Here is a 56,755-nt window from a genome sequence, read left to right as displayed (position 1 = left end):
AGGCAGCAATACAAAAATGAGGATAAATTCAAACCAGCGGTATTGATTGGCGTTCAAGGTCGTCTCAACTTGTTTTTTTTACAAACTAACAAGCAAAGACGACATTTTTATGACGATATTAGTTATCTATAAATTACTTTACTGGTTCTTCTTCATTAGGGAGGTATTTGTACAAGGCAATAATAGTGGCAAAAATACTCACAAAGGTAATGCCCATTAAACCAAATACTTTGAAGTTGACCCAAAAGTCGAGTGAAAAATTATACGCAATATAAATGTTCAACGCTGCGATGCCAGCAGTAATTACAACCCACATCAGGTTAAGCTTATCCCATAACGGTTCTGGGACTACAATGGCTTGTTTTGTATCATTAGCATTTTCGAGAATTGAACTAAGCGCTTTTTTAACGAGATTTTTTTTAAGTACATAACGGCTAACAAGTAACGTTAAACTTAAACCTGCGTATATTAGCGTTGCTTTCCATTTTATGTATTGCTCATCATGAAGTACCAGCGTTAACGTACCAAACACAGCAGCAATGCCGAAAAATATCCACTGACGAGTTGGCACAGAGCCATGTTTAAAGTAGCTATAAGCAACTTGAATAAGCGTAGTGGCCATTAATAAACCGGTAGCCCAATAAATATCGACTAGCTTAAAAACTGCAAAAAACAGTATGAGTGGGATGTATTCAATTAATGCGTGCATAGTCTACCTAAATTATACGAAAAAGAGTCGAAGGCTTTTTACCACATAAAGCTTAGCAACTACAAGGTTGACTTGTTGTCCTGTAACCCTTAGCCTGCGTGGCTTTATTGCCAATTTGGTTTGGTACTTTTTATATCATCATATTCCCACGCTTAACCAACACTGATTTGGCGTGTATTTAGGAGCCTAAAATGAATAAAGCAGAACTCGTTGCTGCCATCGCACACAAAAGTGAATTAACAAAAAAAGATTCTCAAGCGGCACTTTCAAGCTTGCAAAAAGTAATTACTAAGTCGCTTTCTGAGGGGGATCAGGTTCAAATTAATGGCTTTGGTACGTTTGCACTAAGTTACTATCCAGCGCGTACTGGGCGTAACCCACAAACAGGCGCAGCAATTGAAATAGAAGGCGCAAATAAAGCGGTTTTTAAGCCTGCCAAAGCGTTAAAAGATCTGCTTTAAATAACATTATTTAGCTAGGTCGTTGATTGAGCTTTGATTGGAGCTATTAAACATAAAATTATGGGCTTTGCCCATCACGCCAACAAGTTGTACGTCTACAAAAATAAACATATGCCGAGTGTTAGTTGTAGGCGCCAAACTTGCTCGCGCGAGAAGCGCAGCTTCTAATTACTTAATCACCGTTCATAAAAGCTGCGTTTTTAAACGCCAACAAGTTGTGCGTCTACAAAAATAAACATAATGCCGAGCATGAGTTGTAGGCGTTTGGCTTGCTCACGCGAGAAGCGCAGCTTCTAATTACTTAATCACCCATCATAAAAAATTGTGTTTTTAAACGCCAACAAGTTGTGCGTCTACAAAAATAAACACATGCCGAGTGTTAGTTGTAGACGCCAAACTTGCTCGCGCGAGAAGCGCAGCTTCTAATTACTTAATCACCCATCATAAAAAATTGTGTTTTTAAACGCCAACAAGTTGCGCGCCTACAAGGATAAGCATAATGCCGAGCATGAGTTGTAGGCGCCAAACTTGCTCGCGCGAGAAGCGCAGCTTCTAATTACTTAATCACCCATCATAAAAACTGCGTTTTTAAACGCCAACAAGTTGTGCGTCTACAAAAATAAACACATGCCGAGTGTTAGTTGTAGGCGTTGAGCTTGCTCACGCGAGAAGCGCAGCTTCTAATTACTTAATCACCGATCATAAAAACTGCGTTTTTAAACGCCAACAAGTTGTGCGTCTACAAAAACAAACATAATGCCGAGCATGAGTTGTAGGCGTTTAGCTTGCTCACGCGAGGAGCGCAGCTTTTAATTACTTAATCACCGATCATAAAAACTGCGTTTTTAAATGCCAACAAGTTGTGCGTCTACAAAAAGTAAACATAATGCCGAGCATGAGTTGTAGGCGCCAAACTTGCTCACGCGAGAAGTGAAGCTTCAGTATTTAATCATCGAGTACCAAACCTGTGCTGTATCTTGTTTATGTAGATTATTCATATTGTCTAAATGATTTACATAGCACTATAAACTTCAATTAGATTAACTCCTTTATTTTCAAGTGCTTGTTTTCGGCATGCATTGTGCTTTTTTAACTATGTGTTTCGAATATATTTTTCAAGAAAAAGGAGATCTCAATGAGTACATTACAAACAAGCACACGTTTACAAGGCAAAAAAATTGCAATTTTAGCCACTGATGGATTTGAGCAAAGTGAGCTGTTATCTCCACGCAGCGCATTACTTGATGCCGGTGCAAACATCGAAATAGTATCAATTAAAGAAGGCCAAATTACGGGCTGGGATGAAGACAAGTGGGGCGATAAAGTAACAGTAGATAAACTAGTTACAAACGCGGATCCCGCTGACTATGACGCGCTTATGCTTCCTGGTGGTTTATTTAACCCAGACAGTTTACGCCAAGATAAAGATGCTAAAGCATTTATTGATGGCTTTTTTGGCGCAGAAAAAAACAAACCCGTTGCTGCAATTTGCCATGCACCGTGGTTACTAGCTGAAATTAATAAATTGCGCGACCGCACCATTACCTCTTTTCCAAGTATTAAAAGCGACTTAATTAATGCAGGCGCTAATTGGGTCGACCAAGAAGTATGTGTAGATAAAGGCTTAGTAACAAGCCGAAGCCCAGCCGATTTAGAAGCATTTAATGCTAAATTTATTGAAGAGATTTTAGAGGGTAAACACCAAGCTCACTAAGTTGCTTTTTAAAAAACAAAAAAGGGCATTTTAAATGCCCTTTTTTAATGCGTATAAAACACGCCCGAGTTACCTTATAGCGATGTAGCTGCTTTCATATCGGCTACAAAAGCTTTCAACTGAGCGGTCATTGCCGGTAAATCATCAAGGTTAGCTTCGATAATTTTAACCACAGCAGAGCCTGAAATAGCACCGGCTGCTCCTGCATTAAGAGCCGCTTTTACATCATCTGGCGTTGAAATGCCAAACCCTAAAAGAGCAGGGGCTGCGTGGTATTCTTTTAATTTAGTAACAATGTTGCCCGCTGGCATTTGTGCTTTAGTATCGGTACCGGTAACACCTGCGCGCGATAGTAAATACGTGTAACCACGACCGTAAGAGGCGCACTGGCGAAGTGTGTCGTCATCGGCATTTGGTGTTGCAATAAAAATTGGGTCTACACCGTTATCCATTGCTGACTTTCTGAACACTTTAGATTCATGTAGCGGTACATCTGCCACTAAAATTGAGTCTACGCCTACCGTTTTTGCATCTTTGTAAAATGCTTCTATACCGCGCTTAAACACAAGGTTTGAATACAGTAATAAACCAATTGGGATATCGGCATTATACTCACGTATTTCTTTAATAATATCAAAGCAATCTTGTGTATTAATGTGCACATCGAGAGCGCGAATATTCGCTTTTTGTATTACTGGTCCATCTGCAATTGGGTCAGAAAACGGAATACCAAGCTCAAGCGCATCAGCGCCGCCGTCAATTAGGCTTTTAATAATCGCAATGCTTTGCGCTTTGCCTGGATCGCCAATTGTTACAAATGGTACAAATGCACCTTGTTTTTGCTCGTTAAGCGCTGCAAACATTTTGCCGTAACGATCCGTTTTTACTTGGCTCATAGCTGACCTCTTTCAGATAGTACATTGTGAACGTGTGCTAAATCTTTATCGCCACGACCACTTAAATTAATAACTATAACGCTTTGTTCGGTTTGCTCTTCTGCATACTTAAGTGCATAAGCTAACGCATGGCTTGATTCAAGTGCCGGAATGATCCCTTCATTTTTAGCAAGTGATTGAAACGCATCTAGCGCTTCAGTATCTGTAATGCCAACGTATTGCGCGCGACCAGTTTCGTGTAAAAATGCATGTTGAGGACCAACAGCTGGGTAATCAAGACCCGCTGATACCGAGTAAGACTCTTCAATTTGGCCATCATCATTTTGCATAATATACGTATAAGTACCGTGTAATATACCTTTAGTGCCTTTACAAATTGTTGCGCCGTGTTCATTTGTATCAAGACCTTTACCAGCGGGCTCAACACCAATTAATTTAACGCCTGGCTCATCAATAAAGTCGGTAAACATACCAATTGCGTTTGAACCACCGCCCACACAGGCAATAACCGCGTCAGGTAGACGACCTTCGGCTTTAAGGACTTGTTGCTTGGCTTCTTCACCAATAATTTTTTGATACTCACGTACAATTGTTGGGAATGGGTGAGGACCCGCAGCAGTACCTAGCAAGTAATGCGCGTCTTGATAGTTTGCTGACCAGTCACGTAGCGCTTCGTTTACGGCATCTTTTAATGTGCCAGAACCCGCTGTTACCGGAATAACCTCTGCGCCCATTAACTTCATTCTAAATACGTTAGGTTGCTGACGTTCAACGTCTTTTGCGCCCATATAAATACGACATTTTAAACCCAGTAAGGCACATGCAAGCGCTGTTGCAACACCGTGTTGACCGGCACCTGTTTCAGCAATAACTTGTTTTTTACCCATACGCTTAGTAAGTAACGCCTGACCAAGTACTTGGTTCGTTTTATGTGCGCCGCCGTGTAGTAAGTCTTCACGCTTTAGGTACAGTTTTACTTTTGGATTTTTAACTAAATTGCGCGTTAAAGTAAGTGGGGTAGGACGACCCGCATACTCGTTTAATAATTTACTTAGCTCTGCCTGAAACTCAGGATCTTTTTGTGCTTTGTTAAATTCATTTTCTAACTGCTTAAGCGCAGGGACAAGTAACTCGGGTACAAACATACCGCCAAACTCGCCAAAATAAGCTGGATTTTGCATTTTAACCTCAATAATTTCTGATGCTTGTGAAAGCATTATGTAATTTGTTAGGGCACTTTTTACCCGCAGATTCTTCAACGCCTGAGTTTAAGTCAAGGCCTAAGGCACCTTTAAAAAGCGCATCTTTAATATTGTCTGGATTTAAGCCTCCAGCGAGCATAAATGGTGTAGTTGCGCCGCTAAGCACCGACCAATCAAATGCTTTACCAGTACCGCCAGCTTGTGTATCACTGTGCGTATCGTAAAGGTGTCGATCAACCCCATTTACAGGCGTTGGTAATGCATCTTTTATTGCTTGGGCTTTCCAAATTTCGCAATTAGTTGGTAACTGTGTACGCAACTCAGCAATGTAATCGTCACTTTCTTGGCCATGTAATTGAACTGCCGCTAATTTTAGCACACTTGCGTATTGAGCAACTTGCTCAATGGGAGCATCTACAAATACACCAACAAAGTTAAGTGGTGCGCTTTGGCTCAGCTCTCTTGCACAATCTAAATCGACATAGCGTGGCGATTTAGGATGAAAGATTAAGCCACCGTATACAGCGCCGTTTTGATATGCCGCTTGTGCATCTTGGCTACGCGTTAAACCACATACTTTATTGTCACCTAAAATTACACGGCGACATGCTTGCTCTAAATTACGCTCGCCCATAAGTGAGCTGCCAATTAAAAAGCCATCACATAATGGAGCTAAACGTTTCACGTCTTGATGGGTGTAAATCCCCGATTCCGATATAACCACTTTATCTGCTGGAATAAGTTTTCGTAGTTTTTCGGTAGTGGCTAAATTGGTACTTAAATCACGTAAGTCGCGGTTATTAATGCCAATAATTTGTGCATCAAGCGCAAGTGCGCGGTGTACTTCTTCTTCATTACTTACTTCGGTTAACACCGACATATTAAGTGAATCGGCAACAGCATGCAGTGCTTTATAGCTTTCGTCATCGAGTACCGAAAGCATCAGTAATATAGCGTCACCACCATAAATACGTGCCATATACACTTGGTACTCGTCTATAAAAAAGTCTTTACAGATAAGCGGTTGTTCTACTTGGCTGCGCACAAATTCGAGGTAGTCAAAGCTGCCTTGAAAATATTTAGCATCAGTTAACACACTCATGCAGGTAGCATATTTTTTATAAACTGAAGTAATTTCAGTTAAATCAAACGGGTCTCTAATTAACCCTTTTGAAGGCGATGCTTTTTTACACTCTAAAATAAACTGAGTGCCAGGTGCTGCAAGTGCTTTATAAAAGCTACGACTTGTAGGCACTGTAAGATGCTTAAAGCTTTCAAGCGGACGTGCAGCTTTTCTCTCAATTAGTTCTAATTTTTTATCAGCAACAATTTTGTCTAATACATTAGCCATTACTTACCTCAATAATTGCACTTAGTGTGTTCATGGCTTGCCCTGAACTTAATAATGTTTGTACTTGTTTTGCCCCTTCTTTTAACGTTTCTGCTTTACCTGTTAGGTATAAAAGAGCAGCTACGTTAACCACAATAGCAGCATTATGTGCATCTGTGCCTTTGCCTTGCAAGATGGCGAGGCTAGCATTTGCGTTGTATTGTGGGCCTTCACCAGCGAGTTGTTCAAGTGAATAGTTTGCAAGGTCAAAGTCGCTTGGGTTTAGTGTGTACTGTGTAAGCTCGCCATTATTTAGCTCAACTACCGTTGTTGGGCCGTGCAGAGCTATTTCGTCAGTGCCCGAGCCGTGAACAATCATAGCGCGCTTTGTGCCAAGGGTTTTAAGTGTTTGTGCCATTGGCATACACAACGCTTCGTTATATACACCTAACAATTGCACATCAGGTGCCGCTGGGTTAGCAAGTGGGCCTGAAATATTAAAAATAGTGCGTGTTTTAAGCGCTGTTCGTACGCCCATCGCATGGCGTACGCCACTGTGGTAGTGCGGTGCAAACAAAAAGGTAAAATTGGTTTGCTCAAGACACTTTGCTGCTTGCTCTGGGCTCATATCTATATTAATGCCCAGGGCTTTGAGTAAATCGGCTGAGCCTGAATTACTCGATACACTGCGATTACCATGTTTTACCATGTTAATACCAGCAGCAGCGGCAACAATTGCAGCCGTTGTACTTATATTAATTGTGTTTGAGCCATCGCCACCAGTGCCACAGCTATCGGCAAGTTGCGTACTGCTGGTAGTAAAAGCAACGGCGTTTTCGCGCATTGAGGCCGCAGCGCCTGCAATTTCGTCGCTTACTTCGCCTTTAATTTTAAGGCTTATAAGTAGGGCGGTTAGCTCAATTTCACTCATATTACCTTGCATTATTTCATCAAAAAGCGCTTTGGCGTCTGCGTAGCTTAATGATTGCCCAGTAATTAGTTGCTCAATAGCGTGTTGAACATTTATGGGTTGTTCTGGTTGTGTACTCATAATGTCCTCTTTTATTTAGCGCGTGTTAAGTAAGCGACACTTTGCTGAAGTAGCATTGCGCCGTTTGGCGTTAGTATTGATTCTGGATGAAACTGGTAACCCAATGCGTTGTCATCATGATGATATATAGCCATAGGGATATCTTCGTACTGGGCAATTACCTTAATATTATCAGGCACTTTTGTTGCCATTAATGAATGATAACGCGCAACTGGCATTGTATTGCCCATACCATCAAATACAGGATGATCGCCTAAATTAATAATTGAAGACTTACCATGTACGGTTTCACCCGCGTGACCGATTACTCCACCGTAACTTTGTGTTAATGCTTGCTGGCCTAAACAAATGCCTAGCATTGGGAAGTGACCTTTAGAGAGCTCAATAAGCTCCATTAAACAGCCTGCATCGCTTGGTGTGCCAGGACCTGGCGAAAGTACTAATAGCACTTGGCCTTGCTCTTGACGCATTTTGTTAAAAATAACCTCAGCGCTAATGTTGTTTCTGTAAACAACCAGTTCGCAGCCAAGCATCGTCAGCTCATCAACAAGGTTGTATGTAAATGAGTCAAAGTTATCTAAAAAATAGATTTTAATAGGATTCGCTTTACTCATTTTATACCGCCTTATACGTAGATTTTATGGCGGTGATAACCGCTTGTGCTTTAGCGCGGGTTTCGTTTGCTTCTGAAATAGGATCTGAGTCAAACACCACACCGGCACCGGCTTGCACATATGCTTTATTATTTTTAACAAAAGCTGAGCGAATAACAATACAGCTATCCATTGCGCCATCACCGGTTAAGTAACCTACTGCGCCGCCATAGCTACCACGACGTTTACCTTCTGTTTGACGAACAAGCTCAGCAGCACGAACCTTTGGTGCACCAACAAGCGTGCCCATGTTCATACATGCTTGGTAAGCGTGCAGTGCATCAAGCTCGGGTTTGAGTGTACCAACAACGCGTGACACCAAATGCATTACTTGTGAATAGCGGTCTACTTTTAATAGCTCTTTAGCAAAGCGAGTACCTGCAACACTAATACGTGCTACGTCGTTACGGGCTAAATCGACAAGCATTAAATGCTCGGCGCGCTCTTTTTGATCGTTTCTTAGTTCAAGCTCAATGCGGCTGTCTAGGTCTGGGTTAATTTGCCCATTAGCAAATTTACCACGCGGGCGAGTCCCCGCAATTGGGTATACTTCTACTTGCTTATTACTTACGTCGTACTTAAGGGCCGACTCAGGAGACGCGCCAAATAATGCAAAGTCTTCATCGCGCATATAAAACATATACGGGCTAGGGTTTTGCTTTTTAAGTTGGCTATAAGCGTGCAGGGGATCAGGACAAGGTAGTGAAAATGTTCGCGACGGCACTACCTGAAAAATATCACCATCAACAATATTCTTTTTAAGCTTAACCACTTGCTCGCAGTAAGTGTCATCGTCTATATCAACGCTTACCTCACATTCGCCACTTTGCATATCCGCACTAAATTCTGAAGCGTTATCGCACAGTGTATTTAATCGTTCTAGCTCTTTACCTACTTCAAAGCAGTTAGCATGTACGTCTGGACCATTAAACACATTACCAATGAGTTCAGTTGTTTGTTTTTGATGATCAATAACAACTAGCGTTTCGGCTAAATAAAATACGTAATCAGGGCATGTGTTTTCGCCATCAGGCACATCACTTAACTGCTCAAAGTTTGCGACCATATCGTAGGCAAATACACCGCCTAAAAATAACGAAAATGGATTGTTAGTTGTGCTTTTAATACTGTTAATACACGTACGAAGAGCGCTAAATGCATTGTCTGCAACCAACTTACTTGCTTCGTCAATATCATTGTTTGCACTCATGTACTCAAGCGTTAGTGTTGTATCGTTTAGCGTGGCTGTACAGCTTTTAACATTAGCATGTAAGTAGCTAAGCAGTTGCTGCCCGTTATTTGACTTTGCAGTAACGGTTACTGTTTTACCTTGGCATACAATCCGCAGGGCACAGTCGACTAAAATTAAACTTTTTACACTGTCTTTAGAATCAATCTCAGCCGATTCAAGCAGTAGTGAGTTAGGCTTATCAAGTGCCGCGTATAATGCAAGAGGACTACTAATATAGTCGCGTACTTGCGTAATGCTTGTTACTTCGCCTGGTGTGGTAGTTATATGACTAAAAATCAAACCTCATTCCCTCAAAAAATTAAACCCCGCAATGCTTTAGCAATGCGGGGTTTGAATAACGATATCTAAATTACAAACAGATCATTACCGTCCCGCTATATCAGGCGCCACCACCAACGATGTGTAAGAGTAAGACCGTTATTCATGTTTTTCTGCCTCAAAATTTATTAAATATTTTTAACGTATACGTTTCGTAAAATTTAGTTATAAAAAAACCCGCATAGTTGCGGGTTTTGAATTTTTGTTAGACACGACAATTCATCACCCGATAATTACGAGTGCCACCACCAAATAGTGTTTAAGTTTGAATTGATCATTATTGTTAATTCTTAATGTGTCTGAAAGTGGCTACAGTAAAACGTATCTTATGCTTTTGTGTCAAGTGTTTATTTAAAACAATTTAGTCAAAAAAGTTGTTATACTTACATAAACACCATTAACCCTTAATTTTAAGCAGTTTTCTTTTGATAAAATATGATTTACATAGCCATACCACACATTCAGACGGGCGTTTAACGGTTGAAGAATTATTGCATCGCGCTGTTGATAGAAATATTGATGTGTTTGCTATTACCGATCATGACACTGTGGCGGCTATTAAGCCTGCGCAGCAATTTATTGAAGCCGAAAAATTACCGCTTTCATTAATTACGGGCACAGAAGTATCTACCAAATGGGAAAGTTTTGAAATTCATATTGTGGGTTTAAATATTGATATTAATAATATTGACCTTACCTCTTTATTATCAGCTCAGCAGCAAAAGCGAGAAGATAGAGCGCTAGAAATTGGTGTTCGCCTTGCAAAAAATGGCTTTGATGGCATATACGAGCAAGCTAAAGAGCTGGCAAAAGACGCGCAAATTACACGTGCCCATTTTGCACGCGCATTAATAGAGCGCGGCGTTGCCAAAAATTTTCCGGGTGTTTTTAAAAAGTACTTAGGGCGTGGCAAAACAGGCTACGTACCAAGCTGCTGGTGCACTATGCAAACTGCCATTGAGGCTATTCATGCCGCTGGTGGTGTTGCGGTACTTGCGCACCCAAGTAGCTATCAAATGTCAAATAAGTGGCTACGTAAGTTATTAGTAGAATTTAAAAGTGTAGGAGGGGACGCAATGGAAGTTGCACAACCTCAACAGGCGCCAAGCGAACGTCAATTTTTAGGTGAACTCAGTCGTGAGTACGAATTACTTTGCTCACAAGGGTCTGATTTTCATTTTCCGACAAGCTATTTAGAGCTTGGCAAAAATTTATACCTACCTAAAGACTGCCAAGGTGTTTGGCAAGCTTGGGAAGGAGAAGAAGGGGCATTAACATGAGTCAATTATTTCATATTCATCCTGATAACCCGCAACCGAGATTGATTAGTCAAGCCGTTGATATTATTAAACAAGGCGGCGTTGTTGTTTATCCAACTGATTCGGGCTACGCCATCGGTTGTAATATTGGTAACAAGCAAGCCAAAGAGCGCATAGAGCGTATTCGTGGTATTGAAAAAAACGATAACTTTACGCTAGTTTGCCGTGATTTATCGGAGTTATCTACTTACGCACGTGTAGATAACCAATTATTTAGACTTATTAAAAATAATACGCCAGGGCCTTATACCTTTATTTTTAAAGGAACAAAAGAAGTTCCTAAGCGTTTATTAAACGACAAGAAAAAAACCATTGGCATGCGTGTAATTGAGCATCCAATAGCCTGTGCGTTACTTGCCGAACTTGGCGAGCCGTTAATGTCGTGTTCTTTAATTTTACCAGGTGAGCAGTTTACAGAGTCAGATCCTGATGAAATTTTAGAGCGATTAGATAAGCATGTTGATTTAATTATTCACGGTGGTTATTTGCCAGAGCAAGCAACAACAGTAATCGATCTGTCGGAAGATGACGTTAAAATATTGCGTGTTGGCTGTGGTGATACAAGCCCGTTTGAGTAATAAAGCGTGAGCGAAAGTACCGCTGATATTAAATATATCGAAAAGCCAGTGCAGCAAAAGCTGCCACTGGCTTTTTTGCATGGTAAAGCGGTTGTAGACAAACCCGAAGATTTATACATTCCGCCCGATGCGCTCGAAATAATATTAGAAACTTTTGAAGGTCCGCTCGATTTACTGCTGTACTTAATTAAAAAGCATAAGCTTGATGTGCTCGAACTTTCTATTTTTAGTATTACAGAGCAGTACGTAAGTTACGTTGAAATGATGACCGAGTTTCAACTCGAACTTGCTGGTGAATATTTAGTAATGGCTGCGTTACTTGCACAAATTAAGTCGCGCTTATTATTACCTGTACACGAAGAGCTAGAAGAGGAAGAAGATCCTCGCGCTGAGCTTATTAAGCGTTTACAAGAATATGAGCTATTTAAAAAAGCCGCTGAAAATCTCGATGACATTCCTCGTGTTGGTCGTGATATTTTTATAGCGCATGCCGCTATGCCAATACGTGAAGACACAAGTCAAAACCTCCCCGAACTTGAACTTAAAGACTTAATGCTGGCGTTGAGTGATGTAATGGCACGCGCACAAACGTTTGAACATCACCAAATTACTGCTGAAGTACTCTCAACGCGAGAGAGAATGAGTCAAATATTACAGCAATTATCGCAAGCAAATTCGGCGGTGGTTTTTAATGCGCTTTTTACGCCAAATGAAGGGCGAAGTGGTGTAGTCGTTAGTTTTATTGCTATGCTAGAGCTAATTAAAGAAGGACTTGTTACCTGTTTGCAAGTAAGCCCTGAGAGCTTAATTTATGTCAGCTTAAGCGAGCAATCCACCCTATAAACTTATCTGTTTAATCCTCTCCTTTTAAAACTGACTTTGAATATCAAAGTTCTGTGCGTATACGCACGTAAAGTGTTTGTAAATGTTATTTTCATTTACGGCTGTGCACTATATTGTAGCGTTATAGCATTATAGGAAATCACACATGTTTAAAAATACACCTTCATCATACGGGCTTGTCGCCATTATTTTACATTGGCTCATGGCACTGACTATTTTTGGCTTGTTTGGTTTGGGTTTATATATGGTTGAGCTTACTTATTACGATAGCTGGTATAAAGGCTCGCTCGATTTACATAAGAGCATTGGTATTACGCTTGTGGCCGTATTTTTATTTAGAATTTTATGGCGTGCTTTATCTACACAACCTAAACCATTAGGTGAAAGTAAAGGCATGAGCCACTTAGCGCATACGGCGCATATTGTTATGTATATTATTTTGGCCGTTATTGTTGTTGCAGGGTATTTGATATCAACCGCAGACGGACGTCCAATAGAAGTGTTTACCTTATTTAACGTATCAGCGCTTGATTTTACTTTTGGTGACCAAGCCGATATTGCAGGAAAAGTACATTATTATGGTGCATGCACATTAATAGGGTTTGCAGTACTTCATGCACTAGGGGCGTTAAAACATCACTTTATCGACAAAGATAAAACCTTAATCAGAATGATCAAACCATTAAAGGATGATTAAAATGAAAAAACTATTAGTAAGCACAGCCGTTTCGGCTGCAATGATGCTATCGGCAACAGCCGCTAATGCAGCTGATTATGTAATTGATACAAAAGGCGGGCACGCGTCTGTTAACTTTAAAATTAAACACTTAGGTTACAGCTGGTTATATGGTCGTTTTAATACTTTTGACGGCACATTTAGTTATGATGCTAAAAACCCTGATGCATCAAAGATTATGGTAAATATTGATACCACAAGCCTTGATTCTAACCATGCAGAGCGTGATAAGCACTTACATGGTAAAGGTTTTTTAAATGTGGATAAATACCCAAAAGCGACATTTAAAAGCACGAGCATTAAATTTGATGAAGATGGTGAAGAGGCCGACGTAACCGGCGAATTTACGCTGCACGGCGTAACTAACACTATTACCTTTGAAATAGATAAAGTGGGCGAAGGTAAAGATCCGTGGGGGGGCTATCGCGTAGGTTTTGAGGGCGAAACCAGCCTTAAACTTACCGATTACGGTATAGATTACAACTTAGGACCTGCATCTACTCATGTTGATATTATTTTATCAATAGAAGGCGTTCGTCAGTAATACCATTATTAAATATAAAAACGCCACTTACTGTGGCGTTTTTTTTGCTTAACAGAAACTCAAATTAAGCGACTTCGAATTTGCTTATTTTGCGCTATTTATACGTGACTGTAATAGCGGCCTTAAATGCTCAGGTAACCAGCGCATGAGCAAATCGTTATAAGCCTGCGTTTTTTTAATGACTTTGAGCTGCTCATTAAGAATGGCAATGTCTTCTGCGCCTTGCTCGTTTTTAGTACAACCAATAAAACCATAACTTAACGCGGGTGATTCAGTTAATGGACGCTGCGTTAAATTTTCTGCAAAGTGCATTGATTTAGCTAAATAGTAATGCTCGCTTGGGTAACCCAGCAAAATATCAATTCGTTTTAGGTTAAGCATATATGTAAGGCTCGCTAGGCTATCGCGAGTGGGTCTAATTACTAAATCTATATTGGGCGTACTGTTTATCAATGTATCTATCTCTTGGCCATAAGAGCGGCTCATAGAGACTCCAAGAGTTAGTTTTTTATCTTGTATTAAATCCAATAACGAGACTTCATTTGAGTCCGCTATATTTAGCGCTTTGGCTAATCTCTTGTGCATGGCAATTGAAGGTGAAAGACCCGTTGTTGAGCTCTCGTCTGTAAAGTAAATATGCTTTTTTCTGTAATCGTTTTTATAAAGCGATAGTGCGCACGCATTGTGTGAATTATTAGACAGTTCTTGAATTACTTTACCTGAGGGAATAAGCATTCGATTAAAGGTAATATTAGGCAGTTGTTTTTCAAGTAATGAAATTATGCTTTCGTCGCGGCCTTGGTGTTGATATTGGCCATTTAAAATATAGTAGGGTGCAAAGTCATGCGCTAGCCAGTTTATGGTTCTCGCATTACTTATTGGGCTCAAACTGAAAAAGAGTAAGAAGGTTAAAAATATACGGAGCATTACAACAGCTACCAGTAATTATTATTGTAAAACTATTGTAACCAATAAAGAGCTAAAAAGTAAAATGCCAGCAACGAGGCTGGCATAATATCTTATCAATAATTGCAATAATAAAAAGGCAATTAAAGTTATGTGTTGTTTAGTTAGCTTTTAGCCACTTAACAAACTGGCGCGCATCACTCGCTTTTTGAAACAATGCATTTTTTAAACCTTGCGTATCACTAAAGATTACACGATGTTTGTTTACTGAAATTGATTGCACTGGATGTGCGATTTGGATCATAGACCCATTATATTTATAAGACATAATAAAACTCACTTTATTCTTGTTATTTATTCTGCGCTATATTTTTATAGCAAATTGCAGTTAATAAATTAACGATGTTGTGTTTAGCTTCATTACAGTGTTGACGATCTTTATGACACTTTTGCGATGATAGTAAAAAATCATCTCGGTATTATTCAAGGGGTTCTCGCCGTACAATAACTTAGCTTTCAAATATACGTTTTGCGGGGCTTACTGGATCAGGGTAAATGGTTAACCGCGGCGGTTTCTTTAAACCAGAGAGGGAAGGTAACTTATATATAAATTGTGTGCAAGCTATTTTTGTAAAAATATTTATAATAAATCTTATCAACTGCTTACAATAGCCATTTTTAGTTACCAAAGGATAAGTATGAATTACCTAATAGTGAGTGATATTTATGGTTTAACCCCTGCTTTAAGAAGGTTATCACAGGCAATTAGTCCACATATAGCTATTGTTGACCCTTTCAATAACAAGATTCAAGCCATTGAAAATGAACAAGATAGTTACAATAATTTTATGCAGCAGTGTGGCCATGATAAATACACCGACAAACTTCAAAAATGCTTTGAAGGCTTAAAAGTGCCAACCACGTGTATTGCTTTTAGTGCAGGGGCAAGTGCAGCATGGCGGGCACAGTTATTAACAGGCAATACACACCTTAAAAAGTTAATTGGCTTTTATCCGTCGCAAATTCGTAATTATTTAGCGTTAGATGCAAAAGTACCCTATGAGTTTATATTTCCAGCGAGTGAGAGTCACTTTAATGTTGATGAAGTTATTAAAGCTTTAAGCACCAAAGCGAATGTTAAGTGTTATAAAACAAATTTTTTGCATGGTTTTATGAACAAGTACTCAACCAACTTTAACGCGCAAGGGCTTGTTGAATATAGTAACTATATAAAACAGAGCAGCTTTTAAAGCGTGTTTAGCTGCTCTTTACTAATATCAGGAAAATCAGTACGAGTATTATATTTTGCATATAGCGTTGAAAAAACGCTACTACCGGATAGCTTATCTAACTCTTTTATAAATGTTTTAGCATTTGAACGAGCGGGTCTACAGCATACTTGATACTGTTTTATTATACCCGCCACAGTTAAACCTTGTTTTTGTAGCTCTAAATCAGCCTGGGCAAAAAAAGCTGCACCAGTCCAATAAACACGTTGTTGGGCACGTTGTTTCCACATATCAGCAGAGAGCTTATTAAGTGGCTGTGTTTTAGTTTTGGCTTGCAGGCGGGCACGATCAAATCCTGCATTTAAACGTTGTACAAACTGCGGCTGGGTAATTATACCGCTGTCACGCATTATTACGTTTTGCATATAACTGGCAAAACCCTCACTTAGCCAAAAACCGGAGTAGGGAAGTAGCGGCAAGTATAAATGCGAAAGTTCATGGTATAGCGTCCAATCTTTAGTGAATGCATTGAGACTAGCGTAGCGATCTATATGTAGTTCAAGCCCATCGGGGTTATTGCGTTTAACTGTAGCCCAAGGCACAGGCTCAAAAGCAAAATATTGTGGTTTTAAATAAATAGGCAATGTGGTTTGTTTTAAAGGTCCCAGTGTATTTTGTGTTTTTTCAACACTTTGATTAACCCATGTAGATACTGTGTTTTGAGCATTACTTGAGAGCGAGCTAAGGTTATGTATGACTACTTCAAGGGCTAATGCGTTAAAAGAGCTAATTGATAGTAGCAGTACAAAAAAGAATTTCATTAAAATGCTCCACTGTAATTAATAACTGGTACGAAAATCCTAATATACAAGACCAACTAAATGGATAAATAATCACGCCTAATTCTTTATTTTTTAAAATGATAGTAACTATAAAAGTACAAATACAGACACTCCTAGCTAAGCATGGTTTAATCAATTAATCGTTATTTTAAGTTAGGTTTTAGCCATGACGTATCAGCATATTCAAGTTCCTGAGCACGGCCAAAATATCACTATTGATGCACAAGGAGACTGGCAAATACCGTTAGAACCTATCATAGCTTTTATTGATGGCGATGGCGTGGGTCTAGATGTTATGCCGGTAATGCGCCACGTTGTTGATAGTGCAATTGCGCATTGCTATAAAAGCGCACGGAAAATTCATTGGATGCAAGTTTATAATGGCGAGCAGGCCGCAAAGCTGTATGACGGTGATTGGTTTCCACAAGAAACAATTAACGCAGTACGTGCATGTAAAATTGCCATAAAAGGGCCGTTAACCACACCACTGGGTGGTGGATTTCGATCGCTTAATGTTGCACTCAGGCAAGAAATGGATTTGTTTGTAAATATGCGCACTATAAAAGGCTTTAGCGCACTTCCTTCTCCTTTAAAAAATCCTTTTTTAACAAACATAACAGTACTTCGTGATAGCAGCGAAGACGTGTACTCAGGTATTGAGTGGCAAGCAGGCAGTGTAGAAAGTGAAAAAATGCTCGATTTTTTATGTGAGGAAATGGGTGTAACCCGGTTAAGGTTTTCACAAGAGTGCGGAATTGGTATTAAAAATATATCCAAAGAAGGCTCTGAGCGATTAGTGCGTTATGCCATTAACTATGCACTTAAAAACGATAGTGAATCGTTAACGCTAGTGCATAAAGGTAATGTACTTAAATTTACCGATGGGGCATTCAAGCGTTGGGGGTTTGCACTTGCACAAAACGAATTTAATGCCACTGCACATGAAAATGGGCGTTGGTTGCAAATAGAGCGAACACACCAAGCTCCCTTAATTATTAAAGAAGTCATAGCCGATAACATGCTGCAGCAATGTTTAATGCACCCAGAGCAATTTGATATAGTGGTGACGACTAATCAAAATGGCGATTTTTTAGCAGATATGCTCAGTGCACAAGTTGGCGGTGTTGGCATAATGCCCGCTGCAAATTTAAATAACGATGTCGCATTTTTTGAGCCTACGCATGGCACGTTTGAACGTATAGCAGGGCAAAATAAAGCAAACCCCAGCAGTAGTATTTTAAGTGCGGTATTAATGCTTAAATTTATGGGGTGGAACGAAGCCGCATTACTCATAGAAAATGCGTTAGAGCAAACATTTAAAAGCGGTGAAGTAACCTTTGATTTAGCGCAAGAGCACACCGATAACTCACGTATTCATAACTCGACAACCTTAAGCTGCACAGACTTCGCACAAAAGGTTATCGAGCACTTTTAAGCACTTCCATTATTAAGCTGCTGAAGCAGTTTTTACTCTGTGCATACAAGGGCGGTTGGTTAACTGCGCTGCACGATGATAAATCTCATGTGCCTCAGGTTCATCGCACTGAGTACCACTAAGCGTATCCATTAATGCAACAACAATAATTGCAGGAACCTGGCAGCAATATTCGTCTAAAACGGCTTCCGTAGTTTGTGCATCAACATGGCAAAGTGGATGATTTTTAAGTTGGTATGCATTTAATAATGTATCAACTTCTAATACATCATCTGGTTGATGTTTTGTTTTACGGCATTTACAACCAAACTCATCAACTAAAGTAGCTAATGCTTGGTAAGTTTCTGTGGTGTTAGCTTTAGTGCATAACTGCTCTTCAATGAACTGATGCAAGTCAGCATCGATGAATAATCCATCTTGGCGTGTGAAAGAAGTTGTTGTCATAATAATTACTCTTAGTTTGTTGGCTTAACTTCACTCTAGCGCTAAGTGCATTATTAATAAAATTGTTGTTTTCAATAACTGATATTGATTTTATCAATAATAAGATTTAATGGTTAATAGAATGCTGAAACAACCTTAAATAATGCCAATTAATTTGGTGCAAATTCGTGGCAGCGTGCACAAAACTGGAACAAGGGAAATAAAAGAGGTATCGAGAAGATATATTAATTAATTGTTTTTATTGAACTTTAATTGTTTCATGAAGTTGGTACTAAGCTTGCTAGTCATACAGTATAGGTACATTCCTATTTCTACTACCCCAAAAGCGCCATGGTATTTTCCCAAAGTTGAATACCATGATGCTTTTTTATTTTTCGTGTATATTTTATTTAGCCTTAGCAATAACAGTAGTAATGTTAAATTTTAACAAAGTAGGGAATGGCAACTAAAATAGCGCCTACAATAAGCAACATACTTACACTGGTCATAAAGTACGGAAACACTAATAACGATAAACCAATACAAAGTGGTACTACGGCTTTTTTTCTTCGCCCGTAAGTAAGGTAGCCAATACCTATGCCACCAAACAAAACACTCCACGCAATTATTGATGCACTATCCATTTATAAATTACCTATTTTGAAATACTGATTTAAATTACGACCGACATAGCCAGCTTTTCAATACCATGTGAAGGAGTCCATTTTTTAAATTCCACGAAACCATGCTTTTTATATAAGTTTATTGCAGGAGTATTAGCAACTGCAGTCTCCACTATTGCATGAGATAAATCATCCATTGCTAAAACATAATTTATTAGCTTACTTGCGATACCCTTTTTAAAATAGCTAGGATCAACGGTTAAACTACAAATATCTAGACACTCGTTGTTTATATCTACTTCAATAACTGCTGCTAAGCATTCATTTTCGCTGTAGCTATAAAAGGTTGTTTCTGACTTTTCTATACCTTTAATATTACGCGCTAAAGGAGGAAAGTTAAGCGCGCCGATCAGTTTAGCCTCAATAGCATAGGATTTTTGAAATACAGCAAAAATTTTATTTGCAGTATCGTTATTCTTATTATTAAGTTTGTTTATCATTATATTTTTTACAAAAAAGTAAAGCTGAACACCATGCGCGACAGTGAAATCTCCGATGCTTGGTGTGATGAAAATAATAAATTACCTATCTGCAATCGTTTTAGCAAATGCTAACAACTCACGCCTTAACCATTGATGTGCTGGCGCATGGTGTAGCAGTGGACTCCATATCATTTTTACCTCAATAGGCACTATTTGAAATGGCACAGAGCTGATTACTAAATCAGTATGAGAAGCTAATAACTTAGCCTGCCTGCGTGGTAGTGTGGCAATAAGTTGTTCTGATTGGCAAAGCAGGCTTGCAACCATATAGTGGCGAGTGAACACACGAATTTTACGAGTTTGTTCTAGCTGCCAAAGCGCTTCGTCTACCCAGCCTAATTTTTGCTTTCCCGATTTATTAGTAACAGCGGCCTCTGGCCCCCAGCCGGCACGATTTACCCAAATGTGTTCTTTTTGTAAGTAGTCTTCTAACCCTGATTGGTGTAAAAATGTATTTTTAGGATGGGTTAAACAACAGTAATTATCGCGCCAAACACTGGCTTGATGAAACGAGCGTGGTAGGCCATTAAAGCGGTTTATTGCTAAATCAATAGTGCCTTTTTCCATGTCTTGCAGGTTAACGTCGCTTGGGCTTAATACGTCAAAATTAATACCAGGACTTTTACTAAGCTGCGCGGTTATAAAAGGGGCTATTAAGGTCGACTCTATGTAGTCGTTTGCCATTATTCTAAACGTAACTTCTGCGGTTGCAGGGTTAAATTGATCACTAGGCTGCGTAATTGCTTCGGCCATTTTTAAGAGCGCCTCCACTTCAGGCTTTAATGCAAGTGCCTTTGCTGTTGGTGTCATAGAGCCTGCGGCACGCACAAGTAGCGGGTCGTCAAATAAATCGCGTAAACGTTTTAATGCGTTACTCATAGCAGGTTGTGTAAGCGCAAGTTTATTGGCAGCCTTTGAAACACTTTTTTCATCAATGAGTACATTTAAGTACACTAATAAGTTGAGGTCGACGTTTCTTATATTCATATGATCAATTTAAATTATATGCTTTATTAATTATCTAAATTAAAGCCTGCTTGCTAAGGTGTAAACCATTAATAAAAAATAACCGCCATAACTGGCATCAATATAAGTGCTGTATTTATGCAAAATAGGTTAACAAATCAATCGAATAATGCGCTACAACATGTTGTAGCCAGGAAGCTTGCACGATCTGTTTTTGCAGGATTTGAGGCGATGTTTTCGCAATTTTTAAATATTACACTGGGTGCACAAAGCCGTTTTGAACAACGCCAATACCACAGTGTGCAAAGTGCTATGCGTGAACGTTTACAGGTTTACGAACGCGAAGTAAAAAACGTGAGTGAAGCCGTGAGAGTAATTGCTTACGCTGAACTTACTTGCCCGCAAACGTGGCAGTTAGCTAAAAATATTTATGGCGATATGGTACAAAATCACGAAAATAAACCTATTGCGCATACCTTTTTTAACTCAACGTTTGGCGCAATTTGGGACGATAAAAAAATTCGTACTGTGCATTTGTTTGTATTAAAAGCAAAGTATCGTAGTGAGCCGCGCTCTTATGAAAGCTTAGTGAGTAGGGTGTCGTTACATAATGGGTTTAATAATGCCGTTAAAACGCTTATCACTAATCAAGTATTTAGAGTGCCGTTTAGCCAGTTAGAACGCGATGTAGCCACTTTACAAAGTACGTTAATGCAAGGCGCTAAGCAGCAATGCAAACAGGTGTACGAACTTATAAATTTAAATGACGGGTATATTGAATACGCCAACTCATTATTTTTTAGAAACAAAGCCTGTTATTTAATTGGGCGCTGCATTGCTAAAAATGGCGACAACATGCCTTTTGCTATCGCTATTTTAAATACCGATGAGGGACTAAAGATTGATGCTGTAATGATGGGCGCCGATCAATTAAGTTTATTATTTGGTTTTGCACGCACCTATTTTATGGTTGATACCGATAAACCCGCTCGTTATGTAGATTACTTAAGTGTGTTAATGCCACACAAACAACGCTTTGAATTATTTAACGCCATTGGTTTTATAAAGCACGCCAAAACTGAGTTTTATCGGCACAAGGTTGATACGACTAAAAATAGCCCAGCCAACTTCAAGTATGTTACAGCACCAGGGACGCCAGGTATGGTAATGCTGGTATTTACTATTGAAGGGCTAGATTACGTTTATAAAGTAATAAAAGACAAATTTAGTGCGCCAAAAACAGCCACCAAAGCACAGGTGAAAGAAAAGTATAACTTTGTAAAACAAGCCGATAGGGTTGGTCGTTTGGTCGACACACACGAATTTAGATATTTAGCGTTTGATTTAAGCCGTTTTAGCGATGAACTGCTTGAGCAGATGAAAAGCCAAATTGGCAGCAGTATGGTTATATCTGGCAAGGCACTTATTTTAAAGCACGTTTATGTTGAGCGTAAAATGACCCCGCTTAATTTATATATTACGCAATGCGATAACAAAACCTTAGAACGAGTGATGCATGACTACGGTAAAGCAATTAAAGAATTAGCGGGTGCTAATATATTTCCGGGCGACATGCTAATGAAAAACTTTGGCGTAACGCGATGGGGGCGAGTGGTGTTTTACGACTTTGACGAAATTTGCCCACTAACCGATTGCAACTTTAGAGAGGTGCCACAAACCCAAAATGCACTTGAAGAGCTAAGTAGAAACTCGTATTTTGATATAGCTGAAAACGATATATTTCCGAGCCAATTTAAGGTGTTTTTTAGCGCCAACGAGATTGCGTTTAATTATTTTAATAATAAGCACAGTAACTTGTTTTTAGCGACGTTTTGGCAAGGTTGTCAGCAACAAGTACATAATGGTTATCTACCCGATGTTTATCCTTACAAACAAAGTTGGCGCTTTTGAGGTTGTTTGAATCTGTGTTCATCCCCATCTATATGTTATTACAGTTTTTAAACTTGGAGCAACAATGAAATATATTTCTCATGAAGATGGTAATCTTGCATTTAGTGAAACCGAAAAACCGGTTTTAAAGAGCCATGAAGTACTTGTTAAAGTTGCAGCAATAGGTGTAAACCGTGCAGACAGCATGCAGCGCCAAGGTAAGTACCCGGCCCCTGCGGGAGATAGCCCTATTTTAGGTTTAGAATGTGCGGGTACAGTCACCGAGCTCGGTAAAGATGTAGATAACACTTGGCTAAACAAACGTATTTTTACGTTGTGCTCAGGCGGCGCTTACAGTGAATATGTAGCCGTTGATGCAAAGCAGCTTATGGAATTACCCGATGATGTAACAATGGCTGAAGGCGCTGCAATAAGCGAAGTGTATTTAACAGCATTTGGCGCGTTATTTGAGCTTGGTAAATTACAAAAAGGGCAAACAGCGCTTATTCATGCAGGTGCTAGTGGCGTGGGCGGTGCAGCAATTCAAATGGCCAAAAGCGCAGGTGCTACCGTTGTTATTACCGCAGGTACGGATGACAAATGCCAACATGCAAAAGAGCTCGGTGCCGATCATGCAATTAACTACAAAACCACCGACTTTGTAGAATATATGAAAGCAAATGACTTAACAGCAAATGCAATTGTAGATCCTGTTTCGGGGAGTTACTTAAATAAAAATGCCGCTATTGCAGCGATGGATTGCCAAATTGTAATGCTTGCATTTTTAGATGGACGTTTTGCAGAAGTTGATTTTGCCGCGCTTTTACGCAAACGTATTTCGTTTCATGCCTCAACGCTTAGAAATCGTAGTATTGAGTTTAAACGCCAGGTGCGCGACGACTTTGTAGCGCGTTTTTACAATGATATTGCCACTAAAAAGTACGACTTTAACCTGTACAAAACATTGCCTTGGAGCGACGCAAACGAAGCTCATGCTATTTTAGAGCGTAATGAAAATGCTGGTAAAGTTGTTTTACTTGTAGAGTAACTCTTTAATTTTAGGGTTTAGCCCATATACTAAGCCCTATAAAAAACACTTAAGGTTTAATAATGAATCCAATACTAGCAATACTTAAAGAGCACAATGTAAGCGACGAAAAAGTAAAAGCATTGTTTGAAGCGTTTACTCAAAACCCAATGATGGCAATGGCGCTTGTTCAAGAGCTTGGTATTCCGCCAGAAAAACTACAGCAACTAATGGCAATAGTAATGACTCAACCGCACCTTATTAAAGAAGCGACTGACGAACTTGGTTTAGATTTTGAAAAAGTAAAAGAAGCGAAAGAAAAACTAAATCAATAATTTGTTATGTGATGAAAAAAATAAATAAAAAAGCATAAGTACTTACTTATGCTTTTTTATTTGGCTTATTCTTTTATGACTACTCTTTTGGAAGTAGTACTGTGTCGATAACATGAATTACGCCGTTGCTTGCTTTTACATCAGCTTTTACAACTTTAGCGTCATTTATCATTACGCCCATACTGTCGGCTTTAACCATAACTGATTGGCCTTGTAGTGTTTTAGCGCTATCTACCTTCATTACATCGGCTGCCATCACTTTTCCAGACACTACGTGATAAGTTAATACCGCCGTTAGCTTGTCTTTGTTTTCAGGCTTGAGAAGCATTTCTACAGTGCCTTCAGGTAATTTAGAAAATGCAGCATCTGTTGGTGCAAAAATAGTAAATGGTCCCTTACCTTGTAGCGTTTCAACTAAGCCTGCGGCTTTTACAGCAGCAACAAGGGTAGTAAACGAACCATTTTCAACGGCTACTTCAACAACATTCTTCTTCATACCGTGATGATCAGCATAAGCCGCTGTAGTAAATCCAAGGCTTGCAGTTGTAAACAATAATGCAGTAGTAATTTTCTTAAACATTTTATTTTCCTTTAAGTTAATACCCGTTGGTTTCGTTAAATGTTACGACGCTCTAAATTTAATCGATCATTTATATTTTGAGTAAACATGTTTTGTTACATCATTGATTGAACTGCAGCTAATTAGCAAAGTCATATAAACAGTTACTCAATTAAAGACTTGTTAAATTGAAGGGAATAGGCATGAAATTAGTTTATAAGTTTTGGAAAAATAACCGCTCTCTTATCGTATTTATTGCACTGATGAGCGTATTTAGAAGCGCTGTTGCCGATTGGTACGAAGTGCCAACAGGCTCAATGAAGCCAACAATTCAAGAAGGTGACAGAATACTTACCGATAAAATGGCCTACGATATTCGCGTCCCATTTACGCACATAAAATTACTAAAACTAGCGGACCCACAAACCGGTGATATTATTGTTTTTGACTCACAAGCTGCCGATAATCGTTTAATTAAACGTGTAATTGGTGTACCAGGAGACACCGTTGCGCTTGAAAATAATGAGCTCATTATTAATGGTAAAAAACTTAATTATGCAGATAAGCAAAGCAACATAGACTCGCTTGATAAAATCGAAGATTTAAACGGATTAGAGCATTCGATAAGAGTGGCAAATATTCCTTCACGTTTATCGGGGTTTGATGCAATTACAATTCCTGATGATTATTATTTAGCAATGGGTGATAACCGCGACAATAGCGCTGACTCGCGTGTCATAGGTTTAATTCCGCGTAATGAGTTATTAGGAAAAGCAGAACGCGTTATAGTGTCTCTTGATTACGATAACTATTACCTACCAAGAAAAGACCGCGTATTGAAAAAGCTCAATTAAAAAAGATGATTAATTTTATAGTTAAAGTATAACTGCCTATTTAGGCAGTTTACTTATATAGTTTTTTACAAGCTTGGTAAGGTCACTACGTTCTTGTTCGGTATTTAATATCTTACAAAAATCGCCACTTACTGCAGCACCACAAGCGCCTGCTTCAAACCATTGTGATAAGTTATCTAAATTAACACCGCCAACAGGCATTAGTTGTGCCTCTGAAAATGGGCCTGTTAATGCTTTAAAGTAACCAACGCCCATACTGCCAGCAGGAAATACTTTAATAATATCAGCGTTATATTCAATTGCATTTGCTACATCGGTAGGTGTTAGCGCGCCCATTAGTACGGGTAACCCGTGCTGGTGGGCGAGTTCGACAACCAATTTGTTGGTATTTGGCGTTACGATAAACTGCGCGCCAGCATCAATAGCTTGCTGGGCAAGGGTGGTATTTATTATTGTACCTGCACCAATAAGTGCGTTTTTATGCGCTGCACGCGCTTTTGCTATTTCTTGCTCAAAGCCAGGTGTGTTTGAAGTGATCTCTAATGAGTTTATGCCCGCATTTATTAGGGCCTGTTGACCTTTCAGGATTAAAATTTGTTCAATCTAGGGGCTATTTAATCGCGGCGCGAGGTTTGTAACCTAGTGGGCTAAGTAAAAACCGAGCAACAAAGAGTAAATTGCCCCTAGGCAGAACCCTTCGGGCAGCGCCTGTTTGGCATTTATGCTGCGTTATCGCCTATTTATGGGGAATAACCACACTACATAGGCTCTGCCTTGCCTAAACACCAAACAGTCTGCTGCAAATTTAACCTCGAAAGATAAACAGGCCCTAAACAATCAATTAATGGTGCTACATCGGTTTGTTGTTTTAAGCGCAGTATGGCGACTAATTTGTGTTGCTTTATTTGGCTACTTACTTTTGTTCTGTTGGTATCTAAAATTTGGGTCATAATTACAATTCACTTTATTTAATACAGAGGCACTCGTATTGAATGTACGACTAAACATTGCTTTTGCCCATAAAAAAACCGCTGATGTATCAGCGGTTTTTATTGTATGAGTAATATTACATTACGCGCATACCAGGTTCTGAGCCGTCATCTGGGTTAAGAATATAAATTTCTTTTCCGCCAGGGCCTGCTGCTAATACCATGCCTTCAGACATACCAAAGCGCATTTTACGAGGCTTAAGGTTAGCGACCATAACGGTTAACTTACCTTCAAGATCCTCTGGAGCGTATGCTGATTTAATACCTGCAAACACTTGGCGAGTTTCGCCGCCTAAATCAAGTGTTAGCTTAAGTAGTTTATCTGCGCCTTCTACGTGCTCTGCTTTAGCAATTTTAGCTACGCGTAAATCTACTTTTGCAAAGTCATCAAACTCTATTTCGTCGCTAATTGGCTCTTTTGCAAGTGGGCTGTTAGGGTCAATAGTTACTGTTGGCGCTAAGCTTTCTTTAGATTCTTCAACCATTTTATTTACTTTATCCATTTCAACACGTTGCATTAACGGTTTAAATTTATTGATAGGGTGGCTTACGAGTGCGTTTTGTACACCGTCCCATGCAAGATCGTCATTTAAAAACGCTTGTACGTTGTCGGCCATTTCTGGTAGCACGGGTTTTAAGTAAGTAATTAAAACGCGGAACAAGTTAAGACCAAGGGAACACACTTCGTGTGCTTCTTGTTGCTTAGTGTCGTCTTTAATTAATACCCAAGGTGCTGCGCCATCAATGAATTGGTTTGCTTTGTCGGCAAGCGCCATTATTTCGCGAATTGCGCGGCTGTAATCGCGGTTCTCGTAGTGTGTTGTAATGTTAGGTGCAGCTGCTTGAAATTCTGCTAACAGCTCTGGTTGCATAATAGTGCTGCTTAACTTGCCATCAAACTTTTTAGTAATAAAGCCAGCACAACGGCTCGCTATGTTTACTACTTTACCTACTAGGTCTGAATTTACGCGCTGTGCAAAGTCTTCTAGGTTTAAATCAAGGTCAACAATACCGCTGCTTAATTTTGCTGCGTAGTAGTAACGTAAGTACTCTGGGTTTAAGTTATCTAAATAAGTACGCGCTTTAATAAACGTACCTTTTGATTTAGACATTTTTTCGCCATTTACAGTTACAAAACCATGAGCGAATACGTTAGTTGGTTTTCTAAAGTTAGCACCTTCTAGCATTGCAGGCCAAAATAAGCTGTGGAAATAAATGATGTCTTTACCAATAAAGTGATAAAGCTCAGCGTCTGAACCTTCAGCCCAAAACTCATCAAAGTTGATGCCTTTTTTGTCACATAGGTTTTTAAAGCTCGCCATGTAACCAATAGGTGCATCTAACCAAACGTAAAAGTATTTGCCCGGTGCATTTGGAATTTCAAAACCAAAGTAAGGCGCATCACGGCTAATATCCCACTGTTGCAGGCCATCGGTAAACCACTCGTCTAGCTTGTTAGCCATTTCTTGTTGAATAGTGCCCGAGTGTAACCACTCTTTTAGCATGCCTTCAAATGCTGGCAGGTCAAAAAAGTAATGTTCAGAATCTTTAAGTACAGGCTCTGCACCTGACATTACAGAACGCGGATTAATGAGTTCGGTAGGGCTGTATGTAGCACCACACGAATCACAACTGTCGCCGTTTTGGTTTTCAGACTTACACGTTGGGCAAGTACCAGTTACAAAACGATCGGGTAAGAAAATACCTTTTTCTGGATCGAATAATTGCGAAATAGTGTGCTTTTTAATATGACCGGCATCGTTTAGGCGATTATAAATAAGTTCGCTAAATTCTTTGTTTTCTTGGCTGTGCGTGCTGTGGTAGTTATCAAATTTGATATTAAAGTCAGCAAAGTCGCGTTGGCGTTCTATGCTCACTTGTTTTACCATTTCTTCAGGCGTGATCCCTTGCTTTTGCGCATTAAGCATAATTGGCGTGCCGTGGGCATCGTCTGCGCAAACATAATAAGCTTCGTGGCCCTGTAGTTTTTGAAAACGTGACCAAATATCAGTTTGAATATATTCCAATAAATGACCTAAGTGAGTAGGGCCATTTGCATAAGGTAATGCGCTGGTAATCAGGATCTTTCGCTGCGTCATAATCATTCCGAATTGAGGATAAAACGCCGTTTTTATTATACAAACGGCAATTATCATTAATTTATCTACAAGCTATCTGCTTAGAGTGCGCACAGCTTATGGATTTTTATTAATTGACTGGTGTTAATGCCCTGAATGTTACATAATTCCGTGGCACTTTTCATCAAAGAAACGCTATTTAATTGCTATGTTTGGACTGTCGAAACTATTCTCTTCTAAATCGGTGCAAAAACAACCGATTATTACTGCCTTAGCGGCATATCGTAGTGCGGCTTTTGCCGTCGGTATTGACGAAAGCTTCATTGATACTATTACTCAAAATGACGATAAATCACTACACATTAAATTAACCCTGCCATTTGCTGGGCAATCAGAAATGCCTTTAGTTGAGCAACACGTAAGTGAAAGCTTAAATGTGTCTGTAACAATTAGCGCCAAGGTTATCATTAAAGAGGCAGCTAAGTTTAAGGCGATTAAACATATTGTGCTTATTGCCTCAGGCAAAGGCGGAGTAGGTAAGTCGACTACTGCTGTTAACTTGGCGGGCGCCCTTAAAAACGAAGGCACAAAGGTGGGTATTTTAGATGCTGATATTTATGGCCCATCTATTCCAATGCTTTTAGGCTTGGTGGGCGCAGAGCCCGTCACTAAAGATAACAAACAGCTACAGCCTTTTGATGCAAACGGCATTAAAGCGCAGTCAATTGGCTTTTTAGTGCCAAGCGATGATGCCACCGTTTGGCGCGGGCCAATGGCGTCAGGCGCACTTAGCCAATTGCTAAACGAGACTGATTGGGGCGAGCTTGACTACTTAATTGTAGATATGCCACCGGGCACCGGTGATATTCAACTTACAATGAGCCAAAAAGTACCGGCTAGCGGCACTGTGATTGTCACGACACCGCAAGACTTAGCCCTTGCCGATGCGCAAAAAGGCATTGCCATGTTTAATAAAGTAAACGTGCCGGTGCTGGGCTTAATAGAAAACATGAGCCATTACATTTGCAGCCACTGCGGTGAAGCTAATCACGTATTTGGTAAAGACGGTGCACAAAAGCTGGCGCACAAGCACGGCGTACCCGTACTTAGCCATATTCCTCTTGCAATAGATATACGTGAGTATTCTGAGCAAGGAAAACTTATTGCCAACGATAACGACGCAGCAATAAGCAAAACATACAGCGCAGCAGCGAGGCTTATAGCCAGCACGCTCTATTATCAACAGCATCACAATGCAATTGAAATTGTGATTACGGAAGATTAAATAATAATGAGACTTTCAGACACACATATTAATGAATACCTAAGCGATGGTCGCATTGTTATTGAGCCTGCGCCAACAAATGACATGATTTCAGGCGTAACTGCCGATTTGCGATTAGGTAATAAATTCAGAACTTTTAATGCACACAACGCGGCATACGTCGATTTAAGTGGTCCAAAAGATCAGCTAAATAAAGCCATGGAATCAATCATGAGTGAAGAAATAGTGCTTGATGAAGGTGAAGCATTCTTTTTACACCCAGGTGAACTTGCACTTGCTATAACGCACGAAAAAGTAACTCTGCCAGCAGACATAGTAGGCTGGTTAGATGGACGCTCATCGCTTGCGCGTTTGGGGTTAATGGTGCATGTAACCGCGCACCGAATAGACCCAGGCTGGAGCGGTAATATTGTTTTAGAGTTTTACAACTCAGGTAAATTACCACTGGCACTTCGCCCCCTGATGAAAATTGGTGCAATGAGCTTTGAAATGCTTTCAGGCCCGTGCGAAAACCCTTACAACATTCGTAAAGACGCAAAGTATAAAGATCAAAGCAGTGCGGTAGCAAGCCGCATTAGTGACGATAAATAATCACCAAATATAGGCTTTACTCGTCTATTTTATGAAGCGCGTAACCCAGTAGTTCAAAATACTGATTAAGCGCTTCATTTGCTTTATTAATATGCTCAGCGTTTGGGTATATTAAATTACTACTTTGTAAGCCTCCCACCAAAAAGCTATTTTTTATATGTGAATGCTGCTCAATACACGCTTCAAAACAACGTGCTGCAAGTTCCTCTGGCATGCTCATATAATTCATGTTTTGTGCTTTATCGTGTTCTATGCATGTTTGTACAAAGCTATTAGCATCCACACCATCCTCATTTAAAAATACATATTTATAAAAATTGTTTAAAGCATTATTAAGTGGGTGCGATAAATTAGGCGTGTTTGAAAGCCATAGTTTTGAGGCAAAACCAAATCGTGGTTTTGCTGCAAATAAATGCTCGCTTATATGATGGTCAAACGCATGAAACCATTCGTGAGCAAGTGCGCCTCCGCCTGCATTTTTTGCAAGAGCAAGCGTTTGAGAGGCTGCATTATAATGCGCTTGCACGCCTTTTTGACCACCATGGCCAAATGCAAAATTAAGCTTCCCGCGCAGGCCAATAGCTTTGGGCGGTAAATGCAGTATTTGGGCAAGGTCGGCCAGCGCATCGTAAATTAAATTAGCGCTAATGTAGCGCTCTTCTTTGGTTACCCATTTACCAACGACCATTGACCTAAAGCCAAAGGTATCTCTTATATCGCTAAAGTCGACTTGGTCGTCAAAGCGATAGTCGGGTCCTTGGCGAGTAAAGCCTCGTTTTAATCTGTTGGGATAATTACGCATTAAAGTTTATGGCGCCAAATTTAATCTAAGTAACGTGCTTTTACGTGCTCGGGCATATGTTGGGTTTGTTTTTGTATTAATTCATCAAGCACATTATAAAGTGGTGCGGGATTTAACTGCTCTATTAAAAATAAACTATGCGCGACGGCTTCAAGTGTGGATAGGCTGTCGGCCCGAGGGGCTTTACGAATAGCATAACGATTTTTAGGTAACTGTTTAAAACTGACCGTTTTGAATTGATTTAGCAATGTGGTGAGCTGTAAAATTTTATAGGCTTTTTTCCATGTGCCATCAACCACTATTAAATGAGTGATGTTTTTTATACTTGGTTGCTCAACGCTATCGTCTAAATTTATAGCATTTTCGTTAGGGTAGAGCAAAACAGTTGAGCTGATTGGCAGTGTTTTTAGTATGGCAAAGTCATCATTATTTTCACCTTTGATTATTTGGCAATCAGTTAAGCATAAATTCAATAGCTTAGCGGTATTTTTTGCTATTTTTTCTTCGCTTGGGTGCTGTAGAATAATAACCGTAACTTTGTTATTTATATTTGTAGTTGCGCTGCAAATACAGGTGTTAAGTGCAAAGTTACAATGATTACAAAGTGTGCGTGCCATTTAATAAACTTTTTGTTGCCAGTATGATCCTCATAATTATACATTTATAGGGTAATTAAGTTGGTTTTTTTTACGCATCAATATAAAGTAGTACTATTAAACTGTAATTTACATGGATTGTTTTAAGGGCTTAAAATATGACAGAAATAAATATAGATACATCAGCATTAGAGAGTATGGAATCATTATTGGGTGAGCAGTTTGCTGATACACTTGATTTTTGCTGCTCAGAGTTTGAACGTTTAGGCTCTGAAGTGTTAGCAACCATTGGAAAAGACAGAGAAGCGGCTATTCGTCATTCTCATAGCTTAAAATCTAACGCTGCGCAGTTTGGTGCTTCAAGCCTTGCTGAGGTTTCTCGTGTTATTGAACAAAATTTAAACCTAGATAACTTAGCTGAAGCCATCGACGCATCTGATAGTTTAATGGCTCAAGTAACTGGGTCTCAAACTAAGTTAAATGAATGGTTAGCATCTCGTTAAAGATATAAGCCAAACGTGAATTTATTTCAGTATTAAGCGCTTAAATACACTGGCATTTTACGCCTTTACTAGGTTAGTCTAAAGATTCACTAGGGCGTGTTGATCTTTCGGGATTGAATTTGCAACGAGTGTCTGGTTTTTAGGTTAGGCAGAGCCTATGCAGTGTGGTTTTTCCACATAAATAGGCGATAACAACACATAAAATCCAAACACGCATTGCCCAGAGGGTTCTTCCTAGGGGCTATTTTCTCTTTGTTACTCAATTTTTACTTAGCCCACTAGGTTACAAATCTCGCGCCGCGATTAAATCGCCCCTAGGTTGAACAAATTTAATCCATAAAGTCAATACGCCCTAAAGAGGTAAAAATGTCTGATATTAAAAAGAGTCACAAATTAGAAGGTGTATGTTATGACATTCGTGGGCCGGTTTTAGCGCAAGCTAAAAAAATGGAAGACGAAGGTCAAAAAGTATTAAAATTGAATATAGGTAATCCGGCCGCCTTTGGTTTTGATATGCCAGAAGACATGCACCGCGATATTATCCGCAACTTATATTCAGCCCAAGGTTACTGTGACTCTAAAGGCCTCTATTCAGCCCGCGTGGCTATTTATCAGCATTACCAACAACGTGGATTACATAATTTAGATGTAGATAACATTTATATTGGTAATGGCGTAAGCGAACTTATTCAGATGATCACCCAAGCGCTATTAAATAATGGCGATGAAGTGCTTATTCCTGCTCCAGATTATCCACTTTGGACTGCTTCGGTCACGTTATCGGGTGGTAATCCGGTGCATTATTTATGTGATGAAGAGCAAGATTGGTTTCCGGACATTGCAGATATAAAAAGTAAAATAACATCTAAAACTAAAGCGCTGGTATTAATTAATCCTAATAATCCCACCGGTGCGGTTTACAGTGATGATTTGTTAATGCAATTAATTGATATAGCGCGTGAACATAAACTGCTGTTACTGAGCGATGAAATTTACGAAAAGATTTTATACGATGATATAACGCATACTTCAATCGGCTCACTTTGTGATGATGTACCAATTATTACTTTTAATGGTTTAGCAAAAACATACCGTGCAGCGGGGCTCAGAATGGGGTGGATGGTGTTAAGCGGTCGTACTTCGGTAATGGATGATTTACGCAAAGGCCTAGAAATACTTTCATCTATGCGTTTGTGCGCTAATGTACCTGCACAATATGCAATTCAACAGGCGCTTGGCGGTGTGCAATCAATTGATAGTCTAATAAACCCAGGTGGGCGCTTGTATGAGCAGCGTGATATTGCGTGGCGCGGATTAAATGATATTGAAGGCATTAGTTGTAAAAAACCTAAAGGCGCGCTCTATGCGTTTGCCAAAGTAGATACAGCACTTTTTAACGTCAAAGATGATGAAAAAATGATGTACGATTTGCTAAAAGCAGAAAAAATATTACTTGTGCATGGTAGGGCGTTTAATTGGCCTGAGCCGGATCATTTTAGATTGGTATTTTTACCAAGCAAAGATGATTTATCCGATGCGATGTTAAAAATGAAGCGCTTTTTTAAAGACTATCGCCAAGTATAGTTATTAAAAAAATAATAAAAAACGAGCCAAATTTGGCTCGTTTTTTACTTTAATCATGAATATATTGACAGGGCGTGTTGATCTTTGTGGATTGAAATTTGTTCAATCTAGGGGTGATTAAATCGCGACGCGAGATTTGTAACCTAGTGGGCTAAGTAAAAACCGAGTAACAAAGAGTTAATTGCCGCTAGGCAGAACCCTTCGGGCAGCGCATGTTTGGGATTTATGCTGCGTTATCGCCTATTTATAGGGAACAACCACAGTTCATAGGCTCTGCCTTGTCTAAATACCAAACATTCTGCTGCAAATTCAACCACCAAAGTTCAGCACGTCCTAGTACGCTTTATCTACACGCACTGTGTTGTCGTTCAAATACACTAATCTTACGTTATCGCCTTTGCTAAAACGCATAGATTGGTCCTGATCTTGAACAACCATAAACTGGTCGCCATTTTCAACTTGTATTAATAACTCTACAAAGTGATTTTGCTGATAATGGCTTTGCTGCTGCCTATTATGTGCAACACTGCCGCCAATTACCGAGCCCAATATTGTTGCTACTGTGCGGCCGCTACCGCCACCAAACTGGTTGCCTACTACACCACCGAGTAATGCGCCGCCGAAGGTTTTCCAGCCATTGTTTTTGTCTTGAATGATTTCTTGCTCGGTAATATTGCGTACCGATTTTACGTCACCAAATAAAACTTGCTGCACAGGGACTGCTTTATTGCGCTCGTATTTAGCAAACGTAGGCGCGCTTATTGTAAGTAAAGCGCACATAATTACAGTAATTGCTTTCATAACTTGCTCCTTTTATACCAACCTGCATAAATCTTTGATCAATTTAACGAATTAAATTGCGCTATAACGTCGTTAAAAATTTTTTATTTAGAACACTAGATACAAAAATTTTTGCCTAGTTCTAGCGTAATTTTCTTATCGTTAAATAGACCCCATATATAAGCAGATTGGTATTAGCTACCAGCCAAAGGTTGATTTTTCTTTAGTTTTACGAATTTCAGTTTCATCTGCCCATTCAACTAGGCCGCTTTCCATATCCATTAAACGCATTGTAAATTTATAGTATACGTCTGATTTATCGGCATTTGATTTAACGATACTTGATAAGTTTCCATATAACATATATTGCGCGCCAATTTGTTTACCAAATGCAACGGCTGTTGCAGGGTTAACAAGGGCATCTTCGTTTTGAAACGTTAATTGCTCACGTACTGACTCAACACGGGTCATATCTACAAAACGAAACTTACCGCTGCGTAGCATTTGTGTTGAGATTGAATCGGTGATTGATTCTGTATCAATGTGCTCACTGGTTTTATTTTTAATACGCTCAACAAATACTACAGGGCGTTTATTGGCGGTCATTGTGCCAACAACAGGTGAGCTGAGTAATGAGTCGGTCATTTGGCTCGCTACTTTTTGTAAGTCGGTAGAACCAAAATTAATATCTGTCGTTTCTACTGCTTGTGCATCGCCATAACTTACTACGGCTTTATTAGCACAGCCACTTAACACTAAAGCGCTCAAGCCAACTAGAGCGTAAGTTGATACTGTTTTAAATTTGTTACTGATGATCATAGTTGTTTCCTTTAATCTTTAAATTCTTGTGATTCGGTAGACACTTCTCTTACTGCCAAAGAAAAGGTAACCGCATCAAAGCTAGGTGCTAAGCCCGGTAATTGTGTTTTTGCAAAACCAAATAAGGTGAGTGCTTGCCAAGGTGAATGATTGCCTTTAATAACAAAGCCGTCTTTATCAAACCAATTAAATTGATACTGCAAATACTGTGATTTTTTATACTGGCTCGAGAGTGTCACTACTACATCGGTTAACTGGTTGGTTTGACGTGTTTTCACATCAGTAATTGCCAGCTTTTTACCAAGCTTTGGGTTATCTACACGTAATTGCTCATTAAACTGGTTTTTATTTTGTTCAACAGAAATACCCGATGTAACCGGTTTGCTGGAACATGCACTAAGCATTAAGACTGCTAATAATGGCGCTATGTATTTCATGATGGCTCCTAAAGTTGAACTACGTGATAATTAAAGTAGTTATTAATAGAGGTTAAGTAAATTAACGTTAACCCTTGCTTACTAATGGTAAAATTTATAGGTGCTTGTGTGCCTATATGCAGAGAATGCTCACCTGCGTTTAGGCTTTGCCTTGCAACACTTATTTGATTTGGAAGTGTAAGCCAACTGCGTGTATCAGCTTGCTCAGAAGCCAAATTATAAATATTGGCAAGTATATTACCTACGTCACCAGCACTGCGTGCAAGCTCTGCACGGACTTTTTCTTTAGCTACTAACCTAAGCACTTGACGAGCTACTTTTGCAGGTATTTGATCTTCTAATGTTTTTGCTGCAAGTGCTTCAATGTGTACTAATGGGCTTAGCTCTAAGCTTTGTGCATCTATGTTTATATTATGAAGGCGACGCACATAGGCATTATCTTTATATACTGGCATTGCAAGGCTATAAAAGCGCGCATCGCCTCGTGATGAATAAATTGGTAAGCGCAGTTTAAATTCATCTTGTTTTGGTACTAAGCCTTGTTCAAATAAAACAATTACTTCGCCTTGTGTTGCAGAAATAGTGGGTGCATCACTAAAACGTTTTTTAAATTCACTTAGATCTTGGTCAAACCCTTGTTTTTTAGCTAGGCGCATTACGTCCTGCTGTAAATAAATATTGTTAGGTTGTATAGCCAGTGCTTTTTTATAATCAATATAAGCATCGTCATACTGCTTAGCACTTTGGTAAAGCAAAGCAGATAAATAAAATGTATAGGCATTTTGAAAGCCATTTTTTACATCTCTGGTTACATTGCCCATGCTAGGGTAGTGCTGCTGCGCTTCTTTAACGGTTGAGTCGCCATCTGTTTTATTTTCGCTTAGTGCATCAACTTGTACTTTATTAGCACGGCGAATTTCGACCAAAGCGCCTTCTACATCGTTTTTATACACGTAGTTAAGTGCTTTATAACTATGAAGCATACTCATTTCGTAAGCCGGTGGTACATAAGTAATGGCTGAGTCGTTAGTAAATAACGCATTGCTTTGTTCAAGCCCCGCACTTACTTGTATTTTGGCGGCTTCGCGTTTTTTTTGCATTTGCGTGTACACGTTCTCAAATTTACTTTGTGCCTCTTGTGGCGTATTGGCTAAGTCGTTTAAACGAGCTTGCTCAAGTTGGTTGAGTAAGTAGCTGCTGTGCATGGTGCTATTATTGGCAATAAGGGATCGTGCTTCTTCGATGTTATTTTTCTCGATCGCATTTCTTATTGGTGTCATTTGCGTGGCATAGTCATTAAATAGGTCATTAAAGCCCATTGTGCTACACCCACTTAAAATACAACAAAAGCTTAAAATTATACTTAGGCGCACTGCGCACTCCTCTTAATTTACTTGCATACATTAACATATTATTTTTATTTGAATGTGTGAAATATTGTAAAAAATCGTAGAGTAAAACTGCCTGTCAATAAGGAAATATAAAATGACATTGGTGAACAAAGCGTGAACTTTTCTTGTTAAGTGAAATGCTTATACAGATGAGGTGGTCTATTAAATACAACACTCCCTTTGCACAGTTGTATCAATCCTGTTTAAATGTGTCGCTCAGTAAAGCGTTTGTAGGCTTTTATAGTTACACTTTAAGCTTAGAGGGTTAATTAGATTATTAATTTAAACAATGCTGTGACTCGTTTTTGATTGCTAAGGAATTTTTTTGAAAGCTACATTGTATACAATTATTGCCTTAATCGCGTTTGCCGCAAACTCTCTTTTTTGCAGAATGGCTTTAGCCGAAGGCTATATAGATGCTTGGAATTTTACTGTTATTCGTTTACTAAGTGGAGCTGCATGTTTGGGCATTATAATGGCTATTTATACCCATAATTTAAAACGAAAAGGTACATTTAACCCCGCTATTTTAAGTGATAAAGGAAGCTGGCGAAGCAGTATTAGTCTTCTTATTTACGCGCTTTGTTTTTCGATTGCATACCTTGAGCTAGATACAGGAACCGGTGCACTTATTTTGTTTTCAGCCGTGCAACTCACTATGATTGGCTGGGGTATATATCAAAAAGAGCAGTTGAGTGTGCTTCAGTGGTGCGCGTTTATAGTGGCGCTAGGCGGCTTTGTATATTTAATGCTGCCATCTGCTGCTGTACCTTCGTTATTAGGTGCATCACTTATGGCACTCAGTGGTGTGGCATGGGGTATTTACAGTATTCGCGGTAAAGTGTGTGTATCGCCACTGCGTACAACTGGGTTCAACTTTATAAGAAGCTTAGTGGCTATCCCTATTTTATTACTTGTTGGTATGAGTTATTTAAAAAATATGACTATTGAAGGAGTGTTACTTGCATGTGCTTCAGGTGCAATCGCTTCTGGGATTGGTTACAGTGTTTGGTATGTGGCAATGCCGCTGCTTAAAAGCACCCAGGCGGCTGTTGTGCAGCTTTGTGTGCCGGTACTTGCAGCCATTGCCGGGGTCTTGTTTTTATCAGAGCAGGTAACAATGGAGTTTATAGTTGCAAGCTCCTTAATATTAGGCGCTGTGCTGGTATTTATTTTAAATAAAAAGAAGGCTTAATATTATTTAAGTTAACCTTCTTTTATGGTGGACTCACGTTTGTTACAAAGCATTTATAAATAGCAGGTAAGTTATCAAGTATTGCCTGCTTACCCTGTAGTTCACTATTTTTTATGCATTCAAAAAGTACTTGCTCGCTAAGCGTATTCACTAACAATTGTGATTGCTTGATATGGCTTATATGCCAAAGCTCAGGTGCGACGCCGCCTAAATCATGTTGGTAAGGGCGATAAAAACCAAATTTAACCAAGTGAGTATCAAGCCAATTACTTAAAGGCGCAAACGGCCCACCCTGCAGGTATTCATCAGGTGTTAGCTGTAGTTTATAATCATCACTTACTGCAGCTTTATCAAACACGTCTAAATCGGTGCCTAAATGGTGCCTGCTTGCCCCTGGTAGTGCAGAGTAGAGCATTATTGCTATGCATTTATCTACATCATCTAATTTAGTTAAATCGACAATCTCTTGTTGTTTATTAAAAACAGGTCGAATACCTAAAAATTTATTATTCCAAATAATTGATTGACGATTAAAGTCGCGAAAACTTGAGGCAATAGTAAGCTCAAATCCCGCTTTTTGTGCTGCACTTTGCAGCGCTAAAAAATCGCTAATAATAGCGCTGTGCAAGCGATGGTTTTGTATATCAGTTAAATGTGTATCACTTTGACCTGTAATACACAGTACTGATGTGGGTTGAGTGACATCCATTATGCTAAAAGTTGCTCTAATATTTGCTCGTAAATGTCGGTAAGGGCAATTAAATCATCGGTACTTACGCATTCATCCACTTTATGAATAGTGGCGTTACGTGGACCAAGTTCAATTACTTTAGCGCCAGTTTGAGCAATAAAGCGACCGTCAGATGTACCACCCGTGGTTTCTAGATTCGTGGTTAAACCGGTTACTGATTTAATCGCTTTAACTGTGGCATCAACAAGCGGGCCGTGCTCGGTAATAAAAGGTAAGCCATTTACTATCCAGCTTAATTCATAATTTAAGTCATGCTTTTGTAGAATGTCATTTACACGTTGCTGTAATTGCTCATACGTTACTTGCGTGCTAAATCTAAAGTTAAACTGTACTTCGAGTTCACCCGGAATAACATTACCCGCCCCCGTGCCACCATTAATATTAGAAATTTGAAAGCTGGTGGCGGGGAAGTATTCGTTGCCGTTATCCCACACCGTTTGGCTAAGTTCAGTAAGTGCTGGCGTTGCTAAGTGAATTGGGTTTTTTGCTAAATGCGGGTAGGCCACATGACCTTGTATACCCTTAACGGTTAAAAAAGCGGTAAGTGAACCTCTGCGACCATTTTTAACCACATCACCGAGTACATCGCGTGATGAGGGCTCGCCTACAAGACACATATCAATTTTTTCACCGCGTGCTTCTAATGTATCAATTACGCGAGTAGTCCCGTTTACAAATGGACCTTCTTCGTCTGAGGTGATTAAAAAAGAAATTGAGCCTTTATGATCTGGATGTTTAGTAACAAAGCGCTCGGTTGCCACAAGCATTGCAGCTAATGAGCCCTTCATATCGGCAGCACCACGCCCATGTAATAGGCCATCTTTTATTAATCCTGAAAACGGCGGATGTTGCCAATTTTTTTCAGGACCTGTTGGTACAACATCAGTGTGACCTGCAAAACAAAAATGTGGCGATTGTGTGCCTTTTCGAGCCCAAGTATTAAGTGTGTCGGTAAAAAATAATGATTCTATATTAAAGCCAACCGCAGCAAGGCGATCGTTCATCATTTGTTGGCAGCCAGCATCTTCTGGCGTTACTGATTCACGTTGGATTAGTGCTTGGGCGAGTTTAATTACATCATTAGTCATTATTAAAAATCTCGTCGTATTGGGCTGCTTTAAAACCTAAATGGTAAGTGCCATTGTTTACCAGTACTGGGCGTTTGATCATGGCAGGTTGTTCAACTAACAATGGGATAGCACTTTCTTTAGTTAGGCTCTGTTTTTGCTCATCAGATAATGCGCGATAAGTAGTGCCTCTTTTATTAACAAGTTGCTCCCAATCGAGCTTATTTGCAAAATCACTCACCATTTGCTCGTTTACGCCATCTTTGCGGTAATCATGAAAAGTGAATTCTATATTGTTGTCGGCTAAGTATTTTTTTGCTTTTTTTATCGTATCGCAGTTGCTAATACCGTATAGAGTGATCATAAATCTAGTTCTTCTTAATAATAGTTAATAGGGTGTCTTCGCCCGCATTTACATGCGAATGTGAGTAATGAAATGTGCCAAGATTATGGCCGTTTAGTAAAATTAAACTAGCAAGCATTGGAGTATCAAGTTCTCGTAAATCAAAATAAGCAAGGCGTTGACCTTTGCATATTTTGCTACCATTGAGTTGCGCAATATGGGTATGCGTAATTGATTGCGAATCAGGGATAGTTAAGTTAATCAAGGCTTTTAGACCATTATTAGCTTGTAGAATAAACTCAGTGCCTGCATTTTTTACTTGTAATAAAGTTCCATCAAACGGTGCTAAAATTTTATGACTTGTTAGTTGCACCATAATACCAGGGCCCAGAGTGCCAAAACGAAAAAAAGGTTCTGGGTGCTCTTTCAGTTCAATTACTTTACCTGTAAATGGGCTGGTAATATTTATTGCGTTAAGAGGCGTTTTATTTTGAGCTAAATAGTCAATTTTTTGAGCTTTCATAAGTTAATTTTCCACCACGTTATAACCTTCTTTTCTTAAAGCTGAAATAGCATTATCTGCAGTGTGTTTTTTTATGAGAATATAATCAGTATCGTAGGTTGAGATTGAAAAGATAGAAATTTTAGCTCGCGCTAATACGCCTGAAATATTAGCCATAATTCCGGTTAACGAAAAGCCAAGTGGACCTACAACCTCTAAAGCTTGCCAGTCTGGTTCGGTATCCAGGCTTTTTACTTCAAAATCGCTTGGGCATACAATTGAAAGTTCATCATGGGTTTTAGAAATAAAAAATAAAGATTGCTTTAAAAGTGCCGCAGGTATGTCGGCATCTACATCTAAACTATGTATAGATAAAATTGTGCTGTGTAATTGTAATGTTTGTTTTGACATTAAACGCCTGCGATACAGCATTATTGATAGCTTAATAGTATAGATTATTGCCTTCAAGTTAAAGGTGTAACCGAGACTAAAATAGGCATTTGGGAGTAGGTTTTAATAGAGATTACAAACTTACCCACAATTTCTGTGGATAAGTATGGGGGTTGCAGGGTATAAATAGCCTAACTAGTTAATTATTAAATAAATAATAGCTAGGCTATAAAAAATACACGTTGCGTTTATTGAGTAATTTGCGCTTCTGCTTGTGCTGCCTGAATTGCAGTTAAAGCGATTGTATACACAATATCATCAACTAATGCACCACGGCTTAAATCGTTTACAGGTTTGCGCATACCTTGCAGCATAGGGCCAATACTTATTAAGTCGGCACTTCTCTGCACTGCTTTATATGTAGTATTACCCGTATTTAAATCTGGGAATATAAATACAGTCGCTTTACCGGCTACAGGGCTGTTAGGTGCTTTTTTAAGAGCTACGTTTTCCATTATAGCGGCATCGTATTGTAGTGGACCGTCGATAATTAAATCAGGACGTTTTTGTTTTGCAATTTTTGTGGCTTCACGTACTTTTTCAACATCGGCACCGGTACCAGAAGTGCCCGTGCTGTAGCTGATCATGGCAACACGTGGCTCTATACCAAATGCAGCTGCAGAGTCGGCAGATTGAATCGCTATATCTGCAAGCTGTTCAGCATTAGGGTCTGGGTTAATCGCACAGTCACCGTAAACTAACACTTGGTCAGGTAGTAGCATAAAAAATACAGATGATACTAGCGATGACCCTGGCGCTGTCTTAATTAATTGCAGTGGTGGGCGAATTGTATTTGCCGTAGTGTTTACCGCGCCCGATACTAAACCGTCCACTTTACCTTGCTCAAGCATCATTGTACCCAGTACGACGTTATCTTGTAGTTGCTCTTGTGCTACTACGGCAGTTAGGCCTTTGCTTTTACGAATTTCGACCATAGGCGCAATATAATCATTAATAATACTTTTTGGCTCGATAATAGTTACATGTTCGTTTAGCTCAATACCTTGCTGTTGCGCAATACGCATTATTTCTTCGCGATCGCCCAGTAATATAGTTTTAGCAATCCCGCGTTGACCACAAATAGCAGCCGCTTTAATTGTACGAGGTTCATTGCCTTCTGGCAGAACAACTGTTTTACCTGCTTTACGCGCTTTAGTGGTAAGTAAGTAACGAAATGCGGGCGGTGATAACTTGCGAGTTTTACCTACACTTTTAGCTAGAGTATCTAGCCAGCTTGAATTGATATGCTCTGCGTTGTGATCTTTTACTTTTTCAATACGTTGGTCATCATCATTTGGTACTTCCATATTAAAGTTATGCAGTAATAATGATGTACGCCATGTGTCGGCATCGGTTGCAAGTATTGGTAAACCGGTTTGCATGGCTTGCTCACACAAGGCCATTATACGCGGTTCTGGTTCAAAACCACCGGTAAGCAATATGGCGCCAAGTTTGGTGCCATTCATAGCTGATAAACACGCAGCAACAAGTATGTCAGAGCGATCGCCCGGTGTTACTAATAAAGCGCCTGGCGTAAAATAGTTTAAAATATTAGAAACCGTACGAGCACAAAAAGTAATACGTCGCAGGCGACGATGAAGCATATCGCCTTCGTTAATTATTGTTGCTTTTAAATACGCACTTAAGTCTTTTACGCGCGGCGCTACTAAGTCAAAATCCCACGGGATTGCGCCAAGTAACATGAACGGATTATTTTTAAAAATAGGCAGGGAGGCTAAACGATTTAACTCGTTTTCAAGCTCTTCAGGTTTGTATGAGTCTACTAAATCGGCGCGTGCACGACCTTCTTCATCAAGTGGCGCGTTTACTTTATTAAAAATACAGCCCAGTACGCGAGGATGATCGATACCACCGTAGTTACCTGCTGCAATTTCAAGGCGGTCTTCTATTTGAGTAATGGTGTAATTACCAGGGGTAAGTACAAATACAATTTCGGCGCCGAGTGTTTGCGCAATTTCGCGGTTTACACGCCCAGCATAAGGTTGGCGACGAGTAGGTACCATACCTTCAATAATAGCGACTTCGTCGTCGTTTATTTTACTTTCAAAGCGTTCAACAATTTCCTCTAGTAGATCATCACCTTTACCGTCGCCAATCATTTGCTCTGCATAATCAAGTGCAAAAGGCATTGGTGGGTTAATAGGTGAGCCTTGAGTGACTATTTGTGTTGATTTTTCAGGGCCTGTTTCACCAGAACGTGGCTGAGCGATGGGTTTAAAAAAGTTAACTTTAACTGTTTTTTGTTCAAGTGCACGCACTAAACCAACTGATACCGACGTTAAACCAACACCGGTAGAAACAGGAATTAACATAATACGACGTGCCATATTAAAGCTCCTTCACGATATTTGCAGCATCAAGGGCAATGACCCATTCTTCATTAGTTGGCATTACAACTGCTTTGACGTGTGAATTTTTACAGCTAATAACACCGCCTTGACCAAAGCGCGCATTAAGGTTGGCTTGCGGATTACACTTAATGCCTAAAAAGGCAAGTTGTGTAATTACTTTTTCACGAATAATATCTGAGTTTTCACCAATACCACCCGTAAAAATCACAGCATCAAGGCGCTGTAATGGGACCATATACGCTGCAATTTGTTTTGAAAGGCGGTAGCAAAACATGTCAATTGCGAGTATCGCTTTTTTATTCCCGGCTATAGCGGCTTCTTCAATAGTACGGCAATCGTTAGAAAGCTCGCTAATACCTAACAAGCCACTTTTTTGGTTTAGTAGGTTATCTATTTGCTGGGCTGTGTAATCAAGTTGGGTGGTTAAAAAGTTAAATAAACCAGGGTCAATATCGCCGCTACGTGTGCCCATTATCAGCCCCTCTAGAGGCGTTAGTCCCATGCTGGTGTCAACACTCTTACCATTTTTAATCGCGCATACAGAACAACCGTTGCCTAAGTGGGCACTAATAAAATTGCTTTGCTCGATAGGTTGCTCTAGTAACTTTGCTGTTTGCTCTGCAACATAAAAATGACTTGTGCCATGAAAACCATAACGCCTAACACCAAACTCGGTGTACAACTTATATGGAAGAGCGTAAAGAAAGGCAACTTCGCTCATAGTTTGATGAAATGCAGTATCAAACACCGCGACTTGTGGCAAACCTTTAAACGATGCCTGCGCCGATGATATACCTAGTAAATTAGCGTGCCCATGAAGCGGTGCAAGCGTTGCTGACTGCGTAATGCCTGCAATTACTTTTTCGTCAATCAATACAGATTGCGTAAAGTGCTCGCCGCCATGCACAACACGATGGCCTACTGCGATAAGTTGCTCATCAAGTTTGTGATCTTTTATTAAGCTTACAAGCGTATTTATAGCCTCAGCATGTGCTTGGTTAGCCGCTAAGTCGATAACTGTTTTAGCACCATTAAATTTGTATTTAATAGAGGGTGCTTTGGCGCCTAAGCGCTCAGCAAGGCCTGAGATAATTTCGTGACCGTCGTTTGCATCAATAATGGCAAACTTTAAACTAGAGCTACCACAGTTTAAAACTAAAACATGTTGTGCTTTAGGGGAGGTTGTTGGCATAGATTCAATTTCCATAAACAAATTTAGTAAGTAAACGTTAATACGTAATCGTTACACTTACGGTATTAAATAAAGCTAAAACAATTGAATGTTCAATTGCAAAGTAGTTAACGCAATGTTAAATACTTTACCTTATTTAAGATGTTTAAGTTAGGATAGTTCGCCATTAAAGGGTAAATTTAAGCTCTTTTACTGAGAAAGTGTAACTCCTTCATTTTGTGTTACACTTTGGGTATAGCTCGTTTTTCTATTGTATTTAAAAGCAGTATCTGTGAGGAGTCATGATGCAAAAAAGTGTGATGTCACAACTACAAACAGGCCGTTTGTATGGTAAAAAATGGCCAATGCGCAAAGAGCTTGCGCCTTTGTTTTTAGAGTTTAGAGTGATCAGAGCGACTGAGCTTGCCATTACAGTAATGCCAATCTTAGCCATGCTAACATTGTTTTTTCAGCTAAATTACTTAGGCTCTGATTTTTTACCACAAGCCATTGCGAGTGCGTTATTTTTTATATCTCTACCATTACAAGGTCTATTTTGGTTAGGTAAGCGAGCGCAAACGCCTTTAGAGCCTGCGATGCAAAAATGGTATAACGAGCTGTACACTAAAATGGCAGCTAATGGATATCAAGCGCAGTTAAGTGAAAACAAGCCCCGTTATATGGAGCTTGCCAATTTACTTAAAGATATGTTTGAAAAAATGGACAGGGCATTTACTAAAGAGCAGTTTTAGAGAGTTATACCATTATCTATTTTGGTAAACTGAGTAATATAAAATGATAAGGTGACAGTGTGTTCACCTTTTTCTTCGAGTGCAGTCCAGTGCTCGGGTCTAAATTTCCATGCAAATGGTGTCATCATTATTAAGTTTTTAATATCAGTAAAGCTAAGTGCTACATGCTCTGTTAAAAGGATCTGTTCCGATTTTTGAAACCCTTTTGGAGTGGATATTTCAGTATGTTCGTTTACTTCTGAATATATATACGATTTTAGCTCTTTTAAATGACAAGGGCCTGGGCTTGCAACCACTAATGTTGCGTTTTGATTTGCAAGGCGTTCGAGCTCTTGCTCAAACAAAGGTGCAAATACGCTAACAAGTACATCGGCAAATTGACTTTTAAAGGGCGCTTGGCTGATTGATGCCACACTAAAATGGCAATTAAGGTAGCGCTTTGCTGCATATTTAACCGCTGATTTTGAAATATCGACACCATATACTATAGCATTTGTTTTACTTGCTATTGCTTGGGTATAAAATCCTTCGCCGCATCCTAAGTCAATTACTGTATTCGCACTTATATTACTAACTATGTCGCTAAGATTTCGTTGCAAGAAGCCATAATAACCACGCTCTAAAAATGCGCGTCTGGCTTGTACCATTTCAAGTGAGTCACCCGGTTGTTTTGAATTTTTTTGTTGCACAGGCAGTAAATTAACATAACCTTCTTTGGCAAAATCAAAGCTGTGGTTATTAGCACAACGAAGTGTTGAATCAGCTTTTAAAAGTGCTAGGGTACACAGCGGGCATTGATATTGTAGACTCATGAGCCTAGGTAGTCCTTATCGTAAAAAGTTTTTACCCAATGCGGGCGATAGGTGATCATAATTGTTATAGCCATGCCGTTGAGCATTGCTTCCGGAAACCAGATTATGGCACTTAAATAAACGTAGTTATCTGCAAGTTCTTGCCAATTGTATTGCCCGATAGCTAAATAAAATAAAGCACCTAGGCTTATTTTTATACAGGCTATAAATCCCGCGGTTATAAACGCACAAACAAATATATAAACAAAAAAATGACGAGGTAAATATTGGTAACTAATTATAAAGCCAAGATAGCTCAATAAAATAGGAATAAACGCACCAATAAGCAGTTGTACTGGTAACAGCTCAAGTTCAATTTGACCAAAGGCAGCGAGCAGTGCTGTGGCAAGTAGGCTACTTAAAATAGTCAATCGCCAGCCTAAAATTAATGTAGCGGCAGTAACACCTAGTATGTGCAAATCGAGGCCCGTTAAAATTCCTGCCTTTATTCGCCAAAGCACTGCAAACACTAACGCACACGCAAGTACGCCAGTTTGACGGACTGGCGTATTAAGCAATGTTTTATATGTTTTTTTATCAAAGCTTAATAGAGTAATAATAATTACAAGGGCCCAAAGTAGCCCCTGCATTGTTAGGCTGAGCATCACAATTACTTAAATGTTGACCATATAGGGGCATGATCTGACGGTTTTTCAATACCGCGAAGTTCATAATCAATACCAGTATCTATGCAGCGTCCTGCAAGCTCATTGGTTGCAAGCACTACATCTATACGAAGTCCTCGATTATCTACAAACCCTTTAGAGCGATAGTCAAACCACGAGTATTGATCGTCTGTTTCGGGGTTTTGCTCTCTAAAGGTGTCTTTAAAACCCCAATTAAGTAATGTTGCAAGCCATTCACGCTCTACCGGTTGGAAAGAACATTTACCTGTTTTTAACCAACGTTTCGCATTTACTTCGCCAATACCAATATCTAAATCGGTGGGTGATATGTTGATATCACCCATGACAATTACATCTTGATCGGGTGTGTGGTTGGTTTCAAGGTGTGTCATTAAATCTTTATAAAATTGACGTTTATAAGGGAACTTAGTTTCGTGATTAATATTATCACCTTGTGGGAAATAACCATTCATGACAGTAAGGTCGCGACCGTTTTCTTGTTCAACAGTGACGCTTATCATGCGTTTTTGCGATTCATCTGTATCGGTGGCAAAACCTTTTAAGACCGATTTAGGCTCTTTTTTGCATAACATAGCTACCCCATAATGCGCTTTTTGACCATGAAAGTAGACGTGATATCCCATTTTTTGTACATCTTCTAATGGGAATGCTTCGTCGTGAACTTTAATCTCTTGCAAGCCAATAACGTCTGGTTGATGTTTGTCGATAATTGCTTGTAATTGGTGAAGACGAGCACGCAGACCATTGATATTGAAAGAAATCACTTTCATAAAATTTACCTTAAAATTGGTTCTATTTAATAGCTTAAATTGTATCAGTAAATACGCGTACATAACATGACTGAATTGAGATAATAGCTGCGTAAATGTTGATCAAATGATGGGTAAAGTTTAAACATTGTGAATACAATATTAATTATTTAAATAAATAAAAAATTCAATTGAACTTAACTTTATTGAATATATAATGCGCGAAATTCACTTGTTTAGCTCGTTCAAATAGGATCTCTCATGAAAACACAACTACTTTTAGCCACTGCTTTACTAGCATCTGCAACTGCGTCAGCACAAAGCAATACTTACTTTAGCCAAGATAACAAAATTGAGTCTAAGTTATGCGTACTAAGTGCAAACGAAGGCTTTAGCGTTGCTCGTAAAGAAGCTGCCCAGCACGGTGTTTACCTATCTCGTTTTTCTAAAAGCATTTTATGTAATGGCGAAGATATTCGTGATATTGCTAAAAAAACGACATTAAGCAACGCATCAGTTGAGAAAGTAGAAGTATTTGCAAAAGACGCTCAACAAGAAACTCAACTATGTATGACGGCTTTAAAACAAGGTTTAGCACCTGTTCGTCAAAAAATTGGTAACCTAAACTCATTAAAATGTAATGGTCAAAACGTTACTGAGTTTGTTAAACGCTACCAAAACGCAGCAATCTAATTATTAGCTTAACTATAATAAGTAAATTTGAAATGCCTGGTTTTTACCGGGTATTTTTTTGCAAAAATTACAAGGTTGTTTGCAAAGCTTGCAAGCTTAACTTATTGAAACTGTTTAATAAATATACCGATCGAGATTAAGTTATTGATTATTATAAGTTAACTATTATTGGCATTGGATTTGTATTAGTTAAAGTGACATTTAATTAATTACGAAGGATACGTCTTATGAAAAAGTTAACATTAGCAGCCACTATTTTAGCATCATTAAGCCTAGCGGCTTGTTCATCTAATCAAGGTCTTGAAAGAATAGACAGTGACTTTGCAAGTTTAGATAATGATAGCGATGGCTACATCTCAAAAGTTGAAGCTGATGACGATAGCATTTGGGGCCATTTTTCAAATATTGATACCAATATGGATAACGAAATTAGCCGCAAAGAATTTAACACTTATATGAAGCTTAATAATGGCAAAGTAGCCACTGATTCTGAAGTAAGTGAGTCGGCATTTAAAGCTGAAATTGCTAAATTCGATAAAATTGAAAGCAGCTTTGCAAGTCTAGATAACGACAGCAATGGCTATATCTCGGTAGTTGAAGGTAACGATGATGATATTTCAAATCATTTTGGTTACATGGATAAAAACCAAGATAAGCGCATCAGTAAAAGCGAGTTTATGGGTTACATTAAAAAATACGGTAACGCAGTAGCTGAAGATGATGCATTAGAAGCTTTTAAAAGTAACTAATAGTTACCATTTTAATAAGTAAGATTAAAGCCAGTGCTAGTCACTGGCTTTTTTGTGTTTTAAATTTAGTTATTTGATAGATATATTTTCCTAGTTTGGTGTTGTTCTGTCATAATAGATGGCTGTGTATTTTTATTTGTTAAGAGTGTGTATGGCGGGTCGACGAATTAGTGATGAACAACTAGTTGAGATCATTGAAGCAGCTATTTTTGTTGCAGATAAGCCTGTTAGTAAACGCCACCTTAAAGACATCGTATTAATAGATTTAGCTATTTCTATGGCACGAATAAATGACGCAATAGATACAATACAAGAACATTTTCAAACTCGTGGTATTCGCTTAGTTGAGGTTGGTAGTGGGTATCGGTTTCAGGCATGCAGTAGTTTAAGCCCTTGGTTAAATAACTTGTGGCAAGAACGTGCACCAAAATACTCGCGTGCTTTACTGGAAACATTATCACTTATTGCATACAGGCAGCCCATTACACGCGGCGAAATTGAGCAAGTAAGAGGTGTTACTACGGGTTCGAATATTATTAAAACCTTACTCGAAAGAGAGTGGGTTAAAGTGGTAGGGCATAAAGAGGTTCCGGGTAAGCCGGCTTTATATGCAACTACTAAGCAATTTTTAGATTATTTTTCGTTAACTGGGCTTGAAAATTTACCTGCGTTGCCAACAGAGCAGCAAAGTAAAATTAACCAGTTATTGAGCGATCCTTCTGTGAGAGAACCATCCGAATGAGTATTATACAAGGTGAAAAGTTACAAAAAGTCTTAGCCCGTGCAGGCGTAGGCTCACGCCGTGAAATGGAAAAATACATTGACGCAAACCGCGTTAGTGTAAACGGTAAAGTGGCAAAGTTAGGTGACCGTGTTGAAGAAACCGATTTGATTCGTGTTGACGGACACAGTGTAAAAATTGAAGAAAAAGCAGACCGAATCTGTCGTGTGATTATGTATAACAAACCAGAAGGTGAGTTAAGCACACGTAAAGATCCTGAAGGACGTCGTACTGTATTTGATCGACTTCCGCGTATTGATGGCGATCGCTGGATTGCGGTTGGTCGACTAGACGTTAATACATCAGGTTTGATGCTCTTTACAAACGATGGTGAACTGGCAAACCGTTTAATGCACCCAAGCTATGAAGTAGAGCGTGAATACTCTGCGCGTGTATTTGGTGAAGTAACCAATGAAACGGTTAAAAACTTACTACGCGGTGTTGAGCTTGAAGATGGTCCAGCCAAATTCACGACTGTAACCCCTATGGGTGGTGAAGGCGTTAACCGATGGTTTAACGTAACGTTAAATGAAGGACGTAACCGTGAAGTTCGTCGTTTATGGCAGTCTCAAGATGCGGAAGTATCTCGTCTTATTCGTATTCGTTACGGTAAACTAGAGCTTGATAAGCGCGTGCCACAAGGTGGTTGGATGGAGTATGATTTAGAAACAGTCAACTACTTGCGTAAAACCGTTAAATTAGGCCGCGAAACACAAACTAAGCTTTCTGTTATGCCTGAAAAACGCAAAGATAAACGCGCTAAAATCAACCAAATTCGTAAAGCAGTTAAAAAACACAATCAGCGTGTTAAGCCGACTAAACGTAAATAATTAATTAGTTATTTATTGAACACAAAAAAGCCGCTAATTGCGGCTTTTTTAATGTGTGTTGTTCAAACTATTTAAACTCTAAATTACTTTTTTACTTGAGCATCTAACGATTCGCCATTCACTTCACTTGAATCGTCACTCATTAGATATAAATATGTAGGCATTAAATCCTCTGGTGTAGCAAGCGTTTCTCTATCTTCGCCAGGGTATGCAGCTGCACGCATAGAGGTACGCGTTGCACCTGGGTTAATACAGTTTATACGAATATTCGTTTTACCTACTTCACATGCCCATGTTTGCATCATACCTTCTACTGCGAATTTTGAGATGGCATAAGGCCCCCAAAATTCACGACCTTTGCGGCCTACACCTGATGACGTGAATACTATCGATGCATTATCAGACTTACGAAGAACAGGAAAAAGTGCTTTAGTGATCATTGCTTGTGCAGTCACGTTTACTTTCATTATGTTTTCGAACGTAGATGAGCAAAAATGTTCAAGCGGACCGAGTGACCCTAAAATACCTGCATTATTAAGCAATCCATCAAGGCGTCCAAACTGATATTCGATTGTTGCAGCAAGGTCACGGTAGTTTTGCTTCGTAGCGCCTTTTAAATCCATAGGGACTATTGCAGGTTTAGGGTAGCCAGCATTAACAATTTCATCGTAAACACATTCAAGTTTATTAGTTGTTTTTCCTAATAAGATAACTGTAGCGCCGTATTTTGCATACGTAATTGCTGCAACTCGGCCAATACCATCACCGGCGCCTGTTATTAAAATAACTTTATCTTTAAGTGCGTTTTCAGCTGCTTGATATGTGTGCATAAAAGTACCAATTCATATAATTTTTTTGATTTTAACATAGCGAAACGTGAAGTAATCGAATTTATTGTAAAATTAGGTGGCGAAAATAGAAACTTTACGTTAAGTTTAACTGGTCTAATGTCTCATTAATAATCTGATTACATTGTTTTAACTTAATACACTGATTAAACACACTATAAAAATAAAATACGTGCGGAGCCAACAATATGAAAAAAATGCTACTTTCACTCTCGGTTACAGCAGCTTTAGCAGGCTGTGGCGGTGGAGAAACGTTAACAGATGTCAAAAACGACACAGCACCAGTCATTCCTACAGCAACAGTTACATTTGACCCAGCGGCAGGTATCTTATCAGTTCCTAATGATTTATTAATGAGCGGAACTCAAGACGGTACACTTAATATTCCTGGAGAATTAGATGACAATAATGTGTCTATTTCGCGCGCAGCTTATGCAGACCCTCAACTTGCACTAGGTGCACTTGATGGTTGGTCTTCGCAGGTTCCTTATAAAATCGATTTAACATTCCCACCAAATGTTAGCTTAGATGAAACGTCTGCTGGAACACCTGGTACAGTAAGAATTTTTGAAGTTGTAATGGGTGCAAGCTTAACTGACGCAGAATGTTCAGTTGTAGCTGCCGGTACAGCTTGTAAATTGGTCGGTGAGCTTACTTTTGGTGTTGACTTTGTTACTCAAGCTTCTGGTGATGCCGTTGCAATTATTCCTTTAAAACCATTTACGGCAGGTAGCTCATACATCAATGTATTAACTACAGGGCTTAAAGATTCATTAGGGCGTTCTATTGAGCCTTCTTCTACTTATGGATTGGTTAAACAAGAAGCGCCATTAATTACAGAAGCCCAACTTGGTTTGCAGGGGGCTGTTAACAGTTACGAAAATGTAGTAGTTAGCTCAGGCGATATCACAAAAGAAGATATTATTTTTTCTAGTGCGATGACTATTCAATCAGCAGGTCCTGTACTTGGGACAATTAAAAAGTTACTAGCTGCAAGCTTGCAAGAGCCAGCGTTACCAACGCCTGCACTTCAAGTTCCTGAACAACCTATGGTAAATGTACAACAAGTATTTGCTTCTCAGGGTGTAGAAGTCTCTGCTGCATTCTCTGGTGTGCAATATCAAAAAGGTAGCATTATGTTACCGATGTATTTAGGTACACCAACGGGTACTGATATTAGCGATTTAAGTGATACATATTGGCAAGGTATGTGTGATAACGCGGTGGCAATAATTGGTTACAAGGCCGTTGCAGGCGATGCATTTCCGACAGATCCTATTAGTGAAAATGATGGTTTATGTTCTGCATTAAGTGACGGACAATTACGTGACTTAGGACTAGACAGCACACGTCATTTAACAAAATACAACTCAATTCCAAAAGTACAAAGCATGGCAAATGTGCCAGTGCAAGTTACTAAACCTATTTTACCGATAATTAATGGTGTCCGTGCACAGTTACAATTAGATCCTATCGCTATGCCTGAAGGTGGATGGCCTGTTGTGATTATGCAGCACGGTATTACAACACAAAAAGAAAGTATGCTTGCTTTAACTGCGCAGCTTTCTATTCAAGGCTTTGCAACGGTTGCTATTGACCACCCAAGACATGGTGAGCGCGGAATAGATGTTGATGGTGATGGAACAGACGACTTTAATGCAACAACGGGTTCTGTGCTTAGTTACATGAACTTAAGTTCATTACTTGTTGCACGTGATAGCTTACGTCAATCGGCTGCTGACTTATTAGGCCTTCGTTTAGGTTTAAACTTTATTAACGATACAACTATTAATAGTAAAGACGTTACCTACATTGGGCATTCCCTAGGTTCTATTGTTGCTCCAGCATTTATTGCTCAAGCTAATACGCCAATGGCAGAAACGCTTGATCCGCTATTTAATGTAAACACAGTAGCTCTTGCAAGTGGTGGTGGCGGTATAGCAAGCTTCTTACTTGAATCTGCTGCGTTTGGTCCATTTATTCAAGGTTCAGTACTTTCACAAGCCGGTACAACAGAAGCTGATGAATTTACTGCATACTTACAAGCTGATGCAGTGTCTAACTGTGGTGCACTATTGCCAGATATGGAAGCATATTTAACTTGTGGTTATAACGAGTATGTAGCTTCTTTAACTACAGCTGGTGAAACAAGTAAGCTTACTAATATTCAAGGAGTGTTTACTCAGTTTGCTTTTGCGGCGCAAACAGCATTAGATAGTGGCGACCCAACGAACTACGCAGCCACTGTGAAAGCATTAGGTACTCCTGTTTATACTAATGTTGTTGTGGGTGATGGTGTTGATAACAAGCCTGACCAAGTGATACCACCAATGGCAGCTAATAATCCTATTTCTGGCACAATCCCATTAGCTAACTTGATGGGTCTTGAAACAGTAAGTACTTCGCAAGCACTGAGTGAAACACCAGCAAGCTACTTAGTTAAATTTACTAAAGGGCATCATGGTTCTATATTAACACCAGCTCAAGATGCTGCACAGGCTGCAACTGTTGAAGGCAGTGCTGCTGCTAATGCAGAAATGCAGTTGCAAGTAGCGACTTACTTAGCTGCTCGAGGACGGATGTTATTAGTTTCCAACCCTGAGGTTGTGACTGATTAATAACCAGTAAAATGATTAACCTTTAAAAGCCACTGAAAAGTGGCTTTTTTTTGCTTTAAAGCATGCTAAATTAGCTGAAATTTATAAATGGAGAAACCAGTTGGAATTTTTATACGAATACGGTTTGTTTTTTGCTAAAACAGTTACTTTTGTTATCGCTATAGCAGTTATTTTAATGCTAATAGTTGGCGCTGCGGTTAAGCCAAAGGCCAAAAAAGGTGAAATACAAATTGACGATATATCAGAGCAGTTAGTTGAACTTAAAGAGAGTTTTTTACAAAATACGTTGGGCAAAAAAGAGCTTAAAGCGCATCAAAAACAACTTAAATCAAAAAGTAAAAAAGCAGATAAAGATGAGCCTAAACCTCGTTTATATGTAATTGACTTTGTGGGTAGTATGGATGCTCACGAAGTAGAAAGTTTACGAGAAGAAATAACGGCGATTATCTCTATTGCCGATCCAAGTAAAGACAAAGTACTTATTCGTTTAGAAAGTGGTGGTGGAGTTGTACATGGCTATGGACTTGCTGCATCTCAGTTACAGCGTATTAAAAATGCGGGTATTCCCCTGAGTGTTGCAATTGATAAAGTAGCAGCAAGTGGTGGTTACATGATGGCGTGTGTTGCGGATGAGATACTTGCAGCCCCTTTTGCAATAGTTGGATCTATTGGTGTGATAGCTCAAATACCTAACTTTAATAAAATATTAAAGAAAAATGATGTTGAATTTGAGCAAATAACAGCAGGTGAATTTAAACGCACACTTACTTTATTTGGTGAAAACACAGATAAGGCCCGTGAAAAATTTCGTGAAGAAATTGAACAAACACATGATTTATTTAAAACGTTTGTAAGCACTCAACGTCCAAGCTTAGATATAAACTTAGTTGCGACAGGTGAGCATTGGTTTGCAACTCAAGCGATTGATAAAGGCTTGGTAGACGTGATAAAAACAAGTGATGATGCATTGCTAGAGCAGCAACATGAGCGCCAAATTTATAAGATTAAATACAAAGTTAAAAAAGGGTTGAGCGATAAACTAGCTCTTGGTTTGAGTAGTGGTGTAAATAAAGTGGGAATAAACTTACTTTCTAAGTTTAAGTCGTTAAATCCTTAGATTAGAATCTTTTCAGGATTCAGTTTAATTATTTTTACTCGAAAAAAAACCTTGATGGATTCCATCAAGGTTTTTTTATAGCTGTATAAATGTAGCTTATGAATCAATAGATTTATGATAATCCTCTAAATCTTTAGCTGCATTAGGGTCGTTGAAGATGCTCTCATCTAGCTCCCCTTCAGACTTGGCAACAACACAGGTAACCATACAATCACCTGTTACGTTAACTGCTGTACGTGTCATATCAAGTAATCTATCTACACCGATAATAATTGCAATCCCTTCTACAGGTAAGCCAACTTGGTTAAGTACCATTGCCAGCATTATTAAACCAACACCAGGTACACCTGCTGTACCTACAGAGGCAAGTGTTGCTGTTAATATAACCATTAGGTAATCAGATATTGTTAAATCAACACTAAACACTTGTGCAATAAACACGGTAGCCACACCTTGCATGATAGCGGTGCCATCCATGTTAATGGTCGCGCCTAGAGGGATAGTGAATGAGGCAACGGAGTTGTTAGCGCCTAGCTTTTTAGTTGCTGTTTCAAGTGTAATAGGCATAGTTGCGCTTGAGCTTGAAGTACTAAATGCAAATAAGCATGTGTGCTTCATTTTTGCTAAGAAAATAAGTGGGTTTAAGCCTGTAAGTACTTTTAGTAATACGGTGTAATTTACAAGCGCATGTAATAACAGTGCTAACACTACAACGCCAAAGTATTTGGCTAAGCTCACAATTAAGTTAAGCTCAATTGTTGTGAACAGTTTTGCCATTAAAAAGAATACGCCATAAGGGGCAATATTCATTAAAAGCGTAACTAGTTTTAAAATCACAGTGTTTAAATCTTCAAATACGGTAGCAACACGTTTTCCCGCCTTACCACTCAATGCCATTGCTACACCAAATAAAAGTGCAAACACAATAACTTGAAGCATATTGCCTTTGGCCATGGCTTCAAAAGGATTTGTAGGAAACATATCTATAATTACACGGGCAAGAGTAGGCGCTTCTTTAGCATCATAAGTTGCATTAGATGGCAAGCTGATGCCTTCACCAGGGCTAAATAATAAGGCAAGCGTAATTGCTACTGTTATAGCAATAGCTGTAGTCAATAAATATAAACCAATAGATTTACCACCTAATCGACCTAGTTTTTTAGGGTCGCTTAAGCTA

Annotated in this window: 62 protein-coding genes (2 of these 62 cut by a window edge); 25 read left to right on the top strand and 37 right to left on the bottom strand. The window is 39.2% G+C overall.

Going from position 1 to position 56,755, the window contains the following annotated elements; translation table 11 throughout:
- Both I6E80_RS05840 and I6E80_RS05835 read right to left on the bottom strand, forming a co-directional pair.
- Window positions 1–57, bottom strand: partial view of a CPBP family intramembrane glutamic endopeptidase gene (locus I6E80_RS05840; RefSeq protein WP_197185061.1) — the 5' end (the start) only. Its footprint begins 585 nt before the window's first position; only the first 57 of its 642 coding nucleotides appear in the window; its start codon is at window positions 55–57; the stop codon falls past the left edge of the window.
- A gap of 76 nt (window positions 58–133) precedes the next feature.
- On the bottom strand, window positions 134–709 hold the full coding sequence (locus I6E80_RS05835) for an inner membrane-spanning protein YciB (RefSeq protein WP_024599345.1): 576 nt from the start codon (window positions 707–709) through the stop codon (window positions 134–136).
- Window positions 710–900: 191 nt separating this feature from the next.
- Between I6E80_RS05835 and I6E80_RS05830 the strand changes: the two genes are divergently transcribed.
- Together I6E80_RS05830 and I6E80_RS05825 are read left to right on the top strand one after the other, a co-directional pair.
- A complete protein-coding gene (locus tag I6E80_RS05830) occupies window positions 901–1,170 on the top strand; it encodes an HU family DNA-binding protein (RefSeq protein ID WP_007375441.1) in 270 nt (89 codons plus the stop codon).
- Window positions 1,171–2,305: 1,135 nt separating this feature from the next.
- On the top strand, window positions 2,306–2,884 hold the full coding sequence (locus tag I6E80_RS05825) for a type 1 glutamine amidotransferase domain-containing protein (RefSeq protein WP_007582489.1): 579 nt from the start codon (window positions 2,306–2,308) through the stop codon (window positions 2,882–2,884).
- Window positions 2,885–2,958: 74 nt separating this feature from the next.
- On the opposite strand, the gene trpA is transcribed toward I6E80_RS05825, so the two are convergent.
- Genes trpA through I6E80_RS05795 form a run of 6 tightly spaced genes read right to left on the bottom strand, consistent with a single transcriptional unit; the run spans window position 2,959 to window position 9,547 of the window.
- Window positions 2,959–3,780: a tryptophan synthase subunit alpha gene (gene trpA, locus I6E80_RS05820; RefSeq protein ID WP_197185060.1), complete on the bottom strand. Its 822-nt coding sequence runs from the start codon at window positions 3,778–3,780 to the stop codon at window positions 2,959–2,961.
- Window positions 3,777–4,961, bottom strand: a complete 1,185-nt coding sequence (trpB, locus tag I6E80_RS05815) for a tryptophan synthase subunit beta (protein WP_024599347.1) — start codon at window positions 4,959–4,961, stop codon at window positions 3,777–3,779. Before trpB ends, trpA begins: the two co-directional genes overlap by 4 nt.
- Window positions 4,962–4,968: 7 nt before the next feature.
- Window positions 4,969–6,333, bottom strand: a complete 1,365-nt coding sequence (gene trpCF, locus I6E80_RS05810; protein ID WP_197185059.1) for a bifunctional indole-3-glycerol-phosphate synthase TrpC/phosphoribosylanthranilate isomerase TrpF — start codon at window positions 6,331–6,333, stop codon at window positions 4,969–4,971.
- Window positions 6,326–7,363, bottom strand: a complete 1,038-nt coding sequence (trpD, locus tag I6E80_RS05805; RefSeq protein ID WP_197185058.1) for an anthranilate phosphoribosyltransferase — start codon at window positions 7,361–7,363, stop codon at window positions 6,326–6,328. The genes trpCF and trpD overlap by 8 nt, the downstream gene beginning before the upstream one ends.
- Before the next feature lie 11 nt (window positions 7,364–7,374).
- Window positions 7,375–7,977 carry an aminodeoxychorismate/anthranilate synthase component II gene (locus tag I6E80_RS05800; protein ID WP_197185057.1) on the bottom strand — a complete coding sequence of 201 codons (603 nt, stop codon included), beginning with the start codon at window positions 7,975–7,977 and terminating at the stop codon, window positions 7,375–7,377.
- Window position 7,978: 1 nt separating this feature from the next.
- A complete protein-coding gene (locus I6E80_RS05795) occupies window positions 7,979–9,547 on the bottom strand; it encodes an anthranilate synthase component 1 (protein WP_197185056.1) in 1,569 nt (522 codons plus the stop codon).
- 464 nt (window positions 9,548–10,011) lie between these two features.
- On the opposite strand from I6E80_RS05795, the gene I6E80_RS05790 reads away from it, so the two are divergent.
- The 5 genes from I6E80_RS05790 to I6E80_RS05770 all read left to right on the top strand — a co-directional run bounded on the left by I6E80_RS05790 (window position 10,012) and on the right by I6E80_RS05770 (window position 13,606).
- A complete protein-coding gene (locus I6E80_RS05790) occupies window positions 10,012–10,866 on the top strand; it encodes a PHP domain-containing protein (protein WP_197185055.1) in 855 nt (284 codons plus the stop codon).
- Window positions 10,863–11,483: an L-threonylcarbamoyladenylate synthase gene (locus I6E80_RS05785; RefSeq protein WP_024599353.1), complete on the top strand. Its 621-nt coding sequence runs from the start codon at window positions 10,863–10,865 to the stop codon at window positions 11,481–11,483. The genes I6E80_RS05790 and I6E80_RS05785 overlap by 4 nt, the downstream gene beginning before the upstream one ends.
- A gap of 6 nt (window positions 11,484–11,489) precedes the next feature.
- The gene (locus tag I6E80_RS05780; protein ID WP_197185054.1) at window positions 11,490–12,326 is read left to right on the top strand and encodes a ScpA family protein; all 837 of its coding nucleotides are present in this window, start codon (window positions 11,490–11,492) and stop codon (window positions 12,324–12,326) included.
- A 145-nt stretch (window positions 12,327–12,471) separates the two neighbouring features.
- Window positions 12,472–13,023: a cytochrome b gene (locus I6E80_RS05775; RefSeq protein WP_197185053.1), complete on the top strand. Its 552-nt coding sequence runs from the start codon at window positions 12,472–12,474 to the stop codon at window positions 13,021–13,023.
- A 1-nt stretch (window position 13,024) separates the two neighbouring features.
- Window positions 13,025–13,606 (top strand): YceI family protein, encoded by a 582-nt coding sequence (locus I6E80_RS05770; protein WP_197185052.1) that lies wholly within the window; start codon window positions 13,025–13,027, stop codon window positions 13,604–13,606.
- An 84-nt stretch (window positions 13,607–13,690) separates the two neighbouring features.
- Here the strand turns inward: I6E80_RS05770 and I6E80_RS05765 are convergent, their stop codons facing one another.
- On the bottom strand, window positions 13,691–14,533 hold the full coding sequence (locus I6E80_RS05765) for a transporter substrate-binding domain-containing protein (RefSeq protein ID WP_197185051.1): 843 nt from the start codon (window positions 14,531–14,533) through the stop codon (window positions 13,691–13,693).
- 139 nt (window positions 14,534–14,672) lie between these two features.
- Entirely contained in the window at window positions 14,673–14,840 is a 168-nt protein-coding gene (locus tag I6E80_RS05760; protein WP_002961566.1) for a hypothetical protein, read from the bottom strand.
- Between the two features lie 370 nt (window positions 14,841–15,210).
- Here I6E80_RS05760 and I6E80_RS05755 point away from each other — a divergent pair, with 370 nt between their 5' ends.
- Window positions 15,211–15,762: a hypothetical protein gene (locus tag I6E80_RS05755; protein ID WP_197185050.1), complete on the top strand. Its 552-nt coding sequence runs from the start codon at window positions 15,211–15,213 to the stop codon at window positions 15,760–15,762.
- On the opposite strand, the gene I6E80_RS05750 is transcribed toward I6E80_RS05755, so the two are convergent.
- The gene (locus tag I6E80_RS05750) at window positions 15,759–16,562 is read right to left on the bottom strand and encodes a hypothetical protein (protein ID WP_197185049.1); all 804 of its coding nucleotides are present in this window, start codon (window positions 16,560–16,562) and stop codon (window positions 15,759–15,761) included. The genes I6E80_RS05755 and I6E80_RS05750 overlap by 4 nt on opposite strands.
- A 187-nt stretch (window positions 16,563–16,749) precedes the next feature.
- Here I6E80_RS05750 and icd point away from each other — a divergent pair, with 187 nt between their 5' ends.
- On the top strand, window positions 16,750–18,018 hold the full coding sequence (gene icd / locus I6E80_RS05745; RefSeq protein WP_197185048.1) for an NADP-dependent isocitrate dehydrogenase: 1,269 nt from the start codon (window positions 16,750–16,752) through the stop codon (window positions 18,016–18,018).
- A gap of 12 nt (window positions 18,019–18,030) precedes the next feature.
- Here icd and I6E80_RS05740 read toward each other — a convergent pair whose 3' ends face one another.
- The 4 genes from I6E80_RS05740 to I6E80_RS05725 form a co-directional block, all read right to left on the bottom strand.
- Window positions 18,031–18,462: a hypothetical protein gene (locus I6E80_RS05740; protein WP_024599359.1), complete on the bottom strand. Its 432-nt coding sequence runs from the start codon at window positions 18,460–18,462 to the stop codon at window positions 18,031–18,033.
- Window positions 18,463–18,878: 416 nt separating this feature from the next.
- Window positions 18,879–19,085, bottom strand: a complete 207-nt coding sequence (locus I6E80_RS05735) for a hypothetical protein (RefSeq protein WP_007582523.1) — start codon at window positions 19,083–19,085, stop codon at window positions 18,879–18,881.
- A gap of 29 nt (window positions 19,086–19,114) precedes the next feature.
- Window positions 19,115–19,564, bottom strand: a complete 450-nt coding sequence (locus I6E80_RS05730; protein WP_024599360.1) for a GNAT family N-acetyltransferase — start codon at window positions 19,562–19,564, stop codon at window positions 19,115–19,117.
- 81 nt (window positions 19,565–19,645) lie between these two features.
- Window positions 19,646–20,593, bottom strand: a complete 948-nt coding sequence (locus I6E80_RS05725) for a LysR family transcriptional regulator (protein ID WP_024599361.1) — start codon at window positions 20,591–20,593, stop codon at window positions 19,646–19,648.
- Between the two features lie 117 nt (window positions 20,594–20,710).
- On the opposite strand from I6E80_RS05725, the gene aceK reads away from it, so the two are divergent.
- The 3 genes from aceK (at window position 20,711) to I6E80_RS05710 (ending at window position 23,824) form a co-directional block, all read left to right on the top strand.
- Window positions 20,711–22,483 (top strand): bifunctional isocitrate dehydrogenase kinase/phosphatase, encoded by a 1,773-nt coding sequence (gene aceK / locus I6E80_RS05720; RefSeq protein WP_197185047.1) that lies wholly within the window; start codon window positions 20,711–20,713, stop codon window positions 22,481–22,483.
- Between the two features lie 64 nt (window positions 22,484–22,547).
- Window positions 22,548–23,510 carry a zinc-binding dehydrogenase gene (locus tag I6E80_RS05715; RefSeq protein WP_197185046.1) on the top strand — a complete coding sequence of 321 codons (963 nt, stop codon included), beginning with the start codon at window positions 22,548–22,550 and terminating at the stop codon, window positions 23,508–23,510.
- A gap of 62 nt (window positions 23,511–23,572) precedes the next feature.
- Window positions 23,573–23,824, top strand: a complete 252-nt coding sequence (locus I6E80_RS05710) for a DUF2999 family protein (protein WP_197185045.1) — start codon at window positions 23,573–23,575, stop codon at window positions 23,822–23,824.
- A gap of 79 nt (window positions 23,825–23,903) precedes the next feature.
- Here I6E80_RS05710 and I6E80_RS05705 read toward each other — a convergent pair whose 3' ends face one another.
- The gene (locus I6E80_RS05705) at window positions 23,904–24,404 is read right to left on the bottom strand and encodes a fasciclin domain-containing protein (protein ID WP_197185044.1); all 501 of its coding nucleotides are present in this window, start codon (window positions 24,402–24,404) and stop codon (window positions 23,904–23,906) included.
- A 182-nt stretch (window positions 24,405–24,586) separates the two neighbouring features.
- Between I6E80_RS05705 and lepB the strand changes: the two genes are divergently transcribed.
- Window positions 24,587–25,237 (top strand): signal peptidase I, encoded by a 651-nt coding sequence (gene lepB, locus I6E80_RS05700; RefSeq protein WP_024599364.1) that lies wholly within the window; start codon window positions 24,587–24,589, stop codon window positions 25,235–25,237.
- A 36-nt stretch (window positions 25,238–25,273) separates the two neighbouring features.
- Here lepB and I6E80_RS05695 read toward each other — a convergent pair whose 3' ends face one another.
- From I6E80_RS05695 to metG, 3 genes are all read right to left on the bottom strand, one after another.
- A complete protein-coding gene (locus I6E80_RS05695; protein ID WP_197185165.1) occupies window positions 25,274–25,840 on the bottom strand; it encodes a bifunctional 4-hydroxy-2-oxoglutarate aldolase/2-dehydro-3-deoxy-phosphogluconate aldolase in 567 nt (188 codons plus the stop codon).
- Between the two features lie 155 nt (window positions 25,841–25,995).
- Entirely contained in the window at window positions 25,996–26,187 is a 192-nt protein-coding gene (locus tag I6E80_RS20420) for a hypothetical protein (RefSeq protein WP_076923898.1), read from the bottom strand.
- 116 nt (window positions 26,188–26,303) lie between these two features.
- Complete coding sequence (gene metG, locus I6E80_RS05685) at window positions 26,304–28,325, bottom strand: methionine--tRNA ligase (RefSeq protein WP_197185043.1); 2,022 nt, start codon at window positions 28,323–28,325, stop codon at window positions 26,304–26,306.
- Window positions 28,326–28,512: 187 nt separating this feature from the next.
- Here metG and apbC point away from each other — a divergent pair, with 187 nt between their 5' ends.
- Both apbC and dcd read left to right on the top strand, forming a co-directional pair.
- Window positions 28,513–29,589, top strand: a complete 1,077-nt coding sequence (gene apbC / locus I6E80_RS05680) for an iron-sulfur cluster carrier protein ApbC (protein ID WP_197185042.1) — start codon at window positions 28,513–28,515, stop codon at window positions 29,587–29,589.
- A gap of 6 nt (window positions 29,590–29,595) precedes the next feature.
- Window positions 29,596–30,180, top strand: a complete 585-nt coding sequence (dcd, locus tag I6E80_RS05675) for a dCTP deaminase (protein ID WP_197185041.1) — start codon at window positions 29,596–29,598, stop codon at window positions 30,178–30,180.
- A 16-nt stretch (window positions 30,181–30,196) separates the two neighbouring features.
- Here dcd and I6E80_RS05670 read toward each other — a convergent pair whose 3' ends face one another.
- A complete protein-coding gene (locus I6E80_RS05670) occupies window positions 30,197–30,982 on the bottom strand; it encodes a CLCA_X family protein (protein ID WP_197185040.1) in 786 nt (261 codons plus the stop codon).
- Between the two features lie 20 nt (window positions 30,983–31,002).
- On the bottom strand, window positions 31,003–31,599 hold the full coding sequence (locus tag I6E80_RS05665; RefSeq protein ID WP_197185039.1) for a tRNA-uridine aminocarboxypropyltransferase: 597 nt from the start codon (window positions 31,597–31,599) through the stop codon (window positions 31,003–31,005).
- A gap of 137 nt (window positions 31,600–31,736) precedes the next feature.
- Here I6E80_RS05665 and I6E80_RS05660 point away from each other — a divergent pair, with 137 nt between their 5' ends.
- Both I6E80_RS05660 and I6E80_RS05655 read left to right on the top strand, forming a co-directional pair.
- Window positions 31,737–32,081 (top strand): Hpt domain-containing protein, encoded by a 345-nt coding sequence (locus I6E80_RS05660; protein WP_197185038.1) that lies wholly within the window; start codon window positions 31,737–31,739, stop codon window positions 32,079–32,081.
- Between the two features lie 366 nt (window positions 32,082–32,447).
- Window positions 32,448–33,665 carry a pyridoxal phosphate-dependent aminotransferase gene (locus I6E80_RS05655; RefSeq protein WP_197185037.1) on the top strand — a complete coding sequence of 406 codons (1,218 nt, stop codon included), beginning with the start codon at window positions 32,448–32,450 and terminating at the stop codon, window positions 33,663–33,665.
- A 333-nt stretch (window positions 33,666–33,998) separates the two neighbouring features.
- On the opposite strand, the gene I6E80_RS05650 is transcribed toward I6E80_RS05655, so the two are convergent.
- The 4 genes from I6E80_RS05650 to I6E80_RS05635 form a co-directional block, all read right to left on the bottom strand.
- Window positions 33,999–34,466 carry a glycine zipper 2TM domain-containing protein gene (locus I6E80_RS05650; RefSeq protein WP_008134100.1) on the bottom strand — a complete coding sequence of 156 codons (468 nt, stop codon included), beginning with the start codon at window positions 34,464–34,466 and terminating at the stop codon, window positions 33,999–34,001.
- 177 nt (window positions 34,467–34,643) lie between these two features.
- Entirely contained in the window at window positions 34,644–35,264 is a 621-nt protein-coding gene (lpoB, locus tag I6E80_RS05645) for a penicillin-binding protein activator LpoB (protein ID WP_002959677.1), read from the bottom strand.
- An 11-nt stretch (window positions 35,265–35,275) separates the two neighbouring features.
- Complete coding sequence (locus tag I6E80_RS05640; RefSeq protein WP_197185036.1) at window positions 35,276–35,701, bottom strand: YcfL family protein; 426 nt, start codon at window positions 35,699–35,701, stop codon at window positions 35,276–35,278.
- An 8-nt stretch (window positions 35,702–35,709) separates the two neighbouring features.
- A complete protein-coding gene (locus tag I6E80_RS05635; RefSeq protein ID WP_197185035.1) occupies window positions 35,710–37,074 on the bottom strand; it encodes a COG3014 family protein in 1,365 nt (454 codons plus the stop codon).
- Between the two features lie 343 nt (window positions 37,075–37,417).
- Between I6E80_RS05635 and I6E80_RS05630 the strand changes: the two genes are divergently transcribed.
- The gene (locus I6E80_RS05630; protein ID WP_170071034.1) at window positions 37,418–38,287 is read left to right on the top strand and encodes a DMT family transporter; all 870 of its coding nucleotides are present in this window, start codon (window positions 37,418–37,420) and stop codon (window positions 38,285–38,287) included.
- 22 nt (window positions 38,288–38,309) lie between these two features.
- On the opposite strand, the gene I6E80_RS05625 is transcribed toward I6E80_RS05630, so the two are convergent.
- The 7 genes from I6E80_RS05625 to I6E80_RS05595 all read right to left on the bottom strand — a co-directional run bounded on the left by I6E80_RS05625 (window position 38,310) and on the right by I6E80_RS05595 (window position 44,964).
- The gene (locus I6E80_RS05625) at window positions 38,310–38,996 is read right to left on the bottom strand and encodes a M15 family metallopeptidase (protein WP_197185034.1); all 687 of its coding nucleotides are present in this window, start codon (window positions 38,994–38,996) and stop codon (window positions 38,310–38,312) included.
- Window positions 38,996–40,126, bottom strand: a complete 1,131-nt coding sequence (gene dapE, locus I6E80_RS05620; RefSeq protein WP_197185033.1) for a succinyl-diaminopimelate desuccinylase — start codon at window positions 40,124–40,126, stop codon at window positions 38,996–38,998. The genes I6E80_RS05625 and dapE overlap by 1 nt, the downstream gene beginning before the upstream one ends.
- Window positions 40,119–40,469, bottom strand: a complete 351-nt coding sequence (locus I6E80_RS05615) for an ArsC family reductase (protein ID WP_024604853.1) — start codon at window positions 40,467–40,469, stop codon at window positions 40,119–40,121. The genes dapE and I6E80_RS05615 overlap by 8 nt, the downstream gene beginning before the upstream one ends.
- Before the next feature lie 4 nt (window positions 40,470–40,473).
- Window positions 40,474–40,971 carry a PTS glucose transporter subunit IIA gene (locus tag I6E80_RS05610; RefSeq protein WP_076923911.1) on the bottom strand — a complete coding sequence of 166 codons (498 nt, stop codon included), beginning with the start codon at window positions 40,969–40,971 and terminating at the stop codon, window positions 40,474–40,476.
- A 3-nt stretch (window positions 40,972–40,974) separates the two neighbouring features.
- Window positions 40,975–41,361, bottom strand: coding sequence for an ACT domain-containing protein (locus I6E80_RS05605; protein WP_197185032.1), 387 nt, complete (start codon window positions 41,359–41,361; stop codon window positions 40,975–40,977).
- 227 nt (window positions 41,362–41,588) lie between these two features.
- The gene (gene pta, locus I6E80_RS05600) at window positions 41,589–43,748 is read right to left on the bottom strand and encodes a phosphate acetyltransferase (protein ID WP_197185031.1); all 2,160 of its coding nucleotides are present in this window, start codon (window positions 43,746–43,748) and stop codon (window positions 41,589–41,591) included.
- 1 nt (window position 43,749) lies between these two features.
- Window positions 43,750–44,964 (bottom strand): acetate kinase, encoded by a 1,215-nt coding sequence (locus I6E80_RS05595; RefSeq protein WP_197185030.1) that lies wholly within the window; start codon window positions 44,962–44,964, stop codon window positions 43,750–43,752.
- 284 nt (window positions 44,965–45,248) lie between these two features.
- Between I6E80_RS05595 and yfbV the strand changes: the two genes are divergently transcribed.
- The gene (gene yfbV, locus I6E80_RS05590; RefSeq protein WP_076923914.1) at window positions 45,249–45,695 is read left to right on the top strand and encodes a terminus macrodomain insulation protein YfbV; all 447 of its coding nucleotides are present in this window, start codon (window positions 45,249–45,251) and stop codon (window positions 45,693–45,695) included.
- On the opposite strand, the gene I6E80_RS05585 is transcribed toward yfbV, so the two are convergent.
- From I6E80_RS05585 to xthA, 3 genes are read right to left on the bottom strand one after another with little or no spacing between them, the layout of a single operon-like run.
- Complete coding sequence (locus I6E80_RS05585) at window positions 45,692–46,507, bottom strand: putative RNA methyltransferase (protein WP_076923915.1); 816 nt, start codon at window positions 46,505–46,507, stop codon at window positions 45,692–45,694. The two genes, yfbV and I6E80_RS05585, sit on opposite strands and share 4 nt — an antisense overlap.
- Window positions 46,504–47,151, bottom strand: a complete 648-nt coding sequence (locus tag I6E80_RS05580) for an energy-coupling factor ABC transporter permease (RefSeq protein WP_197185029.1) — start codon at window positions 47,149–47,151, stop codon at window positions 46,504–46,506. Before I6E80_RS05580 ends, I6E80_RS05585 begins: the two co-directional genes overlap by 4 nt.
- Window positions 47,152–47,156: 5 nt before the next feature.
- Entirely contained in the window at window positions 47,157–47,963 is an 807-nt protein-coding gene (gene xthA / locus I6E80_RS05575; protein ID WP_197185028.1) for an exodeoxyribonuclease III, read from the bottom strand.
- Between the two features lie 240 nt (window positions 47,964–48,203).
- Here xthA and I6E80_RS05570 point away from each other — a divergent pair, with 240 nt between their 5' ends.
- The 4 genes from I6E80_RS05570 (at window position 48,204) to rluB (ending at window position 50,995) form a co-directional block, all read left to right on the top strand.
- Window positions 48,204–48,635 carry a hypothetical protein gene (locus I6E80_RS05570; RefSeq protein ID WP_007582577.1) on the top strand — a complete coding sequence of 144 codons (432 nt, stop codon included), beginning with the start codon at window positions 48,204–48,206 and terminating at the stop codon, window positions 48,633–48,635.
- A gap of 227 nt (window positions 48,636–48,862) precedes the next feature.
- A complete protein-coding gene (locus I6E80_RS05565) occupies window positions 48,863–49,384 on the top strand; it encodes an EF-hand domain-containing protein (protein ID WP_165721507.1) in 522 nt (173 codons plus the stop codon).
- Window positions 49,385–49,535: 151 nt separating this feature from the next.
- Complete coding sequence (gene scpB / locus I6E80_RS05560; protein ID WP_024590449.1) at window positions 49,536–50,126, top strand: SMC-Scp complex subunit ScpB; 591 nt, start codon at window positions 49,536–49,538, stop codon at window positions 50,124–50,126.
- Entirely contained in the window at window positions 50,123–50,995 is an 873-nt protein-coding gene (gene rluB / locus I6E80_RS05555) for a 23S rRNA pseudouridine(2605) synthase RluB (RefSeq protein ID WP_007582584.1), read from the top strand. Before scpB ends, rluB begins: the two co-directional genes overlap by 4 nt.
- Before the next feature lie 83 nt (window positions 50,996–51,078).
- On the opposite strand, the gene I6E80_RS05550 is transcribed toward rluB, so the two are convergent.
- Window positions 51,079–51,825 (bottom strand): YciK family oxidoreductase, encoded by a 747-nt coding sequence (locus I6E80_RS05550; protein ID WP_076923918.1) that lies wholly within the window; start codon window positions 51,823–51,825, stop codon window positions 51,079–51,081.
- Between the two features lie 206 nt (window positions 51,826–52,031).
- Between I6E80_RS05550 and I6E80_RS05545 the strand changes: the two genes are divergently transcribed.
- Both I6E80_RS05545 and sohB read left to right on the top strand, forming a co-directional pair.
- Window positions 52,032–54,461, top strand: a complete 2,430-nt coding sequence (locus I6E80_RS05545) for a VolA/Pla-1 family phospholipase (RefSeq protein WP_197185027.1) — start codon at window positions 52,032–52,034, stop codon at window positions 54,459–54,461.
- 100 nt (window positions 54,462–54,561) lie between these two features.
- Entirely contained in the window at window positions 54,562–55,578 is a 1,017-nt protein-coding gene (sohB, locus tag I6E80_RS05540; protein WP_024599383.1) for a protease SohB, read from the top strand.
- Window positions 55,579–55,674: 96 nt separating this feature from the next.
- Here the strand turns inward: sohB and I6E80_RS05535 are convergent, their stop codons facing one another.
- Window positions 55,675–56,755 carry the 3' portion of a dicarboxylate/amino acid:cation symporter gene (locus tag I6E80_RS05535; protein ID WP_024599384.1) on the bottom strand. It continues 254 nt past the right edge of the window, so only the last 1,081 of its 1,335 coding nucleotides appear in the window; its start codon lies beyond the right edge, outside the window — the gene reads right to left on this strand; it ends in the stop codon at window positions 55,675–55,677.

It is taken from the genome of Pseudoalteromonas sp. NSLLW218, from assembly GCF_015864775.1.
In the GTDB taxonomy this organism is placed as follows: Bacteria; Pseudomonadota; Gammaproteobacteria; order Enterobacterales; family Alteromonadaceae; genus Pseudoalteromonas.
This window is presented reverse-complemented; position numbering and strand designations above follow the sequence as displayed.

Coding starts and splice junctions, on each gene's coding strand:
- pta (WP_197185031.1), bottom strand. CDS start 43,748: ATGGCACGTCGTATTATGTTAATTCCTGTTTCTACCGGTGTTGGTTTA.
- I6E80_RS05665 (WP_197185039.1), bottom strand. CDS start 31,599: ATGGCACGCACACTTTGTAATCATTGTAACTTTGCACTTAACACCTGT.
- trpCF (WP_197185059.1), bottom strand. CDS start 6,333: ATGGCTAATGTATTAGACAAAATTGTTGCTGATAAAAAATTAGAACTA.
- I6E80_RS05800 (WP_197185057.1), bottom strand. CDS start 7,977: ATGAGTAAAGCGAATCCTATTAAAATCTATTTTTTAGATAACTTTGAC.
- I6E80_RS05770 (WP_197185052.1), top strand. CDS start 13,025: ATGAAAAAACTATTAGTAAGCACAGCCGTTTCGGCTGCAATGATGCTA.
- I6E80_RS05550 (WP_076923918.1), bottom strand. CDS start 51,825: ATGCACACATATCAAGCAGCTGAAAACGCACTTAAAGATAAAGTTATT.
- apbC (WP_197185042.1), top strand. CDS start 28,513: ATGTTTGGACTGTCGAAACTATTCTCTTCTAAATCGGTGCAAAAACAA.
- dcd (WP_197185041.1), top strand. CDS start 29,596: ATGAGACTTTCAGACACACATATTAATGAATACCTAAGCGATGGTCGC.
- I6E80_RS05835 (WP_024599345.1), bottom strand. CDS start 709: ATGCACGCATTAATTGAATACATCCCACTCATACTGTTTTTTGCAGTT.
- I6E80_RS05660 (WP_197185038.1), top strand. CDS start 31,737: ATGACAGAAATAAATATAGATACATCAGCATTAGAGAGTATGGAATCA.
- I6E80_RS05545 (WP_197185027.1), top strand. CDS start 52,032: ATGAAAAAAATGCTACTTTCACTCTCGGTTACAGCAGCTTTAGCAGGC.
- I6E80_RS05760 (WP_002961566.1), bottom strand. CDS start 14,840: ATGTCTTATAAATATAATGGGTCTATGATCCAAATCGCACATCCAGTG.
- xthA (WP_197185028.1), bottom strand. CDS start 47,963: ATGAAAGTGATTTCTTTCAATATCAATGGTCTGCGTGCTCGTCTTCAC.
- I6E80_RS05615 (WP_024604853.1), bottom strand. CDS start 40,469: ATGATCACTCTATACGGTATTAGCAACTGCGATACGATAAAAAAAGCA.
- I6E80_RS05765 (WP_197185051.1), bottom strand. CDS start 14,533: ATGCTCCGTATATTTTTAACCTTCTTACTCTTTTTCAGTTTGAGCCCA.
- metG (WP_197185043.1), bottom strand. CDS start 28,325: ATGACGCAGCGAAAGATCCTGATTACCAGCGCATTACCTTATGCAAAT.
- I6E80_RS05570 (WP_007582577.1), top strand. CDS start 48,204: ATGAAAACACAACTACTTTTAGCCACTGCTTTACTAGCATCTGCAACT.
- I6E80_RS05585 (WP_076923915.1), bottom strand. CDS start 46,507: ATGAGTCTACAATATCAATGCCCGCTGTGTACCCTAGCACTTTTAAAA.
- I6E80_RS05565 (WP_165721507.1), top strand. CDS start 48,863: ATGAAAAAGTTAACATTAGCAGCCACTATTTTAGCATCATTAAGCCTA.
- rluB (WP_007582584.1), top strand. CDS start 50,123: ATGAGTATTATACAAGGTGAAAAGTTACAAAAAGTCTTAGCCCGTGCA.
- icd (WP_197185048.1), top strand. CDS start 16,750: ATGACGTATCAGCATATTCAAGTTCCTGAGCACGGCCAAAATATCACT.
- I6E80_RS05825 (WP_007582489.1), top strand. CDS start 2,306: ATGAGTACATTACAAACAAGCACACGTTTACAAGGCAAAAAAATTGCA.
- I6E80_RS05715 (WP_197185046.1), top strand. CDS start 22,548: ATGAAATATATTTCTCATGAAGATGGTAATCTTGCATTTAGTGAAACC.
- I6E80_RS05830 (WP_007375441.1), top strand. CDS start 901: ATGAATAAAGCAGAACTCGTTGCTGCCATCGCACACAAAAGTGAATTA.
- I6E80_RS05750 (WP_197185049.1), bottom strand. CDS start 16,562: ATGAAATTCTTTTTTGTACTGCTACTATCAATTAGCTCTTTTAACGCA.
- I6E80_RS05775 (WP_197185053.1), top strand. CDS start 12,472: ATGTTTAAAAATACACCTTCATCATACGGGCTTGTCGCCATTATTTTA.
- I6E80_RS05740 (WP_024599359.1), bottom strand. CDS start 18,462: ATGACAACAACTTCTTTCACACGCCAAGATGGATTATTCATCGATGCT.
- I6E80_RS05705 (WP_197185044.1), bottom strand. CDS start 24,404: ATGTTTAAGAAAATTACTACTGCATTATTGTTTACAACTGCAAGCCTT.
- I6E80_RS20420 (WP_076923898.1), bottom strand. CDS start 26,187: ATGACCCAAATTTTAGATACCAACAGAACAAAAGTAAGTAGCCAAATA.
- dapE (WP_197185033.1), bottom strand. CDS start 40,126: ATGACTAATGATGTAATTAAACTCGCCCAAGCACTAATCCAACGTGAA.
- trpD (WP_197185058.1), bottom strand. CDS start 7,363: ATGAGTACACAACCAGAACAACCCATAAATGTTCAACACGCTATTGAG.
- scpB (WP_024590449.1), top strand. CDS start 49,536: ATGGCGGGTCGACGAATTAGTGATGAACAACTAGTTGAGATCATTGAA.
- I6E80_RS05655 (WP_197185037.1), top strand. CDS start 32,448: ATGTCTGATATTAAAAAGAGTCACAAATTAGAAGGTGTATGTTATGAC.
- I6E80_RS05650 (WP_008134100.1), bottom strand. CDS start 34,466: ATGAAAGCAATTACTGTAATTATGTGCGCTTTACTTACAATAAGCGCG.
- aceK (WP_197185047.1), top strand. CDS start 20,711: ATGCAAAATAGGTTAACAAATCAATCGAATAATGCGCTACAACATGTT.
- I6E80_RS05625 (WP_197185034.1), bottom strand. CDS start 38,996: ATGGATGTCACTCAACCCACATCAGTACTGTGTATTACAGGTCAAAGT.
- I6E80_RS05580 (WP_197185029.1), bottom strand. CDS start 47,151: ATGCTCAGCCTAACAATGCAGGGGCTACTTTGGGCCCTTGTAATTATT.
- I6E80_RS05640 (WP_197185036.1), bottom strand. CDS start 35,701: ATGAAATACATAGCGCCATTATTAGCAGTCTTAATGCTTAGTGCATGT.
- I6E80_RS05725 (WP_024599361.1), bottom strand. CDS start 20,593: ATGAATATAAGAAACGTCGACCTCAACTTATTAGTGTACTTAAATGTA.
- I6E80_RS05755 (WP_197185050.1), top strand. CDS start 15,211: ATGAATTACCTAATAGTGAGTGATATTTATGGTTTAACCCCTGCTTTA.
- lpoB (WP_002959677.1), bottom strand. CDS start 35,264: ATGATCATCAGTAACAAATTTAAAACAGTATCAACTTACGCTCTAGTT.
- I6E80_RS05730 (WP_024599360.1), bottom strand. CDS start 19,564: ATGATAAACAAACTTAATAATAAGAATAACGATACTGCAAATAAAATT.
- I6E80_RS05595 (WP_197185030.1), bottom strand. CDS start 44,964: ATGCCAACAACCTCCCCTAAAGCACAACATGTTTTAGTTTTAAACTGT.
- I6E80_RS05670 (WP_197185040.1), bottom strand. CDS start 30,982: ATGCGTAATTATCCCAACAGATTAAAACGAGGCTTTACTCGCCAAGGA.
- trpB (WP_024599347.1), bottom strand. CDS start 4,961: ATGCAAAATCCAGCTTATTTTGGCGAGTTTGGCGGTATGTTTGTACCC.
- I6E80_RS05785 (WP_024599353.1), top strand. CDS start 10,863: ATGAGTCAATTATTTCATATTCATCCTGATAACCCGCAACCGAGATTG.
- I6E80_RS05735 (WP_007582523.1), bottom strand. CDS start 19,085: ATGGATAGTGCATCAATAATTGCGTGGAGTGTTTTGTTTGGTGGCATA.
- I6E80_RS05610 (WP_076923911.1), bottom strand. CDS start 40,971: ATGAAAGCTCAAAAAATTGACTATTTAGCTCAAAATAAAACGCCTCTT.
- I6E80_RS05710 (WP_197185045.1), top strand. CDS start 23,573: ATGAATCCAATACTAGCAATACTTAAAGAGCACAATGTAAGCGACGAA.
- yfbV (WP_076923914.1), top strand. CDS start 45,249: ATGCAAAAAAGTGTGATGTCACAACTACAAACAGGCCGTTTGTATGGT.
- trpA (WP_197185060.1), bottom strand. CDS start 3,780: ATGAGCCAAGTAAAAACGGATCGTTACGGCAAAATGTTTGCAGCGCTT.
- lepB (WP_024599364.1), top strand. CDS start 24,587: ATGAAATTAGTTTATAAGTTTTGGAAAAATAACCGCTCTCTTATCGTA.
- I6E80_RS05605 (WP_197185032.1), bottom strand. CDS start 41,361: ATGTCAAAACAAACATTACAATTACACAGCACAATTTTATCTATACAT.